General features: G+C 72.3%; 53 protein-coding genes (1 of these 53 cut by a window edge). 37 read left to right on the forward strand and 16 right to left on the reverse strand.

The genetic code is table 11. The features are described from left to right. From ftsZ to IF61_RS0103515, 6 genes are all read left to right on the forward strand, one after another. Window positions 1-311, forward strand: partial view of a cell division protein FtsZ gene (ftsZ, locus tag IF61_RS0103490; protein ID WP_030364708.1) — the 3' portion only. Its footprint begins 925 nt before the window's first position; only the last 311 of its 1236 coding nucleotides appear in the window; the start codon falls outside the window, past its left edge; its stop codon occupies window positions 309-311. 54 nt (window positions 312-365) lie between these two features. Continuing rightward, window positions 366-1124: a peptidoglycan editing factor PgeF gene (gene pgeF / locus IF61_RS0103495; RefSeq protein ID WP_030364709.1), complete on the forward strand. Its 759-nt coding sequence runs from the start codon at window positions 366-368 to the stop codon at window positions 1122-1124. Window positions 1125-1129: 5 nt separating this feature from the next. Further along, the gene (locus tag IF61_RS0103500) at window positions 1130-1849 is read left to right on the forward strand and encodes a YggS family pyridoxal phosphate-dependent enzyme (RefSeq protein WP_030364710.1); all 720 of its coding nucleotides are present in this window, start codon (window positions 1130-1132) and stop codon (window positions 1847-1849) included. 122 nt (window positions 1850-1971) lie between these two features. Further along, on the forward strand, window positions 1972-2586 hold the full coding sequence (locus IF61_RS0103505; protein ID WP_030364711.1) for a cell division protein SepF: 615 nt from the start codon (window positions 1972-1974) through the stop codon (window positions 2584-2586). 76 nt (window positions 2587-2662) lie between these two features. Further along, entirely contained in the window at window positions 2663-2947 is a 285-nt protein-coding gene (locus tag IF61_RS0103510; protein ID WP_030364712.1) for a YggT family protein, read from the forward strand. A gap of 49 nt (window positions 2948-2996) precedes the next feature. Then, on the forward strand, window positions 2997-4211 hold the full coding sequence (locus IF61_RS0103515; protein ID WP_030364713.1) for a DivIVA domain-containing protein: 1215 nt from the start codon (window positions 2997-2999) through the stop codon (window positions 4209-4211). A gap of 204 nt (window positions 4212-4415) precedes the next feature. On the opposite strand, the gene ileS is transcribed toward IF61_RS0103515, so the two are convergent. Next, entirely contained in the window at window positions 4416-7550 is a 3135-nt protein-coding gene (gene ileS / locus IF61_RS0103520) for an isoleucine--tRNA ligase (protein WP_030364714.1), read from the reverse strand. A gap of 483 nt (window positions 7551-8033) precedes the next feature. On the opposite strand from ileS, the gene IF61_RS33880 reads away from it, so the two are divergent. From IF61_RS33880 to IF61_RS0103555, 4 genes are all read left to right on the forward strand, one after another. Beyond that, window positions 8034-9578, forward strand: coding sequence for a TraR/DksA family transcriptional regulator (locus IF61_RS33880; RefSeq protein WP_078659939.1), 1545 nt, complete (start codon window positions 8034-8036; stop codon window positions 9576-9578). A gap of 79 nt (window positions 9579-9657) precedes the next feature. Continuing rightward, the gene (gene lspA / locus IF61_RS0103545) at window positions 9658-10206 is read left to right on the forward strand and encodes a signal peptidase II (protein WP_030364716.1); all 549 of its coding nucleotides are present in this window, start codon (window positions 9658-9660) and stop codon (window positions 10204-10206) included. Window positions 10207-10248: 42 nt separating this feature from the next. Next, window positions 10249-11190 (forward strand): RluA family pseudouridine synthase, encoded by a 942-nt coding sequence (locus tag IF61_RS0103550; protein ID WP_030364717.1) that lies wholly within the window; start codon window positions 10249-10251, stop codon window positions 11188-11190. An 87-nt stretch (window positions 11191-11277) separates the two neighbouring features. Continuing rightward, a complete protein-coding gene (locus IF61_RS0103555; protein WP_030364718.1) occupies window positions 11278-12867 on the forward strand; it encodes a Na+/H+ antiporter in 1590 nt (529 codons plus the stop codon). A 278-nt stretch (window positions 12868-13145) separates the two neighbouring features. On the opposite strand, the gene IF61_RS0103560 is transcribed toward IF61_RS0103555, so the two are convergent. Then, window positions 13146-14252: a mechanosensitive ion channel family protein gene (locus IF61_RS0103560; protein ID WP_030364719.1), complete on the reverse strand. Its 1107-nt coding sequence runs from the start codon at window positions 14250-14252 to the stop codon at window positions 13146-13148. A gap of 108 nt (window positions 14253-14360) precedes the next feature. On the opposite strand from IF61_RS0103560, the gene IF61_RS0103565 reads away from it, so the two are divergent. Further along, window positions 14361-14948: a dienelactone hydrolase family protein gene (locus tag IF61_RS0103565; RefSeq protein ID WP_030364720.1), complete on the forward strand. Its 588-nt coding sequence runs from the start codon at window positions 14361-14363 to the stop codon at window positions 14946-14948. 87 nt (window positions 14949-15035) lie between these two features. Here the strand turns inward: IF61_RS0103565 and IF61_RS0103570 are convergent, their stop codons facing one another. The 6 genes from IF61_RS0103570 to IF61_RS0103595 form a co-directional block, all read right to left on the reverse strand. Next, entirely contained in the window at window positions 15036-16682 is a 1647-nt protein-coding gene (locus tag IF61_RS0103570) for an alkaline phosphatase D family protein (protein WP_030364721.1), read from the reverse strand. Between the two features lie 89 nt (window positions 16683-16771). After that, window positions 16772-17593, reverse strand: coding sequence for a thioredoxin domain-containing protein (locus IF61_RS0103575; protein WP_030364722.1), 822 nt, complete (start codon window positions 17591-17593; stop codon window positions 16772-16774). A 44-nt stretch (window positions 17594-17637) separates the two neighbouring features. Next, window positions 17638-18306, reverse strand: coding sequence for a hypothetical protein (locus IF61_RS0103580; RefSeq protein WP_030364723.1), 669 nt, complete (start codon window positions 18304-18306; stop codon window positions 17638-17640). 96 nt (window positions 18307-18402) lie between these two features. Further along, a complete protein-coding gene (locus IF61_RS0103585) occupies window positions 18403-19236 on the reverse strand; it encodes a thioredoxin domain-containing protein (RefSeq protein ID WP_030364724.1) in 834 nt (277 codons plus the stop codon). A gap of 33 nt (window positions 19237-19269) precedes the next feature. Then, complete coding sequence (locus IF61_RS0103590; protein WP_342667960.1) at window positions 19270-19932, reverse strand: hypothetical protein; 663 nt, start codon at window positions 19930-19932, stop codon at window positions 19270-19272. A gap of 54 nt (window positions 19933-19986) precedes the next feature. Then, window positions 19987-21333: a DUF2252 domain-containing protein gene (locus IF61_RS0103595; protein ID WP_030364726.1), complete on the reverse strand. Its 1347-nt coding sequence runs from the start codon at window positions 21331-21333 to the stop codon at window positions 19987-19989. Window positions 21334-21502: 169 nt separating this feature from the next. Here IF61_RS0103595 and dnaE point away from each other — a divergent pair, with 169 nt between their 5' ends. Continuing rightward, window positions 21503-25054: a DNA polymerase III subunit alpha gene (gene dnaE, locus IF61_RS0103600; protein WP_030364727.1), complete on the forward strand. Its 3552-nt coding sequence runs from the start codon at window positions 21503-21505 to the stop codon at window positions 25052-25054. Between the two features lie 142 nt (window positions 25055-25196). Here dnaE and IF61_RS36195 read toward each other — a convergent pair whose 3' ends face one another. Then, complete coding sequence (locus IF61_RS36195) at window positions 25197-25367, reverse strand: hypothetical protein (RefSeq protein ID WP_169748795.1); 171 nt, start codon at window positions 25365-25367, stop codon at window positions 25197-25199. Between the two features lie 255 nt (window positions 25368-25622). On the opposite strand from IF61_RS36195, the gene IF61_RS0103610 reads away from it, so the two are divergent. The 4 genes from IF61_RS0103610 to IF61_RS0103625 all read left to right on the forward strand — a co-directional run bounded on the left by IF61_RS0103610 (window position 25623) and on the right by IF61_RS0103625 (window position 29617). Next, window positions 25623-26948: an NYN domain-containing protein gene (locus IF61_RS0103610; protein ID WP_030364728.1), complete on the forward strand. Its 1326-nt coding sequence runs from the start codon at window positions 25623-25625 to the stop codon at window positions 26946-26948. A 110-nt stretch (window positions 26949-27058) separates the two neighbouring features. Next, window positions 27059-28039: an ABC transporter ATP-binding protein gene (locus tag IF61_RS0103615; protein WP_030364729.1), complete on the forward strand. Its 981-nt coding sequence runs from the start codon at window positions 27059-27061 to the stop codon at window positions 28037-28039. Between the two features lie 40 nt (window positions 28040-28079). Continuing rightward, window positions 28080-28919, forward strand: a complete 840-nt coding sequence (locus IF61_RS0103620) for an ABC transporter permease (RefSeq protein ID WP_030364730.1) — start codon at window positions 28080-28082, stop codon at window positions 28917-28919. Window positions 28920-28975: 56 nt separating this feature from the next. Continuing rightward, complete coding sequence (locus IF61_RS0103625; RefSeq protein ID WP_043187622.1) at window positions 28976-29617, forward strand: hypothetical protein; 642 nt, start codon at window positions 28976-28978, stop codon at window positions 29615-29617. A gap of 245 nt (window positions 29618-29862) precedes the next feature. Here IF61_RS0103625 and IF61_RS37855 read toward each other — a convergent pair whose 3' ends face one another. The 4 genes from IF61_RS37855 to IF61_RS0103640 form a co-directional block, all read right to left on the reverse strand. Then, window positions 29863-29937 carry a 50S ribosomal protein bL37 gene (locus IF61_RS37855; RefSeq protein ID WP_430542707.1) on the reverse strand — a complete coding sequence of 25 codons (75 nt, stop codon included), beginning with the start codon at window positions 29935-29937 and terminating at the stop codon, window positions 29863-29865. 100 nt (window positions 29938-30037) lie between these two features. Next, a complete protein-coding gene (gene ybaK, locus IF61_RS0103630) occupies window positions 30038-30529 on the reverse strand; it encodes a Cys-tRNA(Pro) deacylase (protein ID WP_030364732.1) in 492 nt (163 codons plus the stop codon). Between the two features lie 17 nt (window positions 30530-30546). Next, window positions 30547-31284, reverse strand: coding sequence for an LON peptidase substrate-binding domain-containing protein (locus tag IF61_RS0103635; protein ID WP_030364733.1), 738 nt, complete (start codon window positions 31282-31284; stop codon window positions 30547-30549). Between the two features lie 44 nt (window positions 31285-31328). After that, complete coding sequence (locus tag IF61_RS0103640; protein WP_030364734.1) at window positions 31329-32930, reverse strand: hypothetical protein; 1602 nt, start codon at window positions 32928-32930, stop codon at window positions 31329-31331. A gap of 145 nt (window positions 32931-33075) precedes the next feature. On the opposite strand from IF61_RS0103640, the gene hisD reads away from it, so the two are divergent. From hisD to hisF, 8 genes are all read left to right on the forward strand, one after another. Next, entirely contained in the window at window positions 33076-34401 is a 1326-nt protein-coding gene (hisD, locus tag IF61_RS0103645; RefSeq protein WP_030364735.1) for a histidinol dehydrogenase, read from the forward strand. Further along, entirely contained in the window at window positions 34398-35504 is a 1107-nt protein-coding gene (locus tag IF61_RS0103650; protein ID WP_030364736.1) for a histidinol-phosphate transaminase, read from the forward strand. The genes hisD and IF61_RS0103650 overlap by 4 nt, the downstream gene beginning before the upstream one ends. Continuing rightward, a complete protein-coding gene (gene hisB, locus IF61_RS0103655; RefSeq protein WP_030364737.1) occupies window positions 35501-36094 on the forward strand; it encodes an imidazoleglycerol-phosphate dehydratase HisB in 594 nt (197 codons plus the stop codon). The genes IF61_RS0103650 and hisB overlap by 4 nt, the downstream gene beginning before the upstream one ends. Continuing rightward, on the forward strand, window positions 36091-36258 hold the full coding sequence (locus tag IF61_RS36200; protein WP_030364738.1) for a hypothetical protein: 168 nt from the start codon (window positions 36091-36093) through the stop codon (window positions 36256-36258). Before hisB ends, IF61_RS36200 begins: the two co-directional genes overlap by 4 nt. Further along, a complete protein-coding gene (gene hisH / locus IF61_RS0103665; RefSeq protein WP_030364739.1) occupies window positions 36255-36896 on the forward strand; it encodes an imidazole glycerol phosphate synthase subunit HisH in 642 nt (213 codons plus the stop codon). The genes IF61_RS36200 and hisH overlap by 4 nt, the downstream gene beginning before the upstream one ends. Window positions 36897-36969: 73 nt before the next feature. After that, window positions 36970-37698, forward strand: a complete 729-nt coding sequence (gene priA / locus IF61_RS0103670) for a bifunctional 1-(5-phosphoribosyl)-5-((5-phosphoribosylamino)methylideneamino)imidazole-4-carboxamide isomerase/phosphoribosylanthranilate isomerase PriA (RefSeq protein ID WP_030364740.1) — start codon at window positions 36970-36972, stop codon at window positions 37696-37698. After that, complete coding sequence (locus IF61_RS0103675) at window positions 37695-38096, forward strand: Rid family hydrolase (protein WP_030364741.1); 402 nt, start codon at window positions 37695-37697, stop codon at window positions 38094-38096. The genes priA and IF61_RS0103675 overlap by 4 nt, the downstream gene beginning before the upstream one ends. Next, window positions 38093-38848 (forward strand): imidazole glycerol phosphate synthase subunit HisF, encoded by a 756-nt coding sequence (gene hisF, locus IF61_RS0103680; RefSeq protein ID WP_030364742.1) that lies wholly within the window; start codon window positions 38093-38095, stop codon window positions 38846-38848. Before IF61_RS0103675 ends, hisF begins: the two co-directional genes overlap by 4 nt. 17 nt (window positions 38849-38865) lie before the next feature. Here the strand turns inward: hisF and IF61_RS0103685 are convergent, their stop codons facing one another. The 3 genes from IF61_RS0103685 to IF61_RS33165 are packed head-to-tail and all read right to left on the reverse strand — an operon-like array spanning window position 38866 to window position 40969. Then, window positions 38866-39405 (reverse strand): DoxX family protein, encoded by a 540-nt coding sequence (locus IF61_RS0103685; protein ID WP_030364743.1) that lies wholly within the window; start codon window positions 39403-39405, stop codon window positions 38866-38868. Window positions 39406-39445: 40 nt separating this feature from the next. After that, window positions 39446-40078 carry a TIGR03085 family metal-binding protein gene (locus IF61_RS0103690; protein ID WP_030364744.1) on the reverse strand — a complete coding sequence of 211 codons (633 nt, stop codon included), beginning with the start codon at window positions 40076-40078 and terminating at the stop codon, window positions 39446-39448. Window positions 40079-40123: 45 nt separating this feature from the next. Continuing rightward, window positions 40124-40969, reverse strand: a complete 846-nt coding sequence (locus IF61_RS33165; RefSeq protein ID WP_157848538.1) for a hypothetical protein — start codon at window positions 40967-40969, stop codon at window positions 40124-40126. A 74-nt stretch (window positions 40970-41043) separates the two neighbouring features. Between IF61_RS33165 and hisI the strand changes: the two genes are divergently transcribed. From hisI to IF61_RS0103760, 13 genes are all read left to right on the forward strand, one after another. After that, window positions 41044-41412 carry a phosphoribosyl-AMP cyclohydrolase gene (hisI, locus tag IF61_RS0103700; RefSeq protein WP_030364746.1) on the forward strand — a complete coding sequence of 123 codons (369 nt, stop codon included), beginning with the start codon at window positions 41044-41046 and terminating at the stop codon, window positions 41410-41412. Between the two features lie 11 nt (window positions 41413-41423). Continuing rightward, the gene (locus IF61_RS0103705) at window positions 41424-42950 is read left to right on the forward strand and encodes an anthranilate synthase component I (RefSeq protein WP_030364747.1); all 1527 of its coding nucleotides are present in this window, start codon (window positions 41424-41426) and stop codon (window positions 42948-42950) included. Between the two features lie 48 nt (window positions 42951-42998). Beyond that, on the forward strand, window positions 42999-43601 hold the full coding sequence (locus IF61_RS0103710; RefSeq protein WP_052392359.1) for a TIGR02234 family membrane protein: 603 nt from the start codon (window positions 42999-43001) through the stop codon (window positions 43599-43601). A gap of 109 nt (window positions 43602-43710) precedes the next feature. After that, complete coding sequence (locus IF61_RS0103715; RefSeq protein ID WP_030364749.1) at window positions 43711-43944, forward strand: HGxxPAAW family protein; 234 nt, start codon at window positions 43711-43713, stop codon at window positions 43942-43944. Window positions 43945-44047: 103 nt separating this feature from the next. Beyond that, window positions 44048-44476 carry a DUF2752 domain-containing protein gene (locus IF61_RS0103720; protein ID WP_245684380.1) on the forward strand — a complete coding sequence of 143 codons (429 nt, stop codon included), beginning with the start codon at window positions 44048-44050 and terminating at the stop codon, window positions 44474-44476. A 159-nt stretch (window positions 44477-44635) separates the two neighbouring features. After that, window positions 44636-45445, forward strand: coding sequence for an indole-3-glycerol phosphate synthase TrpC (gene trpC / locus IF61_RS0103725; protein ID WP_030364751.1), 810 nt, complete (start codon window positions 44636-44638; stop codon window positions 45443-45445). Window positions 45446-45726: 281 nt separating this feature from the next. Next, a complete protein-coding gene (gene trpB, locus IF61_RS0103730) occupies window positions 45727-46968 on the forward strand; it encodes a tryptophan synthase subunit beta (protein ID WP_043187629.1) in 1242 nt (413 codons plus the stop codon). Beyond that, entirely contained in the window at window positions 46968-47783 is an 816-nt protein-coding gene (gene trpA, locus IF61_RS0103735) for a tryptophan synthase subunit alpha (protein ID WP_030364753.1), read from the forward strand. The genes trpB and trpA overlap by 1 nt, the downstream gene beginning before the upstream one ends. A gap of 82 nt (window positions 47784-47865) precedes the next feature. Then, complete coding sequence (locus IF61_RS0103740; protein WP_030364754.1) at window positions 47866-48648, forward strand: DsbA family protein; 783 nt, start codon at window positions 47866-47868, stop codon at window positions 48646-48648. An 83-nt stretch (window positions 48649-48731) separates the two neighbouring features. After that, window positions 48732-49649, forward strand: coding sequence for a prolipoprotein diacylglyceryl transferase (gene lgt / locus IF61_RS0103745; RefSeq protein WP_052392361.1), 918 nt, complete (start codon window positions 48732-48734; stop codon window positions 49647-49649). Window positions 49650-50035: 386 nt separating this feature from the next. Continuing rightward, entirely contained in the window at window positions 50036-50767 is a 732-nt protein-coding gene (locus IF61_RS0103750; protein WP_030364756.1) for a VIT1/CCC1 transporter family protein, read from the forward strand. A gap of 323 nt (window positions 50768-51090) precedes the next feature. After that, window positions 51091-55662 carry a glutamate synthase large subunit gene (gene gltB / locus IF61_RS0103755; protein WP_030364757.1) on the forward strand — a complete coding sequence of 1524 codons (4572 nt, stop codon included), beginning with the start codon at window positions 51091-51093 and terminating at the stop codon, window positions 55660-55662. Beyond that, window positions 55655-57115 carry a glutamate synthase subunit beta gene (locus IF61_RS0103760; protein WP_030364758.1) on the forward strand — a complete coding sequence of 487 codons (1461 nt, stop codon included), beginning with the start codon at window positions 55655-55657 and terminating at the stop codon, window positions 57113-57115. Before gltB ends, IF61_RS0103760 begins: the two co-directional genes overlap by 8 nt. The last annotated feature ends 53 nt before the right edge of the window (window positions 57116-57168 follow it).

A 57168-nucleotide genomic window follows, 5' to 3' on the forward strand; every position in this document is an offset into this window, starting at 1 on the left:
CCGCAGGCTTCGACGGCGGCCAGCCGCCGGCCAAGGGCAGCCGCGACAAGGTGCTCGGCTCCTCCTACGGCTCCGGCCGCGAGGAGAGCACCCCGGCCGCGGCCTCCCGCCCGGCGAGCCCGGCCGAGCCGGTCCGCCCGTCCTTCGGCGGCCTCGGCAACGTGACCCCGCGCACCGAGGAGCCCGCCTCCGAGCCGGCGCCGGTCAACGAGCTCCCCCCGCCGCCGGTCTCCTCCCCGCAGGTCCCGCCGGCCCGCCCGTACCAGGACTCGACCGCCGAGGAACTGGACGTTCCGGACTTCCTCAAGTAGGACCACGAGCGAGTGAGCGGCATAGGACAACAGCACGCAGTGACATCGGAAGCTGTGTCGTCTGGAAAGCATGCGAGCGGCGCGCACTTCGCCTTCACCGACAGGTGGGGCGGGGTGAGCGCCGCTCCGTTTGACGAGCTCAACCTCGGCGGCGCGGTCGGCGACGACCCGGCAGCCGTCCGGGCTAACCGGGAGCGCGCGGCGGTCTCGCTCGGCCTCGACCCGGCGGACGTCGTCTGGATGAACCAGGTGCACGGCCGGGACGTGGCCGTGGTCGACGGTCCCTGGCACGGGGGCACCTCCCGTGCCGGTCAGGCTATGGGGGACGCCGAGGTCCCCGCGGTCGACGGAGTGGTGACGGCCCGCCGGGGTCTGGCCCTCGCGGTCCTGACCGCCGACTGCACCCCGGTGCTCCTGGCCGACCCGGTCGCCGGGATCGCGGGCGCGGCCCACGCCGGCCGCCCGGGCCTGGTCGCCGGGGTGGTGCCCGCGACCGTCGAGAAGATGATCACTCTCGGCGCGGACCCCGCCCGGATCGTCGCCCGCACCGGCCCCGCGGTCTGCGGCCTGTGCTACGAGGTGCCGGAGAAGATGCGGGACGACGTCGCCGCGGTCGTGCCCGAGGCCTGGGCCACCACCCGGCAGGGAACCCCCGCCGTGGACGTGGCCGCGGGGGTGCGGGCCCAACTCGCCCGGCTCGGCGTGATGATGAGCGGACAATCTCACATCTGCACGCTGGAGTCGGCTGATCACTTCTCGTACCGGCGCGAGCGCACAACGGGGCGACTTGCTAGCTATGTCTGGTTGGACTGAAGGCTGTGACGGACCGCAGAACGGAACTCGCTGACAATCTGGCCCGCGTGGAGGAACGTATCTCCATGGCCTGCGCCGCGGCGGGCCGCCCGCGCGAGGACGTGACCCTGATCGTGGTCACCAAGACCTACCCCGCCTCCGACGTGCGGCTGCTCGCCGGGCTCGGGGTGCGGCACGTCGCGGAGAACCGGGACCAGGAGGCCGCACCGAAGGCGGCCGAGTGCGCGGATCTGCCGCTCACCTGGCACTTCGTCGGACAATTGCAGACGAACAAGGTTCGTTCGGTGGCGAGTTATGCCGACTTTGTGCATTCGGTCGACCGGGCCCGGCTCGTCACCGCACTCTCGGCCGCGGCCGTGAAGGCCGGCCGGACGCTGGACTGCCTGATTCAGGTGGCACTTGATGCAGAGTCGGGTGAACGGGGCGAAAGGGGTGGAGTCGCTCCTGACGGTGTGACGGAACTCGCCGACGTCCTCGCCGCCGCCGAAGGGGTGCGCCCCGCGGGCCTGATGACGGTGGCTCCGCTCGTCGGAACATATGCCGGACGGCCGCGGGCCGCCTTCGGGCGGCTCATGGAAATCTCAACGGGCCTGCGCGCGGCCCATCCTGCTGCGAACATGGTGTCAGCAGGGATGAGCGCGGATCTGGATGACGCCGTGGCCGCCGGGGCGACACATGTACGTGTCGGATCGGCGGTACTCGGAGTCCGACCCAGGCTCGGGTAACGTCGCCAAGAAGTCGGACCACAGCAAAAAATATGGTCATTCCCGTCAGAAGGCGGGCAGACCGCGTGGATCCAAGGCGCCGCTGACGGAGCCGATCCACCACAGAGCGGAGGACGCAGAGAATGGCCGGCGCGATGCGCAAGATGGCGGTCTACCTCGGCCTCGTGGAGGACGATGGGTACGACGGCCCGGGGTTCGACCCCGACGACGAGTTCGAACCCGAGCCGGAGCCCGACCGACGCAGGCAGCAGCATCAGCAGCAACACCTCGCACAACAGACGCAATCGGACGAACCGGTTCGAGTCGCCCAGCCGCCTGCACAGCGCGAACCCGCTCCGCTCACAGCGGAAACGGGACGACCCGCCCGAATCGCCCCCGTGGCGTCCATCACACCCGAACGCCACTCTCTGGAGAAGAACGCACCGGTGATCATGCCCAAGGTTGTGTCCGAGCGGGAGCCCTACCGCATCACGACATTGCACCCCCGGACCTACAACGAAGCCCGTACCATCGGGGAACACTTCCGCGAGGGCACCCCGGTGATCATGAATCTGACGGAGATGGACGACACGGACGCGAAGCGACTTGTCGACTTCGCCGCCGGCCTCGTCTTCGGTCTCCACGGCAGCATCGAGCGGGTGACGCAGAAGGTGTTCCTGCTGTCTCCTGCTAACGTCGATGTCACGGCGGAGGACAAGGCCCGCATCGCAGAGGGTGGGTTCTTCAATCAGAGCTGAGACGCAATACCTGGCGACACCGGGAGAATGACGGCCGAACAGGCCGGGTACGAGCAAGGGGAGAGGGAAGCGCGAGATGAGCATCGCACTACAGGTGATCTACATCGCGCTGTATTGCTTCCTGTTTGTACTGATCTTCCGACTGGTGATGGATTACGTCTTCCAGTTCGCTCGCTCATGGCAACCCGGTAAGGCGATGGTGGTCATCCTTGAGGCCACCTACACTGTCACCGATCCGCCACTCAAGCTTCTGCGGCGGTTCATTCCGCCGCTGCGTCTCGGGGGCGTGGCGCTCGACCTGTCCTTCTTCGTATTGATGATTATCGTCTTCATCCTGATCCGCGTCGTGGAGCAGGTGTGAACGATACGGTCTTGCCGATTGCCGACGACTACGTTGAGGTGAAGAAGAGATGCCGTTGACCCCCGAGGACGTGCGGAACAAGCAGTTCACGACCGTCCGTCTCCGAGAAGGCTATGACGAGGACGAGGTCGATGCCTTCCTGGACGAGGTCGAGGCCGAACTGACCCGTCTGCTCCGCGAGAACGAGGACCTGCGCGCCAAGCTGGCCGCCGCCACGCGTGCCGCCGCTCAGAACCAGCAGCAGGGCATGCGCAAGCCCGAGCCGCAGGACCAGCGACCCGGCGGGGCTCCGGTGCCCGCCGCCATATCGGGACCGCAGCCGGTGCCGCAGCAGCAGCCGATGGGCGGCCCGCCGCAGCTGCCGGGCGGTGCCCCGCAGCTTCCGGCCGGCCCGAGCGGTCACGGCCACGGTCCCCAGGGTCCGCACGGTCCCGGCCCGATGGGGCAGAACGGTCCCGGTCCGATGGGTCAGAACGGCCCCGGCCCGATGGGGCAGAACGGCCCGATGGGCGGCCCGATGGGCGGTCCCATGGGTCAGAACGGTCCGATGGGTCAGAACGGAATGGGGCAGAACGGTCCTATGGGTCAGAACCCCATGGGCCAGAACGGTCCCATGGGCGGCCCGCAGCTGCCGCAGCCGGGTCAGGGCCCGGGCGGCGACAGTGCTGCCCGCGTGCTCTCGCTCGCCCAGCAGACCGCGGACCAGGCGATCGCGGAGGCCCGTTCCGAGGCCAACAAGATCGTCGGCGAGGCGCGCAGCCGCGCCGAGGGCCTGGAGCGGGACGCCCGCGCCAAGGCCGACGCCCTGGAGCGGGACGCCCAGGAGAAGCACCGCGTCGCGATGGGCTCCCTGGAGTCCGCCCGCGCCACGCTGGAGCGCAAGGTCGAGGACCTGCGAGGCTTCGAGCGCGAGTACCGCACGCGCCTGAAGTCCTACCTGGAGAGCCAGCTGCGCCAGCTGGAGAACCAGGCGGACGACTCGCTGGCCCCGCCCCGCAACCCCAACACCCCGTCGCTGCCCGCGGCCCCCTCGATGAGCGGGTCGATGGCTCCGGCAGGTGCGGGCATGGGCGGCCACAGCATGGGCGGCAACACCTCGATGGGCGGCAACTCCTCCATGGGCGGCCCGTCCTACGGCGGTCAGCAGCAGATGTCCCCGGCGATGACCCAGCCGATGGCACCGGTGCGGCCGCAGGGCCAGCAGCCGATGCAGCAGGCGCCGTCCCCGATGCGGGGCTTCCTCATCGACGAGGACGACAACTGACGGCCCCCACCGGCCGCTAGTCGGCAGTCGGTCGGTCGGCAGTCATAAAGGGCCGGGCCCCTGGGAAATCCCAGGGGCCCGGCCCTTTTGTGTGCTTCTTTGACGGAGCTGCCCGGCCGTGGACCGCCGGGCAATACGACATATGACAATTGCCGGGCGAGGGAAACCCTCGCCCGGCAATTGTCGGTTTTATCAGGCCTTGTATCAGGCCTTGCGGAGACGGAACGTCAGCGAAAGGGCCTCGTCGGTGAAAGGCTCACCGTAGGAGCCGTCGGCCTCGCCCTCGGCGAAGTCCGTGGCCAGGACCTCGTCGGCAATGAGCGACGCGTGGTCCGAAAGGGCCGTACGGACTTCCTCGTCCGCCGACCGCCAGCGCAGGGCGATCCGGTCGGCGACGTCGAGGCCGCTGTTCTTGCGGGCCTCCTGGATGAGCCGGACCGCGTCGCGGGCGAGACCCGCGACGCGCAGCTCCGGGGTGATCTCCAGGTCGAGCGCCACCGTCGCACCCGAGTCCGAGGCCACCGACCAGCCCTCGCGCGGGGTTTCGGTGATGATGACCTCGTCGGGGGAGAGGGCGACCTGCTCGCCGTCGACCTCGACCGAGGCCGTGCCCTCGCGCAGCGCCAGCGACAGGGCCGCCGCGTCGGCCGCCGTGATCGCCTTCGCCACGGCCTGGACGCCCTTGCCGAACCGCTTGCCCAGGGCACGGAAGTTGGCCTTGGCGGTGGTGTCGACGAGGGAGCCGCCGACCTCCGACAGGGAGGCGAGGGAGGAGACGTTGAGCTCCTCGGTGATCTGCGCGCGCAGCTCGGCGCCCAGCTCCTCGAAGCCGGCCGAGGCCACCAGCGCGCGGGAGAGCGGCTGGCGGGTCTTGACGCCGGACTCGGCGCGCGTGGCGCGGCCCAGCTCGACCAGGCGGCGGACGAGCAGCATCTGCTGCGACAGCTTCGGGTCGACGAGGGCGGCGTCCGCCACCGGCCAGCCGGCCAGGTGGACCGACTCCGGGGCCTGCGGGTCGACGGGGACGACCAGGTCCTGCCAGACGCGCTCGGTGATGAACGGCACCAGCGGGGCCATCAGCCGCGTCACGGTCTCGACGACCTCGTGGAGGGTGCGCAGCGCGGCCGCGTCACCCTGCCAGAACCGGCGGCGCGAGCGGCGCACGTACCAGTTGGACAGGTCGTCGACGAAGGCGGACAGCAGCTTGCCGGCGCGCTGGGTGTCGTAGGCCTCCATGGCCTCGGTGACCTGGCCGACGAGGGTGCCCAGCTCACCGAGCAGCCAGCGGTCCAGCAGCGGGCGGTCGGCCGGGGCCGGGTCCGCGGCGCTGGGCGCCCAGCCGGACGTGCGGGCGTAGAGGGCCTGGAAGGCCACCGTGTTCCAGTAGGTGAGGAGCGTCTTGCGGACGACCTCCTGGATGGTGCCGTGGCCCACGCGGCGCGCGGCCCACGGGGAGCCGCCGGCCGCCATGAACCAGCGGACGGCGTCGGCGCCGTGCTGGTCCATGAGCGGGATCGGCTGGAGGATGTTGCCCAGGTGCTTGGACATCTTCCGGCCGTCCTCGGCGAGGATGTGGCCCAGGCAGACCACGTTCTCGTACGACGACTTGTCGAAGACGAGGGTGCCGACGGCCATCAGCGTGTAGAACCAGCCGCGGGTCTGGTCGATGGCCTCGGAGATGAACTGCGCCGGGTAGCGCTGCTCGAAGAGCTCCTTGTTCTTGTACGGGTAGCCCCACTGCGCGAACGGCATCGAGCCCGAGTCGTACCAGGCGTCGATGACCTCCGGCACGCGCACGGCCGTGTGGGCACAGCCCTCGGCGGTGCAGGTGAAGGTGACGTCGTCGATGTGGGGGCGGTGCGGGTCCAGGCCGCTCTGGTCGGTGCCGGTGAGCTCGGAGAGCTCGGCCAGCGAGCCGACGCAGGTGAGGTGGTTCTCCTCGCAGCGCCAGATGGGCAGCGGGGTGCCCCAGTAGCGGTTGCGGGAGAGCGCCCAGTCGATGTTGTTGTTCAGCCAGTCGCCGAAGCGGCCGTGCTTGACCGACTCGGGGAACCAGTTGGTCTTCTCGTTCTCCTCGAGCAGCCGGTCCTTGATCGCGGTGGTGCGGATGTACCAGGACGGCTGCGCGTAGTAGAGGAGCGCGGTGTGGCAGCGCCAGCAGTGCGGGTAGCTGTGCTCGTAGGCGATGTGCTTGAAGAGCAGGCCGCGCTCGGAGAGGTCCGCGACGAGCTTCTCGTCGGCCTTCTTGAAGAATTGCCCGCCGACGAGGGCGAGGCCTTCCTCGAAGGTGCCGTCCGGGCGGACCGGGTTGACGACCGGCAGGCCGTAGGCGCGGCAGGTCTTGAGGTCGTCCTCACCGAAGGCGGGCGCCTGGTGGACCAGACCCGTGCCGTCCTCGGTCGTCACGTACTCGGCGTTGACGACGAAGTTCGCGCCCTCCAGCTCGACCAGGTCGAACGGGCGGCGGTAGGCCCACCGCTCCATCTCGCGGCCGGTGAAGGACCGGCCGGTGGCCGTCCAGCCCTCGCCGAGGGCCTTCTCCAGCAGCGGCTCGGCGACGACCAGCTTCTCGTTGCCGTCGGTGGCCACCACGTACGTGACGTCGGGGTGGGCGGCCGCCGCCGTGTTGGACACCAGGGTCCAGGGGGTGGTCGTCCACACCAGCAGCGCGGCCTCGCCCGCGAGCGGGCCGGACGTCAGCGGGAAGCGGACGAAGACGGACGGGTCCACGACCGTCTCGTAGCCCTGGGCCAGCTCGTGGTCGGACAGGCCGGTGCCGCAGCGGGGGCACCAGGGGGCGACGCGGTGGTCCTGGACGAGGAGGCCCTTGTTGAAGATCTCCTTGAGCGACCACCACACGGACTGGACGTACTCCGGGTCCATCGTGCGGTAGGCGTCGTCCAGGTCGACCCAGTAGCCCATGCGGGTGGTGAGCTCGGCGAACGCGTCCGTGTGGCGGGTGACGGACTCGCGGCACTTGTCGTTGAAGGCGGCGATGCCGTACGCCTCGATGTCCTGCTTGCCGGAGAAGCCCAGCTCCTTCTCCACCGCGAGCTCGACCGGCAGGCCGTGGCAGTCCCAGCCGGCCTTCCGGCCGACGTGGTAGCCCTGCATCGTGCGGAAGCGGGGGAAGACGTCCTTGAAGACGCGGGCCTCGATGTGGTGCGCGCCCGGCATGCCGTTGGCGGTGGGTGGGCCCTCGTAGAACACCCACTCGGGGCGGCCCTCGGACTGTTCGAGCGTACGGGCGAAGATCTTCTGCTCGCGCCAGAACTCGAGCACGGCGTGCTCCAGGGCGGGCAGGTCGACCTGAGCGGGTACCTGGCGGTACTGCGTCATCGGCTTCCTCCGGCGGGACGGTTGGTGCGCTGTCCGTCGGAGGGACGAGACGCGCCTGCGCGCTCCCGCGGTACCACCCTCCTTGGCCGCCGGCCCGATGGCCCCCGGCCCCCTCATTAGGGTCGCGACGCCGGCTCTACTGACCCCTGGGACGACCCACGGGGCGTTCTTCCGGCGGCTCCGGGCTGATCTTCACCCCGCGCACACCCCCGGGCTCGCACCGTCCCCGGATCGCTCATGGCTGCGTGCGGCGCTACTCGTCCCATCCACGCCTTTCGCTGCGCCCAGTGTACGGGGCGGGACCGGACGCGGCCCACCGGTTTCGGCCGGGGCCGGGCGGGGGACCGGTGCAGTCCGATTACAGGGCCGGGGGCGGGGCACAACCGATGAGACCGGCGTGCCCCGTTGCCGCGTGCCCGGTGGAGTTTTATCGTTCCGGCACGATTCGCGCGCAAGATCATAAAATGTGAAGGGGCCGCGGTCATGGTGGCGAAGAGAGCGGCAGCGGAGGCGGCGTCCGCCGCGGACGCCGCCTCCGCGAAGGGGAAGGCCCACGGTGGGGCCGGGCCCGGGTCCGCTGCCGCGAAGGCCGCCGGGGGCGGTGGGAAGACGGCGAAGGCCGCGGCTCCGGCGAAGAGGGCCCCCGCCGGGGGTGTGGCCGGGGCGGCCAAGAAGGGAACGACGGCGGGCCGGGCCGCGAAGGCCGCCGGGGGCGGGGGGAAGGCCGCGGAGAAGGCCACCGCGGCCAAGAAGGCGTCTGCCGCGAAGAAGGCCGCCCCGGCGAAGAAGGCTGCCGCCGGGAAGAAAGCCGCCACGGCCGGGAAGGGGGCGACGGCCTCGGGCAAGGAGGCGCCCGCCAAGAAGCTCGCCGCCGGAAAGAAGGCGGCACCCGCCGCGAAGGCCGCCGCCCGGGCATCCGGGGCGGGTTCCGCCCCGCCGAAGAAGGCTGCGTCCGCGCCCTCTGTGAAGAGGGCCGCCACTAAGAAGGCGGCGCCCGCCAAGGAGGCCGCTGCCCGGGCTTCCGGGGCGGTCACGGCCTCGACCAAGAAGGCCGCGGGGAAGAAGGCGGCGTCCGCGCCCTCTGTAAAGAGGGCCGCCGCGAAGAAGGCGGCATCCGCTAAGGAGAGCGCTGCCGTGGTCTCCGGGACGGGCGCGGCCTCGTCGAAGAAGGCCGCGGGAAAGAAGGCGGCGTCCGCGCCTTCCGTGAAGAGGGCCGCCACTAAGAAGGCGGCGCCCGCCAAGGAGGCCGCTGCCCGGGCTTCCGGGGCAGTCACGGCCTCGTCCACGAAGGCCGCGGGGAAGAAGGCCGCCACCAAGAAGGCCGTCACCAAGAAGGCGGCGCCCGCCAAGGAGAGCGCTGCCCGGGCGACCGGGGCGGAGGCCGGGCCCTCTGCCAAGAAGACCGCCAAGAAGGCGGCGACCGCCGCCAAGAAGGCCGCGCCCGGCGGCAAGGCAGGTCCTGCCAAGGGGGCGGCCTCCAGCAAGAAGGCCGACCCCGCACAAGAAGCCGCACCTGCCCAGAAGGCGGTGCCCCCTGAGAAGACGGGAGCCAGGACGGTGGCTGCGAAGAAGACCATGGACGGGACACAGGCCGCCCGGAAGGTGCCGGGAGCCCGCACGGGCCCCGCGGAGGCCGGCGAGCTGGCCGTGCGGCCTGGGGAGGAGCCCTGGTCTCCCGCGGAGGTGGCCGAGGCCCGAACGGAGCTGCAGAGCGAGGTGCTGCGGCTGCGCGCGGAGATCGCTCACTCCGAGGAGGCGATCAGCGGCCTGATGCGCGATTCGGGCGACGGCGCCGGCGACGACCAGGCCGACACCGGCACCAAGAACATCACCCGGGAGCACGAGCTGGCGCTGGCGGCGAACGCCCGCGAGATGCTGGACCAGAGCGAGCGCGCGCTGGAGCGCCTCGACGCGGGCACCTACGGGCTCTGCGAGAACTGCGGGAAGCCCATCGGGAAGGCCCGCATGCAGGCCTTCCCGCGGGCCACACTGTGTGTGGAGTGCAAACAGCGCCAGGAACGCCGCTGACCCGCCCGTGCGCGTGTGCCGTACCCTCGTCCTCAGTCAGGCAGGCCCTGGCCCACCGGGACGACGTCGAAGGACTCACGTGACAGAGGCGGAACAGACCACCACCGGCACACCGGCGGCCGCGGCGGACGCCACGGCCAAAGGCAGGCGGCGCATCGGGGTGCTCCTGGCCGTGGCCGCCTTCGCGTACCTCCTGGACCTCGGCAGCAAGCTGGCCGTGGTCGCCAAGCTGGAGCACCACGACCCGATCGAGGTGATCGGCACCTGGCTGCAGCTGGAGGTGATCCGCAACCGCGGCGCCGCCTTCGGCATCGGCGAGGCGATGACGGTCGTCTTCACGGTGATCGCCTCCGCCGTGATCGTGGTGATCGCCCGGATCGCCCGGAAGCTCTACAGCCTGCCGTGGGCGATCGCGCTGGGCCTGCTGCTCGGCGGCGCGCTGGGTAACCTCACCGACCGCCTGTTCCGCTCGCCGGGCGGCTTCCAGGGCGGTGTGGTCGACTTCATCGCGCCGTCCGGTTTCGCGGTCTTCAACCTCGCCGACTCCGCGATCGTGTGCGGCGGCTTCCTGATCGTGATCCTGTCCTTCCGCGGCCTGGACCCGGACGGCACGGTCCACCAGGACTGAGCCCGGGACGGGGGCGTCGCCCCCGTCCGTCATACTCGACGGGTGAGCACCATTCCCGAGATCCGCGCCCTGCCCGTACCCGACGGCCTGGAGGGCGAGCGCGTCGACGCCGCAATCGCCCGTATGTTCGGCTTTTCCCGCACCAAGGCGGCCGAGCTGGCGGCCGCGGGCAAGGTCCAGCTGGACGGTGCGGAGGCCGGGAAGTCCGACCGGGTGACCGGCGGGGCCTGGCTGGAGGTCGAGATGCCCGCCGCTCCCGCGCCGGTGCAGATCGTCGCCGAGCCCGTCGAGGGCATGGAGATCGTCCACGACGACGACGACATCGTCGTGATCGTCAAGCCGGTCGGCGTGGCCGCGCACCCCAGCCCCGGCTGGACGGGCCCGACCGTCATCGGCGGCCTGGCCGCCGCGGGCTACCGCATCTCCACCTCCGGCGCCGCCGAGCGCCAGGGCATCGTCCACCGCCTGGACGTCGGCACGTCGGGCCTGATGGTCGTCGCCAAGTCCGAGCGCGCCTACACCCTGCTCAAGCAGCAGTTCCGCGAGCGCACGGTCGACAAGCGCTACCACACGCTGGTCCAGGGCCACCCGGATCCGATGAGCGGCACCATCGACGCCCCCATCGGCCGCCACCCCAACCACGACTACAAGTGGGCCGTCACCGCCGAGGGCAAGCCCTCGGTCACCCACTACGACCTGATCGAGGCCTTCCGCGCCGCCAGCCTGCTGGACGTGAAGCTGGAGACCGGCCGCACGCACCAGATCCGCGTGCACATGGCCGCCCACCGCCACCCCTGCGTCGGCGACCTCACCTACGGCGCCGACCCCACCCTCGCCAAGCGCCTCAAGCTCACCCGCCAGTGGCTGCACGCGGTGCGGCTCGGCTTCGAGCACCCCGAGGACGGCCGCTGGGTCGAGTTCGCGAGCGAGTACCCCGAGGACCTGCAGCGCGCGCTGGACACGGTGCGCGCCGAGAGCGCGTAGGACGGCCGGGGCCCGTGAGGCGGGCCGGGAGCGGGTGAGGCAGGCTGGAGGCCTGCTCGACCGCACCGACCCGCCCGGAGGGCCTCCGTGGACCAGCTCGCGCTGCTGTTCGTCCTGCTGTTCGGCGCGCTGGTCACGGTCCCGCTCGGGGACCGGATCGGGCTGCCGCCCCCGGTGCTGATGACGCTCGGCGGGATCGTCCTCGCCCTGCTGCCGTTCGTGCCCAACGTGGCCGTCCCGCCGGAGTTCATCCTCCCGCTGGTGCTGCCGCCCCTGCTCTACGCCTCCGCCCAGCGCACCTCGTGGCGGCAGTTCGCGGCCAACCGGCGGCCGATCTTCCTGCTGGCGGTGGCGCTGGTCTTCGTCACCACCGCGGCCGTCGCGGCCGTCGCCAACGCGATCGTGCCCGGCATCTCGCTCGCCGCGGCCGTCGCCCTCGGCGCGCTCGTCGCCCCGCCCGACCCGGTCGCCGCCACCGCCGTCGCGGGTTCCCTGGGGCTGCCGCGCCGCCTGGTCTCCATCCTGGAGGGCGAGGGGCTCTTCAACGACGTCACCGCCATCGTGCTCTACCACGTGGCCGTCGCGGCCGCCGTCAGCGGCGGCTTCTCGCTGCCCAAGGCGGTCGGCGAGCTGGTGCTGTCGGCCGTGGTGGCCGTCGCGGTCGGCCTGGTCCTCGGCTGGGCCGCCAAGCGGCTGATGGACGTCCTCGGCGACGCCACGCTCCAGATCGGGCTCACCCTGCTGGTGCCGTTCGTCGCCTACGTCCTCGCCGAGGAGTTCAAGGGCTCGGGCGTGCTCGCGGTGCTGACCACCGCGCTCTTCCTCGCCGAGTACGCGGCCGACGCCGACGACGTCCTCGGACGGCTCGCCGGGCACACCTTCTGGGAGATCATCGACACGCTCGTCACCGGCGTCGCCTTCGGCCTCGTCGGCCTGGAGCTCCACAACGCCCTCGCCACCGCGGCCGGCCGCTGGGGCGAGATGCTGGGCATCGGCGCCGCCGTCGTCGCGGTCGTCGTGGGCGTCCGGCTGCTGTGGCTGCTGCCCGCCGCCTGGCTGGCCAAGAAGCTGCACAAGGGCCGGGACGTCGACGAGGACGTCCCGATGAGCTGGCGCGAGACCGTCGTCATGTGGTGGTCCGGGATGCGCGGCGTGGCGTCCGTGGCCCTCGCCCTGGCCATCCCCCTCACCACGGACGACAAGCACCCCTTCCCCGCTCGGGACGAGATCCTCTTCATCGCCTTCGCCGTCATCGTCTCCACCCTCGTCATCCAGGGCCTGACCCTGCCCCGGCTGGTCAGGTGGCTCGGCGTGCGCGCCGACTCCGAGGCCGGCCGCGAGCTGGAGCGGCAGCTGGCCGTCCGCGCCGCGAAGGCGGCCCGGCACCGCCTGTGGGAGATCGTGGAGGAGGAGGATCTCCCCGAGGACGTGATGGAGATGCTGGGCAGGCGCGCCTTCGACATGGGCGCCCGGATCAGCCCGGAGATGGTCGACGAGGAGCGCCGTGAGGCGCACGCGCAACGCATCGAGCGGCTGCAGACGATCCAGCGGGTGCAGGGGGAACTGATGTCGGCGGCGCGCCGTGAGGTGCTGGCGGCACGCAGCGAGCCGGGCTCCGACCCGGAGGTCGTGGACCGGGTCCTCCGCCACCTGGACGTCCGCAGCCTTCGCGGCTGACGCCGGTTTCGTTGTCCGTACGGGGTGAGCACGGTTCGGCACCGCCGGAATGCGCCGTCGTGGCTGCACCGGTGACGGCCACGCGCAGGGCGGGCCTCTTGCCATCAGGCAAGTGCATCCGCCGCAACGGCGCCCGGCCGGCGCGGCGCATCCCGGCGGTGCCGGACCGGGCGCCGCCGGGCAAGTTCATCCCGCCGCAACGGCGCACAGCCACGACGGCGCACTCCGGCGGTGCCGAACCTGCCGCAGCACGAACCCCGAAGTAACCCGGGCGGAGCCTACGTCGTGCCGGGGCCCGGACCGATGTCCTCCGACGTCGGCGGTGTCTGGCGCCGGTCGGGCGCCTGCTCCAGGCCCGGCGCCGGCGCCGTGTTGATGCGCGGGAGCGCGTACGGATGCTCCCGCCGCAGCCACTCGATCAGCCGCTCCCGCACCACGCACCGCAGCGCCCAGATGTCGTCCGCGTCCTTGGCCGTCACCAGCGCCCGCACCTGGATCGTCGACGGCGTCGTATCGGTGATCACCAGGCTCCAGGCCCGGCCGTCCCACTCGGGCAGGCCCTGGAGGATCTCGTGGAGCCGCTCCCGCATGAGGTCTATCGGCGTCGAGTGGTCCAGATGGAGGAATACCGTCCCGGTCATCCGCGGGTTGCTGCGGGACCAGTTCTCGAACGGCCGGCCGGTGAAGTACGAGACCGGCATCGTGATGCGCCGCTCGTCCCACGTGGTGACGACCAGATAGGTGAGCGTGATCTCCTCCACGCGCCCCCACTCGCCGTCGACGACGACGGTGTCCCCGATCCGCACGATGTCGCCGAAGGCGATCTGCAGCCCGGCGAAGAGGTTCGCGAGGGTGGACTGGGCGGCCACACCGGCGACGATGCCGATGAGCCCGGCCGAGGCCAGCACGGACACCCCGGCGGTCCGCATGGCCGGGAACGTCAGCAGCATCGCCGCCACGGCCACCACGCACACGGCCGCCGTGACGACCCGCTGGATCAGCGTCACCTGGGTCCGTACGCGCCGCACCCTGGCGGCGTCCGCGGCGCGGGCGGCGTAGCGCGCGTAGGAGGCCTCCACTATGGCGACGGCGACCCGTACGAGCAGCCACGCGCAGGCGCCGATCAGCACGAGCGTCAGCACCTGGCCGATCGCCTCCTCGTGCTCCGTCGCCCAGGCGCCGGCCGAGCGGAAGCTGCCGCGCAGCAGGGCCGTGCACAGCACGACCTGGAGCGGCAGGCGGCAGCGGTGGAGGAGGTCCCACAGCGGTGTCTCGGGGTGCCGGGCGTCGACTCTGCGCAGCACGTGGTCGGCGAGCCACCCCACGACCAGGGTGACGATCAACGCTCCGCCGACGACGGACAGGGGACGCAGTACGCCCTCCATGGACACCTCAGCTCCTTCCGGCCGGCCGCTGCTCACCGGGTGGCGCTCCCCATGACCGTAACTGGCACGATGGGGAGCACGCGATCCACCTGTTAGGAAGTGACTCCAGTGGCGTCCTCTACCACGATTGTCCTTTTTCATTCGGCCTACGGCCTGAGGCCGGCCGTGCACGCCGCCGCCGAGCGCCTGCGCGCCGCCGGGCACGAGGTGCACGTACCGGACCTCTACGAGGGCCGGACGGCGAAGACGGTCGAGGAGGGCATGGCGGTCAAGGACGAGATCGGCCACGAGGAGCTGCTGCGCCGCGCGGTCACCGCGGTCGCCCCGCTGTCGGACCGCGGCCTGGTCTACGCCGGTTTCTCGCTCGGCGCGGCGATCGCGCAGAACCTGGCGCTGGGCGACGAGAAGGCGCGCGGCCTGCTGCTCCTGCACGGCACGTCGGACCTGGCCGAGGGCGCGTCCGTGGACGAGCTGCCCGTGCAGCTGCACGTCGCCGACCCGGACCCGTTCGAGCCGCACGACTGGCTCAACGCGTGGTACCTGCGGATGGGCCGGGCCGGGGCGGACGTGGAGGTCCACAGGTACCCCGGTGCGGGGCACCTGTTCACGGACCCGGACCTTGCGGACCACGACGCGGAGGCCGCGGAGACGACGTGGCGCGTGGCCCTGTCCTTCCTGGACGAGATCGCCGGCTAGCGCCGGTCCGGCGAAGGGCCGCCCGCCGCGACGGCGGGCGGCCGTGACGCTACGGACCGGCCGTGCCGGGCGGGCGCCGGGCCGGTGTCACCTCACCGGCGCGTCGGCGCGCTCCACCCGCTGCGTGCCCGAACGCGTCCGGTACGAGCGGGTCCACTCCGCCGTCGCCTTCGGGTCCCGCTTGTCGGAGAGGACGTAGTAGTCCATCTGCGCCTGCTCGGGGGTGACGTCGAGGACGCCGTAGCCGTGGGAGTCCATGTCCACCCACTTCGCGTGCCGGTTGGCGGCCTTGATCGCGGCGACCGCGGCGAGCGAGACGGTGTGCGGGGCCACGCCCAGGAGGTCGTCCAGGTTGTCGGAGCTCACCGACGTGACGACGAACTCGGTGGCGAGGGACGGCGACAGCGGGTACGTGGCGGCCTTCTTCGGCACGTCGTTGGCCCAGGCCATGTGGATGTCGCCGGTCAGGAAGACGGTGTTGCGGATCCCGCGCTCGTCGAGGTGGCCGAGCAGCTCGCGCCGGTCGTCGGTGTAGCCGTCCCACTGGTCGGTGTTGGCGGCGATGCCGCCGGCGGGCAGGCCCAGCAGCTTGGCGAGCGGCTCCAGCAGGTGCGCGGGGAGGGCGCCGAAGGCGAAGGGGGAGATCATCACGGGGTTGCCGACGAGGCGCCACGTGGTGTCGGAGGAGGCGAGCCCGGCCTTGAGCCAGTCGAGCTGGGCGCGCCCGGTGATCGTGCGCTCGGGGTCGTCGACCTTGCCGCTGCCGGGGCCGGCCTGCTGCGATCTGAAGGATCTGAGGTCGAGCAGGTGTAGGTCGGCGAGGTTGCCGAAGCGCAGCCGGCGGTAGGTGGTGCCGGCGGTGGAGGGCCGGACCGGCATCCACTCGAAGTAGGCCTGCTTGGCCGCGGCCATGCGCGCGGTCCACTCGCCCTCGGCGCCCGGCGTGTGGTTCTCGGCGCCGCCGGTCCAGGCGTCGTTGGCGAACTCGTGGTCGTCCCAGATGGCCACGAAGGGGTGGGCCCGGTGCAGGTTCTGCAGATCGGGGTCGGTCTTGTAACGGCCGTGGCGGGTGCGGTAGTCGGCCAGGGTGACGATCTCGTGGGTGGGGGAGTGCGGGCGGACGACCTGCTTCGCCGGCGGGTAGACGCCGGTCCCGTACTCGTAGATGTAGTCGCCGAGGTGCAGGACGGCGTCGACGTCGCGGCGGTCCGCGAGGTGGCGGTAGGCCGCGAAGTGACCGGACTCCCAGTTGGCGCAGGAGACGACGCCGAAGCGGATGCCGGGGACGGCCGCACCGGCGGCCGGTGCCGTACGGGTGCGGGCGGCCGGGGAGTGCACGCCGCCGGCCGTGAAGCGGTACCAGTAGGCGGTCGCCGGGCGCAGGCCGCGGACGTCGGCCTTGACGGTGTGGTCGGCGGCGGCCGTCGCGGTGACCGTGCCCTTGGCGACGACCTTCCCGAACGCCTCGTCCTCGGCGACCTCCCAGTCGACGTCGAGGGCCGCGCCGCGCCCCGAGCCGGGGACCGCGTCGGGCGAGGGCGTCACGCGCGTCCACAGCAGGATGCCGTCGGGCAGCGGGTCGCCCGAGGCGACGCCGTGGAGGAACGCGGGCGGGTCCGCCGCGTACGCCGGGGCGGCCCCGGCGAGGGGGAGGAGGGCTACGGTGGCGGCGCCGGCGACGGCCGTGACGGCGGTTCGGCGCGATATGTGCGATATGGAGGAATCGGAGGTCACGGGCCATCACCTTACTTCCCAGTAAGCGGGAGGGGCGGACGAACTCTGACAGTTCGTCCGCCCCTCACCTGGCCTTCACTTTTCTTCGGCTATTTCTTGGGGCCGAACTCCTTGTCGATCGCGGCGATGAAGCTCGGCTTGGCCATCGGCGGGTTCTTGCCGTCGGGGCCCGTCAGCTTCTTGTCGCCGTGGAGCAGCGACGGGGTGCCGCCGATCTTGTTCTTCTCGAACAGCTTCCCCATCTCGACGGCCCACTTGTCGTAGGTGCCCTCGTTGACGGCCTTCTCGAAGTCCTTGTTGCCCTTCAGGGCCGGGACCTGCTGCGCGATCTCGATCAGCCGCGCGTCCTTGGCGAAGGCGTCGTCGCGTTCGTCGGGGTGGTTCTTCGGCGAGTAGAGCGCTTCCTTGTACGCGACGAAGGCGTCCGGGCTGACGTTGAGGGCGGCGCCGAGGGCGCTGACGGCGTTCTTCGAACCGGTGCCCTGGGACAGGTCGTCGATGAAGTTCACCATGACGAACCGGACCTTGTAGCGGGCGTCCTTGACGTCCTGCCGCAGCTGGCCGCCGGACTCGTTCTCGAAGGCGGCGCAGGACGGGCAGCGCGGGTCCTCGTAGACCGTGAGGGTCTCCTTGGCCTTCGCGTCGCCGATGACGATCTCGTCGCCGTTCTCGCCTGTGGTGTTGGCGGGCTTGACGAGGGTCTTGTCGCCCGCCCAGCCGCTGCCGCCCTTGTCGTCGTTCATGTTGGTCACCGCGTAGCCCACGCCGCCGGCTATCGCGAGGACGGCGACGATGGCGCCGGCGACGAAGAGCTGACGGCGCGTCTTGTCGCGCTTGGCCTGGCGCTCGCGCTCGGCGCGCAGCCGTTCGCGCGCGGCCTGCTTGTTCTGCTGGTTGTTGCGGTTGCTCATGGCGTCTTCTCCGGTTGGTGTACGAGTGGGGGTGGACCGCGTGCTCAGGCGGGAGCCGGAGCGAGGGGCGGTCCGCGCCGTACGACGGAGTGGACGAGGAGCGGGAGGCCGCGCGCGCGGAGGGCGCGGCGGGCGGGGCGGAGGCCCGCGGCCGGGCCGGCGGGCACCGTGCGGGCCGCGAAGGCCAGGAGCAGCGGGCCGAGGGCGAGGGCCGCGGCCGTGCGCAGCAGCCCGGCCAGGGCGGCCTCGCCGCGGCGCAGCCAGCCGGCGGCCAGCAGGCCCACCGCGACGTGGCAGGCGAGCAGCAGCCAGGGCAGCGCCGGGCCGCCGGCCGGCGGGGAGGTGCTGTCGGCGGCCATGCGGGCCAGCGGGGTGCCGAGCTCGCCGCGGCAGGCGAAGTCGAGGCCCAGGGAGTGCAGCGGGCCCGCGACGGGGCCGCCGGCCTTGCCGTAGCACGCGTGCTGGCCCGTGGTGAAGACGGTGTCCGCCGTCAGCTCCAGCGGGATCAGCAGCGCGGCGATCGAGCCGTAGCCGCGCTCACGGCCGGCGAGGGCGTAGGCGACGGCGAAGAACGCCGCCGCCAGCCCGGCGACCGTGGCGGCGGGCAGGGGCGTGCGGGAGAGCAGGACGTGCGAAGCGGCGGACAGCGTGACACAGAGCGCCGTGAAGAGCGCCGCGCGCAGCGCCCGCAATCGAACTCCCGTCCCCTCCATGAGGCCGAAGTCTGCCACGGCAGCCGTTAAGTGTCGTGTCAAGATTCGGCATCACTGAGCGTCACCGGAGGGGGCGGGACACCGGGGTGCGGGGCTTCAGGACTTGAGGGCCGCGTCGACCGCCTTGGTGTACTGATCGGGGGTGATCGGGACGTTCTTCCCGTCCTCCGCCGTCAGCTTCTTGCCGTTCATCTTGAGGGTGGGGGTGCCGGTGACGTCCTTGGTCTTGTCGAACTCGTCGGACACCGTCAGCGCCCACTTGTCGAACGTGCCGTCCTTGACGTTCTTCTCGAATTCCTTGTTGCCCTTGAGCGCCGGGACCTCGTTCGCGACCTTCAGCAGGACGTCGTCCTTCGCGTAGTCGTCCTTGGTCTCGTTCGGGTGGTTGGCCTTGGAGTAGAGGGCCTTGTTGTAGGCGCTGAAGGCCTCGGGGCTGACGTTCAGCGCGGCGCCGAGCGCGCTGAGGGCGTTCTTGGAGCCGCTGCCGCCGAAGTTGCGGTCGAGGAACGTGGCGACGTGGTACGAGACCTTGTACTTGCCGTCCTTGACGTCCTTGTCGATGGTGTCCCCGACGCTCTGCTCGAAGACGGAGCAGATCGGGCAGCGCATGTCCTGGTAGAGGTCCAGGGTGTGCTTGGCGTCCTTCTTGCCTATGAGGACCTCGGTGCCCTTGTCGCCGCCGGCGTTGGCGGGCTTGACGAGCTCCTTCTTGGACGCGGCCTCCCAGCTCGCGTTCAGGCCGCTCTTGCCGTCCTTGCCCAGCTGGGAGACGGCCACGACGATGCCCGCGCCGACGGCCAGGACCGCGACGACGGCACCGCCGACGATCAGCTGGCGGCGCGTTTTGTCCTTCTTGGCCTGCCGCTCGCGCTCGGCGCGCAGCCGCTCGCGTGCGGACTGCTTGTTCTCCCAGTTGTTGCGCTTGCTCATGGTGGTGCGATCTTTCCGTGTACGTGGAGTGGGTCAGGCGGGGGTGAGGCCGGAGGCCGGCCCCCGCGGCGGCCCGCGCCGTACGACGGAGTGGACGAGGAGCGGAAGGGCGCGGCAGGGGAGGGCGGGCCGTGCGGACCGTACGGTCACGCCGCCGGGCAGCGGGGCGCCGGTCGCGAGGACGGGCCGCAGCGGGCGGCACACGGCGGCCGCCGCCGCGCACAGGAGCTGCGCCAGCGCCCGCTCGCCCCGGCGCAGCCACGCGGCGGCCAGCAGGCCGACCGTGACGTGCCCCGCGAACAGCAGCCACGGGGCGGTGCCGGGGCCGGCGAGCCGGGCGAGCGGCCCGCCCGTGCTGCCGCTGCACAGCCAGGCCAGCGCCCCCGGGGCGGGGGCGGGGTGGCCGGGGCTGCCGTAGCAGGTGTCCTGCCCGGCGGTGAAGAGCGCGGTGGCGCCGAGCTCCAGGGGGACGAGGAGGGCGGCGATGTGCCGGTAGCCGCGCTCCTGCCCGGCCAGGGAGTGGGCGAGCGCGAAGACGCCCGCGGACGCCGCCGCGACGGCGGGCAGGGGCAGCGGCCGCCCGGACAGCAGCACGTGGGAGCCCGCGGACAGCGTGACGCACAGCGCTGTGAACAGCGCCGCGCGCAGTGCCCGCACCCCTGCCGCCGATATGTCCATGAAGAACGAGTCTGGCACGGCCCGCCGTAAGCCTTGGCTAAAGGGTGGGGCCCACGGCCGGAGGCCCGGGGCCTAGAGGCCGGGGATGCGGCCGTTGCGGAAGAGGTCCACGAAGATCTGGTGGTCCGCGCGGGCCCGGGCCCCGTAGGAGTGGGCGAAGTCCACCAGGAGCTCGGAGAAGCCCTCTTCGTCGGCGGCGATCACGGCGTCGATGGCCCGCTCGGTGGAGAAGGGCACCAGCGAGTGGCCGCTCTGGTCGTCGGCGGCGGCGTGCATGGTGGCCGTCGCCCGGCCCAGGTCGGCGACGACGGCGGCGATCTCGTCCGGGTCGTCGATGTCCGACCAGTCGAGGTCGACGGCGTACGGCGAGACCTCGGCCACCAGCTGTCCGTAGCTCCGGCCCCCTGCCTGGATCTCCGTCCAGCCGAGCCACGGGTCCGCGTGCGCCTGCAGCGCGCGCTGCGAGATCACCGTGCGGTGGCCCTCGTGGTGGAAGTAGTCGCGCACGGCCCGGTCGGTGACGTGCCGGGAGACCGCCGGGGTCTGCGCCTGCTTCATGTAGATGACGACATCGTTCTCCAGGGCGTCGCTGTTGCCCTCCAGGAGGATGTTGTACGAGGGCAGGCCGGCGCTGCCGATCCCGATGCCGCGGCGGCCGACCACGTCCTTGACCCGGTAGGAGTCGGGGCGGGCGAGGCTGGTGTCGGGCAGCGTCTCCAGATAGCCGTCGAAGGCCGCGAGGATCTTGTAGCGGGTGGCGGCGTCCAGCTCGATGGCGCCGTCGTCGGCCGCGAAGCGGCGGTCGTGGTCGCGGATCTCCGTCATCGAGGCGAGCAGCCCGAAGCGCGTCATGGAGCGCGCCTCGCGCAGGGCGCCGAGCAGCGGGCCGTCGGCGGTGTCGAGCGTGAAGGGCGGCAGCTCGTCCTGCCCGGCGCCGGTGGCCAGGGCGTGGACGCGCTCGCGGTAGGCGGCGGCGTAGATCCGCACCAGCTCGGTGATCTTCTCGTCGCTGAGCGCCTTGGTGTAGCCGATCAGGGCGACGGAGGCGGCGAAGCGCTTGAGGTCCCAGGTGAAGGGGCCGACGTAGGCCTCGTCGAAGTCGTTGACGTTGAAGATCAGGCGGCCGTTAGCGTCCATGTACGTGCCGAAGTTCTCGGCGTGGAGATCGCCGTGGATCCACACCCGGCTCGTGCGCTCGTCCAGGTACGGGCCGGCGGCGCCCTCCGGCGCCTCCGCGGCCAGGTCCCGGTAGAACAGGCACGCGGTGCCCCGGTAGAAGGCGAAGGCGGAGGCCGCCATCTTCCGGAACTTGACCCGGAAGGCGGCGGGGTCGGCCGCGAGCAGCTCACCGAAAGCGGTGTCGAAAACGGCAAGGATCTCCTCGCCGCGCTGCGCGGCCCGGTCGTGCTCGGTCGCCATCGCGGGGTCCTCCAGGGGTGGGGCATGGAACGAACATGTGTGCTGTCGTGCTCAACGCGTGAGGCTACAGCCGCGTGCCCGCGGCTGTCGGTGGGGGCCGGTAACCTTCAAAACAGTCCCGCTGCGTCCGCTCAGTCCCGCTGCCCGCTCCCGTCGGAGGTCTCCCACCGTGGCCAACAAGCCGCCCTTCACGCACCTGCACGTCCACACCCAGTACTCCCTGCTGGACGGTGCCGCGCGGCTCAAGGACATGTTCAATGCCTGCAATGAGATGGGCATGTCACATATCGCCATGTCCGACCACGGCAACCTGCACGGGGCGTACGACTTCTTCCACTCCGCCCAGAAGGCCGGGATCACCCCGATCATCGGCATCGAGGCGTATGTCGCCCCCGAGTCCCGGCGCAACAAGCGCCGCATCCAGTGGGGCCAGCCGCACCAGAAGCGGGACGACGTCTCCGGTTCGGGTGGTTACACCCACAAGACGATCTGGGCCGCCAACGCCACCGGCCTGCACAACCTCTTCCGGCTGTCCTCCGACGCCTACGCCGAGGGCTGGCTGACCAAGTGGCCCCGCATGGACAAGGAGACCATCAGCCAGTGGTCCGAGGGCCTGATCGCCTCCACCGGCTGCCCCTCCGGCGAGCTGCAGACCCGGCTGCGCCTCGGCCAGTTCGACGAGGCCCTGAAGTCCGCCTCCGAATACCAGGACATCTTCGGCAAGGACCGCTACTTCCTGGAGCTGATGGACCACGGCATCGAGATCGAGCGCCGCGTCCGCGACGGCCTGCTGGAGATCGGCAAGAAGCTCGGCATCCCGCCCCTGGTCACCAACGACTCGCACTACACCTACGCGCACGAGGCCGAGGCCCACGACGCCCTGCTGTGCATCCAGACCGGCAAGAACCTCTCCGACCCCGACCGCTTCCGCTTCGACGGCTCGGGCTACTACCTGAAGTCCACGGACGAGATGTACGCCATCGACTCCTCGGACGCCTGGCAGGAGGGCTGCGCCAATACGAAGCTGGTCGCCGACCAGATCGAGACCGAGGGCATGTTCCAGTTCCGGAACCTGATGCCCAAGTTCGACATCCCCGACGGCTACACCGAGGTCACCTGGTTCCGCGAGGAGACCATGCGGGGCATGCACCGCCGCTTCCCCGGCGGCATCCCCGACGACCGCATGAAGCAGGTCGAGTACGAGATGGACACGATCATCTCGATGGGCTTCCCGGGCTACTTCCTCGTCGTCGCCGACTTCATCATGTGGGCCAAGAACCAGGGCATCGCGGTCGGCCCCGGCCGAGGCTCCGCGGCCGGCTCGATCGTCGCGTACGCCATGGGCATCACCGACCTCGACCCGATCCCGCACGGCCTGATCTTCGAGCGGTTCCTCAACCCCGAGCGCATCTCGATGCCCGATGTCGACATCGACTTCGACGAGCGCCGGCGCTCCGAGGTGATCCGCTACGTCACCGAGAAGTACGGCGCCGACAAGGTCGCCATGATCGGCACCTACGGCACCATCAAGGCCAAGAACGCGATCAAGGACTCCGCCCGCGTCCTCGGCTATCCGTACGCGATGGGCGACCGCCTCACCAAGGCGATGCCCGCCGACGTCCTCGGCAAGGGCATCCCCCTCTCCGGCATCCTCGACCCGCAGCACCCGCGCTACAGCGAGGCCGGCGAGATCCGCGGGATGTACGAGAACGAGCCGGACGTGAAGAAGGTCATCGACACCGCGCGCGGCGTCGAGGGCCTGGTCCGGCAGATGGGCGTGCACGCGGCCGGCGTGATCATGTCCAGCGAGACGATCACCGACCACGTCCCGGTCTGGGTCCGGCACACCGACGGCGTCACCATCACGCAGTGGGACTACCCGAGCTGCGAGTCGCTCGGCCTGCTGAAGATGGACTTCCTCGGCCTGCGCAACCTCACGATCATGGACGACGCCGTCAAGATGGTGAAGGCCAACAAGGGGATCGACATCGATCTCCTGAGCCTGCCGCTCGACGACCCCAAGACCTTCGAGCTGCTCCAGCGCGGTGACACCCTCGGCGTCTTCCAGTTCGACGGCGGGCCCATGCGGTCCCTGCTGCGGCTGATGAAGCCCGACAACTTCGAAGACATCTCCGCCGTGTCCGCCCTGTACCGGCCGGGCCCGATGGGCATGAACTCGCACACGAACTACGCCCTGCGCAAGAACGGCCAGCAGGACATCACGCCGATCCACCCGGAGCTGAAGGAGCCTCTCGAAGAGGTCCTCGGCGTCACCTACGGTCTGATCGTCTACCAGGAGCAGGTGCAGAAGGCCGCGCAGATCGTCGCCGGTTACTCGCTCGGCGAGGCCGACATCCTCCGCCGCGTCATGGGCAAGAAGAAGCCCGACGAGCTGGCGAAGAACTTCGTCTTCTTCAAGGAGGGCGCGCAGAAGAAGGGCTTCTCCGACGAGGCCATCCAGGCCCTGTGGGACGTGCTGGTCCCCTTCGCCGGCTACGCCTTCAACAAGGCCCACTCCGCCGCGTACGGCCTCGTCTCGTACTGGACGGCCTACCTCAAGGCGAACTACCCCGCCGAGTACATGTCCGGGCTGCTCACCTCGGTGCGCGACGACAAGGACAAGTCGGCGATCTATCTGAACGAGTGCCGGCGCATGGGCATCAAGGTCCTCCCGCCGAACGTCAACGAGTCCGAGGCCAACTTCGCCGCCCAGGGCGACGACGTGATCCTCTTCGGCCTCACCGCCGTCCGCAACGTCGGGCAGAACGTGGTCGACTCGATCATCCGCTGCCGCAAGTCCAAGGGGAAGTACGCCTCCTTCCCCGACTTCCTCGACAAGGTCGAGGCCGTCGTCTGCAACAAGCGCACCGTCGAATCGCTGATCAAGGCCGGCGCCTTCGACGAGATGGGCCACACCCGCAAGGGCCTCACCGCGCACTACGAACCGATGATCGACAACGTCGTCCAGGTCAAGCGCAAGGAGGCCGAGGGCCAGTTCGACCTCTTCGGCGGTATGGGCGACTCCGCCGACGGAACCTCCGACGGGCCCGGCTTCGGACTGGACGTGGAGTTCTCCGACGTCGAGTGGGAGAAGGCCTACCTCCTCGCGCAGGAGCGCGAGATGCTCGGCCTCTACGTCTCCGACCACCCGCTCTTCGGCATCGAGCACGTCCTCAACGACAAGGCCGACGCCGCGATCTCCCAGCTCACCGGCGGTGAGCACGCCGACGGCGCGATCGTCACCATCGGCGGCATCATCTCCGGCCTGCAGCGCAAGATGACCAAGCAGGGCAACGCCTGGGCCATCGCCACCGTCGAGGACCTGGCCGGCTCCATCGACTGCATGTTCTTCCCCGCCACCTACCAGCTGGTCTCCACCCAGCTCGTCGAGGACGCCGTCGTCTTCGTCAAGGGCCGCCTCGACAAGCGCGAGGACATCCCCCGCCTGGTGGCCATGGAGCTGATGGTCCCCGACCTGTCGAACGCGGGCACCAACGCCCCCGTGATCATCACCATCCCCACGGTGAAGGTCACCCCGCCGATGGTGGAGCGGCTCGGCCAGGTCCTCACCCACCACCGGGGCTCCACCGAGGTGCGGATCAAGCTCCAGGGGCCGCGGAAGACCACCGTCCTGCGCCTGGACCGGCACCGGGTCACCCCCGACCCGGCGCTCTTCGGCGACCTGAAGCAGTTGCTCGGCCCGTCCTGCCTGGCCGGCTGAGCATCCGCGGGCGGGCCCGGCAGCCCGGCCCGTCCGTACCCGCGCATGAGGGGCGCACCCGGATCGGCCGGGTGCGCCCCTCTGTGCGTCAAGGCGCCGGTGGGCGCCCTCTCCTGTCGGCCGGGCGCCGTCCTGACACCGCTCAGTTGTGGCCGAAGCGCTTCTGCTTGCTCTTGCGAGCCATGTCGCCCGGGGTGACCTGCGTGGCCCGCTGCTCGCTCTGGGACTCGATCGAGGAGCTCTTGGCCTGCTGCTGGCCGCGCTCCGCGGCGCTCGCCGACTTCGGCTGCTTCCGGTCCTTGTTCTTCGCCATGCTGAAGTGCCTCCACATCGGGACGACCCCCTGCGGTCACCCTCGCACGCACTGCCGAACCGCGCATTTCGGGTAATTACCGTGCGTGATGCGTGCACTTACCGCCGTGAGGGCGTATCCGCCACGCCGAAGATCCAGTTCGGACTGATAACCCCCGCACGGTCGGGCAGACTCCAAGGAAAGCCGAGGAAAACCGGGGCACTGCCGTGCCGGGGGGCGACCGCAATTTCTGCACGCACAGAAAGAGGGTGGAACGTGGACCGCTGCGTCGTCCTGGTGGACGCCGGGTATCTGCTGGGCGCCGCCGCGAGCCTGCTGGCCGGCGAGCCCGCCCGGTCCCGCATCTCCGTTGACCACGCGATCCTCATCCAGGGGCTGCGCGAGCGCGCCGAGGCCGAGACCGAGCAGCCCCTGCTGAGGATCTACTGGTTCGACGGCGCGCCCGACCGGGTGCCCCAGCCCGAGCACCGCAGGCTCCGCGTCATGCCCCGGGTCACCGTCCGGCTGGGCGCCCTGACCCGCAGCGACGGCCGCTGGGCCCAGAAGGGCGTGGACGCCGCCATGCACGCCGAGCTCACCGAGCTCGCCCGCAACCGCGCCTGCTCCGACATCGTCCTCGTCACCGGCGACGGCGACCTCCTGCCCGGTCTGATGTCCGCCAAGGAGCACGGCGTCGCCGTCCACCTGTGGGCCGTCCAGGCCGCCGACGGCGACTACAACCAGTCCGAGGACCTCGTCGCCGAGGCCGACGAGCGCCGCGTCCTCGACCGCACGTGGATCACGCGCGCCGTCCGCGCCAAGGAGCTCACCGGCGCCTGCGCCCCGCAGCCCGCCCCGGGCCCCGAGATCGCCGCGATCCTCTCCGCCCCCCTCCCCGAGACCGCCGCCGCGGCCGCCGCCCCGGCCCCCCGCTCCGCCGAACCGGTCCCCGCCGAGCGCAACGGCTCCCGCCCTGGCGCCCCCGCCACCACCGACGGCACCCCCGGCGACCAGGACGCCCCCGAGACCCCCGCCGCCCGCGGCGTGCCCACCCCCAAGGACCTCGCCACCCTCGGCCGCGGCCTCGCCGGCCAGCCCGCCGACCGGTCCGGCGGGCCCGGCGGCGGCCAGGGCGGCGCCTCCGGCCAGAGCAACGGCTCCGCCCTCGCCGCCAACGCCACCCTGCGCTGGTCCTCCGACAAGGGCTGGATCGAGCGGCCCGGCACCGGCGGCCCCGGCGAGCCCCCCGAAACCGCCTCCCTGCCGATGCTCGCCCAGCTCACCAGCGCCGAGCAGCGCTGGGCCGACCGCGAGGAGGACATCACCACCGTCGGCGGCGACCCCTTCGAGGTCGGCCAGGTCTTCGCCCGGCGCTGGGCCGAGCGCCTCCCCGACCCCGTCCACCTGCAGCACCTCTCCACCGAATACCCCCGCATCCCGCACCGCATCGACGGAGAGCTGCTGCGCTACGCCGCCCGCTTCGGCCTGCTCGCCCACAAGGACGACCAGATCGACGAGCACGACCGCTATGCCATCCGGGCCGGCTTCTGGCGCGAAATCGACACCCGCACGGCGGCCGAGAAGGCACCGGCGGGCGACTGACCGCGCCACGCTCCGCGCCCGGGCCGCCCCGACGGCCGGGGCGCGCGGCCAACCGCGTACCCTCGTAGCTCGTGAGAACGGGCGTGAAAGAGGCGGCTGCAGCCGCCACGGTGTGCACCGTGCGCGGCCTGGTCAAGACCTACCCCGCCGCGCGCGGCCGCCGCGGCGCGCCCGGCACCGCCGAGGTGCGCGCCAGCGACGGCATCGACCTGGAGGTCCGGCGCGGCGAGATCTTCGGACTGCTCGGGCCCAACGGCGCCGGCAAGTCCACCCTCGTCCGCCAGCTGACCGGCCTGCTCCGCCCCGACGAGGGCAGCGTCGAGCTCCTCGGCCACGACCTCGTGCGCCACCCCGAGCGCGCCGCGCGCCTCGTCGGCTACCTCGGCCAGGAGTCCACCGCCCTCGACGAGCTGACCGTCGCCCTCGCCGCCGAGACCACCGGCCGGCTCCGCGGCCTCGGCCTGCGGGCGGCCCGCGCCGAGCGCGACGCCGTCCTCGGCGAACTGGGTCTCACCCCGCTCGCCGGGCGCCCCCTGAAGAAGCTCTCCGGCGGCCAGCGCCGCCTCGCCTGCTTCGCCGCCACCCTCGTCGGCGACCGGCCCGTCCTCGTCCTCGACGAGCCCACCGCCGGCATGGACCCGGTCGCGCGCCGCGCCGTCTGGGCCGCCGTCGACCGCCGCCGCGCCGAGCACGGCACGACCGTCCTGCTCGTCACCCACAACGTCATCGAGGCCGAGACCGTCCTCGACCGCGTCGCCGTGCTGGAGCGCGGCCGGATCATCGCCTGCGACACGCCCGCCGGGCTGAAGGAGCTCGTCGGCGACGAGGTCCGCGTCGAGCTCGTCTGGCGCGCCGAGGCCCCCCTGCACGTCCCCGAGGTCGCCGCGCTGTGCGACGCCGCGCAGGCCGCCGGCCGGCGCTGGACGCTGCGGCTCGCCCCCGCCGAGGCGCGCGCCGCCGTCGCCGCCGTGACCGGCGGGCCCGCCTTCGCCGCGCTCGACGACTTCACCCTCACCACGCCCAGCCTGGAGGACGTGTACCTCGCGCTCGGCGGCCGCGCGGAGGGTGCGGAGGGGCTGGTGAAGGCGTGACGAGAGCCCTGCCGACCGGACTGAACAGGAGCTGTGCCGGGTGAGTGCTGTGTCCGCAGAAGCGGTAACCGCCGGGGCGGTCAGGTCCGGGGGCGACACCCGGCCGCGGTCCGGCGGCGACGGCGCCGCCCCGCTCGCGCCCCGGGCGAAGCTGCTGCCCGCCCTGGCCGCCGTGTACCGCGCGCAGCTCTCGCGGGCCCGGGTCGCGCGGATCCCGCTGCTGTTCGTGGCGACGTTCCAGTCCGTCGGCATCATGATCATGATGCGGGGCGTGGTGGACGGCGGCGCCGAGGCGCGGGCCGTCGTGGCCGGCTCCAGCGTGCTCGTCGTGGCCTTCGTCGCCCTCAACCTCCTCGCCCAGTACTTCGGCCAGCTGCGCGCGAGCGGCGGCCTCGACCACTACGCGACGCTGCCCGTGCCGCCCGCGGCCGTCGTGCTCGGCGCGGCCGGCGCGTACGCCTCCTTCACCGTGCCCGGCACCGCCGTCACGGCCGTCGTGGGCAGCGCGCTCTTCGGCCTCCCGATGGGGCACCTGTGGGTGCTCGCCGCGGTCGTCCCGCTCTCCGGCGCGGCCCTCGCCGGCCTCGGCGCGGCCCTCGGGCTGCTCGCACCGCGCCAGGAACTGGCCACGCTCTGCGGACAGCTCGGCATGTCGGCGGCGCTGCTCCTGGGCGTGCTGCCCGCCGCGCACATGCCCGCGCCCATCGCCTACGCGCGCGACCTGCTCCCCTCCACGTACGGGGTGGAGGCGCTCGCCCGCAGCTTCGACGCGCGCCCCGACTGGGCCGTGGTCGCCGCCGACCTCGGTGTGTGCGCGGCCGTCGGCGTGGTCTCGCTGGCCGCGGCGACGTGGGCGTACCGCCGGGCGGCCGTGCGGTGACGCGCCAGGACCGTCCTGCCGCCGGGTCCGCGGCGCCGACCTGGCACGATGACAGGGTGACCGCACCGCTGACGCCGCATGACCCGCCCTCGAACGAGCCCGGGCCCGCAGCCGGGCCCACGGAGCCCGCGCTCCTCCCCGTGGACGAGGCCGAGCGCCGTGCCCAGACGCGCGCCGAACTGCGGCAGGCCGCGGTCGTCGCCGCGGTGGTGGCGGTCTCCGGCCTGCTGCTGGGACTGCTGTGGGCGTGGCTCGCGCCGAAGGTCCCGCTCATCTCGGACGGCAAGGCCGTCTACCTGAAGAACAGCGAGGGCGAGCAGGCCATCGGAGCCGACGGCACGTTCGCGCTGCTGGCCCTCGGATTCGGTGTGCTCAGCGGGGCCGTCGTCTTCTGGCTGCGGCGCCGCGGGGGCGTTCCGCTCGTGGTCGGGCTGGCCGCGGGCTCCTTCCTCGCCTCGCTCGTCGCCTGGCGCCTCGGCATGTGGCTGGGCCCCACGTCGGACGTGGTGGCGGCGGCCCGCGCGGCGGGGCGCGGCGTCGTCTTCGACGCCCCGCTCAAGCTGGCGGCGAAGGGCACGCTCCTGGCGTGGCCGCTCGCGGCGATGGCCGTCCATCTCGTGCTGACGGCGCTGTTCGGGCCGCGGGATCCGGAGCCGGTGCCGGACTGGACGTCCGGAGAGCCCGGGAATCCGGCCTGAGCCGAGTCCGGCACCGCCGGGCACCTCCAGTGGGGGTTGCGCGCCGTCGCGGCGGGGGTGATTCCCCTGACCCGCCCCTTCCCGAAACGGGGGGCAAGCCCCCCAGGCCCCCCGCAGGGGGAAACGGTGAAAGGGCGGGACCGGGGCATTCCCCTCCGCCGCAACGGCGGTGCACCACAGCGGTGAGAGTCCGGCGGAATCGTCGCCTCACCGGGGCCGGTACGTACCCTCGATCAGCGGGCCGGCTACGCCGGCCTGCGGCCGTGGTTCGCGCGGTTCTTCTTCAGGCGCCAGCGGCGCTTGCGGGTGCGCTTCGACATGGGCGTCCCTCCCGGGGTCGCGGGCCGCACGCGCGGCGGCCCGCTCCGACGGTCGTAGCCGAGGGACGGGCGGCCGTCCAGACCCCCCGCACCATCGGGGTCACCCGCGGGCGATCGGCGCGATCACCGCATCCGTGAGCGCGGCCAGGTCACCGGGCGAGAGCTCGACTTCCAGGCCCCGGCGCCCCGCCGAGACGCAGATGGTCGCGTGGGAGCGCGCGGAGGCGTCCAGCGCGGTCGGCAGCCGCCGGCGCTGACCGAGCGGCGAGATCCCGCCCCGTACGTACCCCGTCGTGCGCTCCGCGGCCGCCGGGTCGGCCATCGCCGCCCGCTTGCCGCCGACGGCCGCCGCGAGGGCCTTCAGGTCGAGGGAGCCGGAGACGGGCACGACGGCGACGGTCAGCGCGCCGTCGACCTCGGCGACGAGGGTCTTGAAGACCTGTGCCGGATCCCGCCCGAGGGCCTCCGCGGCCTCCGTCCCGTAGGACGCGGTGGCCGGGTCGTGGTCGTAGGAGTGCACGGTGAAGACGGTCCCCGCCTTCTCCAGGGCGACGATGGCCGGGGTCGAGCCCGCCCGCTGCTTGCGCGCCAAGAGTCCGTTCCGTCCGGTCAGTTGGGGTTCGTCGGCTGCCGGATCAGGTCCGTGGCCGGCAGGGAGGGGAGCTTACCGATCACCGCGGTCTCGGCGCGCAGCATTTTCAGCTCGCGCGCGAGCCGCGTCGCGGTGTCCGGGGTCTCCAGGAGCTGCTGCTTCGCCGGGGTGTCGAGCATGGCCGCCGCGGCGACGAGGTAGGAGAGCACGGACGGGTCGCCCGGCAGGTCGGTCTGCCCGGCGAGCGTGCGCTCGGTCGCCCCGGCGAGCCGCTTCTGGTAGGCGCGGAAGGCCCGGACGACCCCGGAGGCGAGCGCGCCCGCGCCTTCGCCCTGTTCCTCCGCGATGTCCTCGACCTCGCCCGTCAGGTACGGACCGGAGGCGTCGACCGACAGCAGTCGGAAGCGGGTGGTGCCGGTGGCGAGGACCTCGTACGTGCCGCCGGTGCGCTCCCGGATGGTGGCCGCCTCCGCCACGCAGCCGACGGTGTGGAACGCCTTGAGCGGGTCGGGGCCGAAGCCGGACGCCGGGCCGGGCTCGGGGCGGGCGCCCTCGGGCAGGCCGGGGGCCGTGGGCGCGACCTCGCTGCCGTCGCGGATGGCGACGACGCCGAAGCGGCGCGGTTCCTCCTCGGGGAGCGCCGACAGGTCGCGCATCAGCGCGCGGTACCGCTGCTCGAAGACGTTCAGGGGCAGGACGAGTCCGGGGAACAGCACCGAGTTCAGCGGGAAGAGGGGCAGGCGCGCGGTGGTCACAGCCGGTAAGCCTAATGGCCTGTGCACCGGTGCCGCCCCGGCGTTCACTGCCGGCGCAGCAGCCGGGAGGCGCCCGCCGCCACGGTCGTCGCGAGCACCCACCCGAGCAGGATCAGCACCGCGACCACCCACTGCGTGAGGCCCGTGGGCCGCCAGGCGTTGCCCTGCCCGAGGTCGATGACCGGCACGAGCAGATCGAGGGCGTACAGCCAGGGGTTCCAGGCGGGGCCCTCGCCCTCCTTCAGCGGCGGCACGGGCCGCAGGGTGAAGTAGACGGTGGCGGCGGCCCACAGCACGGCCATCCACACGGCCGCCCGGCCGGGCCGGTAGCCGTAGGCCACCATCCAGTCCTGGAGATAGCCCCAGGCCTTGCCGGCCGGGGGCAGCGTCTCGCGGCGGCGGCGCTGCTTGGCGAGGAGGACGGCCCGGGCGTCCGCGTCCTCGCCGCTGTCGCGCAGGGCGCCCGCCAGCTGTTCGTACGGCTCGGGGGCGTACTCGGGCGTGGCGGCGGCCACCCAATCCAGGCGCAGGCTCAAGGGGAAGTGGCCGAGCGGTATCAGCGTCTCGTAGGAGAAGCCGGCCATGACCAGGCTGCCGGGCCCGGGCCAGCTGTCGTAGCGGTCGACCAGGTTGGACACGCGGGCGCCGGAGAGCACCACGCGGCCGCGCTGCGCCCACTCGCCGAGGAAGCGCAGCTCGGGCGTCTGGATGCGGCGCAGCGACAGCTCCTGGTCGGCCTCCAGCGCGAACCGGGCCTCGCTGAAGTCGACGGCGTCGCCGAACCGGCCGTCGTCCAGTCGCACCCCGCCCCGGCACTCGAAGGCCTGCGTGCGGACGCCGTGCTGCGGGGTGGTGGTGATGCCGTACGGGGGAGTGGTGCCGGTGGTGAACGGATAGCCGCCGACCCCCGCGCCCGTGAGGTAGAGGGTGCGCTCCACGGTCAGCTGCGGGGCGTTGAAGGCGCGTCTGCCGTGGGGATTGCTCAGCGTGGAGCCGCGCAGGCTCAGCGAGACCCCTATCGTCGCGGCCCGCATGCTGAGCTCGCCGTACGAGCGCATCATCTCCGCCTGCATGTCCTGCCCGACGCTCATCCCGTCGGCCGCTATGGAGACCCCGCGCCGGTCGGGGCGCACGACCAGCTGGTTGAGCAGGAGGTCGGTGCCTATCTGGGCGTCGGTCAGCCGTATGCCGCGCCGGACGACGCACCGCGGCAGGTGCAGGTCGCCCTCGGTGCGCAGCCGGGCGGCCTCCAGCCGGGGGAGCGAGCAGGCGATCAGGCGCAGGGTGGTGAACTGGCTCTCGGGCAGGAGCACCTCCTGCTCGAAGCGGCAGTTGTGCAGCTCGACGTAGGGCACGACCGTGCCGCCGGAGAGGTCGAGCGTGCCGGTGATCTGCACGCCGTTCAGCTTGAGGGCGGCCACCCGGCCCGGCAGCGGGGGCGGGCCGTCCAGCAGGAGCAGGGCCACGACGCGGGCCCGCACGCTGCGCTCGGGGCCCCACGTGTGCGGGCCGCGCGGGTCGTTCCACTCGGGGCGGGGCGTGCGCAGGTCGTGCGTGCGGGCCGCGCGGAACGCCTTCCACATCGCCTGCTCGGTCGCGGTCAGCCCCAGCTCCGGCGGAGGGCCGCCGTCTCGCGGATCGGTCACGCTCCGCACCCCCTCCCGTCACGTGCACCTCGGTGTACCGTCCCCATTCCCTCCGGGTGACCGATTGAACACTCTCGGTGAAACACCTGTACCAGTGAGTGGTACGGGGCGCGGTGCGACGGGGCGGGTCTGAGACAATTACCGTGTGATCTCCCGAATCGATCTGCGCGGCGCCTCCTCCTCCGAGGCCGCTGTCGACCGCGACCTGCTGCCCCGAGCCGAACTCGACGTCGAGGCCGCCCTGGAGAAGGTGCGGCCCATCTGCGAGGACGTGCATCATCGCGGCACCGCGGCCCTGATCGACTACGCGGAGCGCTTCGACGGAGTGAAGATCGGCCAGGTGCGGGTCCCCACCGGGGCGATCACCAAGGCCCTGGAGGAGCTCGACCCGGCCGTCCGGGCCGCGCTGGAGGAGTCCATCCGCCGCGCCCGCATCGTCCACCGCGAGCAGCGCCGCACCGACAAGACCGTCCAGGTCGTGCCCGGCGGCACGGTCACCGAGCGCTGGGTCCCCGTCCAGCGCGTCGGGCTGTACGTGCCGGGCGGCCGGTCCGTCTACCCCTCGTCCGTGATCATGAACGTGGTGCCGGCCCAGGAGGCCGGCGTCGGCTCCATGGCCGTCTCCTCCCCGCCCCAGGCGGACTTCGGCGGCCTGCCGCACCCCACGATCCTGGCCGCCTGCGCGCTGCTGGGCATCGACGAGGTGTACGCCGCGGGCGGCGCCCAGGCCGTCGCCATGTTCGCCTACGGCACCGAGGAGTGCCGCCCGGTCAACATGGTCACCGGCCCGGGCAACATCTGGGTCGCCGCCGCCAAGCGGCTGCTCAAGGGCCGCATCGGCATCGACGCCGAGGCCGGCCCCACCGAGATCGCCATCCTCGCCGACGCCACCGCCGACCCCGTGCACGTCGCCGCCGACCTGATCAGCCAGGCCGAGCACGACCCGCTGGCCGCCTCCGTCCTCGTCACCGACTCGGAGGAGCTCGCGAACGCGGTCGAGAAGGAGCTCGGCACCCAGGTCGCCATGACCCGGCACATCGAGGACCGCATCGTGCCCGCGCTCTCCGGCCGCCAGTCCGGCATCGTCCTGGTCGACTCCGTCGACCACGGCCTCGCCGTCGTGGACGCCTACGGCGCCGAGCACCTGGAGATCCAGACCGCGGACGCCGCGGCCGTCGCCGCCCGCGTGCAGAACGCCGGCGCGATCTTCGTCGGCCCGTACGCCCCCGTCTCCCTCGGCGACTACGCCGCCGGCTCCAACCACGTGCTGCCCACCGGCGGCTGCGCCTGCCACTCCTCCGGGCTGTCCGTGCAGTCCTTCCTGCGCGGCATCCACGTTGTGGACTACACGCGGGAGGCCCTGGCCGAGGTCGCGGGCCACGTGGTGACGCTCGCCGAGGCCGAGGACCTGCCGGCGCACGGCGCGGCGGTCAAGGCACGGTTCGACTGGAAGGTCCCGGAAAGCAAGTGACCGGCATCGACGACCTCCCCATCCGGGACGAGCTGCGCGGCAAGTCCCCGTACGGCGCCCCCCAGCTCGACGTGCCCGTACGCCTGAACACCAACGAGAACCCCTACCCGCTGCCCGAGCCCCTCGTCGCCCGCATCGCCGAGCGCGTCGCCGAGGCCGCCCGCCACCTCAACCGCTACCCCGACCGGGACGCGGTCGAGCTGCGCACCGAGCTCGCCAGGTACCTCACCCGCACCGCGGGCCACGAGGTCACCATGGGACACGTCTGGGCCGCCAACGGCTCCAACGAGGTCCTCCAGCAGCTGCTCCAGGCCTTCGGCGGCCCCGGCCGCTCGGCCATGGGCTTCGAGCCCTCGTACTCGATGCACGCCCTGATCTCCCGCGGCACCGGCACCGGCTGGATCTCCGGCCCCCGCCGCGCGGACTTCACCATCGACGTCGAGGCGGCCGAGCGCGCCATCGCCGAGCACCGGCCCCACGTCGTCTTCGTCTGCTCGCCCAACAACCCCACGGGCACGGCGGTCGAGGCGGAGACGGTCCTGCGGCTGTACGAGGCCGCGCAGGCGGCCCGGCCGTCGCTCGTGGTCGTCGACGAGGCGTACGGCGAGTTCAGCCACCGCCCCTCGCTGCTGCCGCTCATCGAGGGCCGCCCGAACCTCGTCGTCTCCCGCACCATGTCCAAGGCCTTCGGCGCGGCCGGGCTCCGCCTCGGCTACCTCGCCGCGGACCCCGCGGTCGTCGACGCCGTCCAGCTCGTGCGCCTGCCGTACCACCTGTCGGCCGTCACCCAGGCCACGGCCCTCGCCGCCCTGGAGCACACCGACACCCTGCTCGGCTACGTCGAGCAGCTCAAGGCCGAACGCGACCGCCTCGTCACCGAGCTGCGCGCGATGGGCTGCGAGGTGACCGACTCGGACGCCAACTTCGTGCAGTTCGGCCGGTTCGCGGACAGCCCCGCCGCCTGGCGGGCCATCCTCGGCCACGGCGTGCTGGTCCGGGACAACGGCGTACCGGGGTGGCTGCGGGTCACCGCCGGCACCCCCGAGGAGAACGACGCCTTCCTGGACGCCGTACGCGCCATTCGCAAGGAGAACCACTCATGAGCCGCGTTGGGCGCGTCGAGCGCACCACCAAGGAGACGTCCGTCCTCGTCGAGATCGACCTCGACGGGACCGGGCAGGTCGACGTGTCGACCGGGGTCGGCTTCTACGACCACATGCTCGACCAGCTCGGCCGCCACGGCCTCTTCGACCTCACGGTCAAGACCGACGGCGACCTGCACATCGACACCCACCACACCATCGAGGACACCGCCCTCGCACTCGGCGCCGCCTTCAAGCAGGCCCTCGGCGACAAGGTGGGCATCTACCGCTTCGGCAACTGCACCGTGCCCCTGGACGAGTCCCTCGCCCAGGTCACCGTCGACCTCTCCGGCCGCCCCTACCTCGTGCACACCGAGCCCGAGAACATGGCGCCCATGATCGGCACGTACGACACGACGATGACCCGGCACATCCTGGAGTCCTTCGTCGCGCAGGCCCAGATCGCCCTGCACGTGCACGTCCCGTACGGGCGCAACGCCCACCACATCGTGGAGTGCCAGTTCAAGGCGCTCGCCCGGGCCCTGCGCTACGCGTCCGAGCGCGACCCGCGCGCAGCCGGAATCCTCCCCTCCACGAAGGGCGCCCTGTGAACGGCCTCAACACCACGCTCATCGTCGTCGGCCTCTTCCTCGTCGGCGGCATCATCTCCTTCCTCAAGCAGGGCATGCCCAAGGGCATCATCGTGCTCCTCGGCATAGGCGCCGCGATGTGCCTGGCCGCCGGCACCCTCCGCATCGAAGGACTCTGGTCATGAGCGCCCCGAAGAAGGTCGTCGTCTTCGACTACGGCTTCGGCAACGTCCGCTCCGCCGAGCGCGCCCTCGCCCACGTCGGCGCGGACGTCGAGATCACCGGCGACTACGAAAAGGCCATGAACGCCGACGGCCTCCTCGTGCCCGGCGTCGGCGCGTTCGCCGCCTGCATGCAGGGCCTGCGCTCCGCCCGCGGCGACTGGATCGTCGGCCGCCGCCTCTCCGGAGGCCGCCCCGTGATGGGCATCTGCGTCGGCATGCAGATCCTCTTCGAGCGCGGCATCGAGCACGGCGTGGAGACCGAAGGCCTCGACGAGTGGCCCGGCCTCGTGGAGCCCCTCAAGGCCGACGTCGTCCCGCACATGGGCTGGAACACCGTCACCCCCGCCGCGGACTCCCAGCTCTTCGCCGGCCTCGGCGCGGACACCCGCTACTACTTCGTGCACTCCTACGCGGTGCGCGAGTGGAGCCTGGAAGTGACCAACCCCAACATCCGCGCCCCCAAGGTCACCTGGGCCACGCACGGCGAGCCCTTCGTCGCCGCCGTGGAGAACGGTCCCCTGTGGGCCACCCAGTTCCACCCCGAGAAGTCCGGCGACGCCGGAGCGACGCTGCTCCGCAACTGGCTGGGAACGCTGTGACCCGCCTCGCCGTCTCCGCCCCGGCGGAGCGCTGCGCCCGGTCCGCCCCCGACACCACCGTAAGGTCGTACTCATGACGCACCGCCTCGAACTGCTCCCCGCCGTCGACGTCCGCGACGGCCAGGCCGTGCGCCTCGTCCACGGCGAGTCCGGCTCCGAGACGTCGTACGGTGCCCCGCTCGCCGCCGCGCAGGAGTGGCAGCGCTCCGGCGCCGAGTGGCTGCACCTCGTCGACCTCGACGCCGCGTTCGGCACCGGCGACAACCGCGAGCTCATCGCCCAGGTGGCCGGGGCCATGGACATCAAGGTCGAGTTGTCCGGCGGCATCCGCGACGACGCCTCGCTCGCCGCCGCCCTCGCCACCGGCTGCACTCGCGTCAACCTCGGCACCGCCGCCCTGGAGACCCCCGAGTGGGTCGCCAAGGTCATCGCCGAGCACGGCGACAAGATCGCGGTCGGCCTCGACGTCCGCGGCACCACCCTGCGCGGCCGCGGCTGGACCCGCGACGGCGGCGACCTCTACGAGACCCTCGCCCGCCTCGACCGCGAGGGCTGCGCCCGCTACGTCGTCACCGACATCGCCAAGGACGGCACCCTCCAGGGCCCCAACCTGGAGCTGCTGAAGAACGTCTGCGCCGCCACCGACAAGCCGGTCGTGGCCTCCGGCGGGGTTTCGTCCCTTGACGATCTGCGCGCGATTGCCAACCTGGTACCGGAGGGTGTCGAAGGCGCCATCGTCGGAAAGGCCCTCTACGCCAAGGCGTTCACCTTGGAAGAGGCCCTGGAGGCTGTGTCCGCATGACCGAAGCCGTGCAGCGTGTGCAGAGCGACAGTCCCTGGGAAGAGGCCTTCGGTTGTGCGCGCGCGGTCGCGGCGGGAGACCGTGTGCTGGTGGCGGGAACCCTGCCGTTCAACGGCTCCGTGCTGCACGGGGAGGGTGACCCCTACGAGCAGGCCAGGGCGGCCTTCGGCAATGCCCTCGCGGAGCTGGAGCGGTTCGGTCTCGGCGCCGACGCCGTCGTCCGCACCCGGATGTACCTGACCCACGCGCGGGACGTGGACGCGGTCGCCCGCGCCCACAAGGAGCTCTTCGACGCCGTACGGCCCGTCGCGACCCTGGCGGTCGTCTCCGGCTTCGTCGACTCGCGCGTACTGGTCGAAGTAGAAGTAGAAGCGTACCGAGGAGCAACGAGCACATGACCCTGGCGGTCCGAGTCATCCCCTGCCTGGACGTCGACAACGGCCGGGTCGTCAAGGGCGTCAACTTCCAGAACCTGCGCGACGCGGGCGACCCCGTGGAAATGGCCAAGGTCTACGGGCAGGAGGGCGCCGACGAGCTGACGTTCCTCGACATCACCGCCTCCTCCGGCAACCGCGAGACCACCTACGACGTGGTGCGCCGCACCGCCGAGCAGGTGTTCATCCCGCTGACCGTCGGCGGCGGCGTCCGCACCGCGGCCGACGTCGACAAGCTGCTGCGGGCCGGCGCCGACAAGGTCGGCGTCAACACGGCGGCCATCGAGCGGCCCGAGCTGATCCGGGAGATCGCCGAGCGCTTCGGCCGGCAGGTCCTCGTCCTGTCGGTCGACGCCCGCCGGACCCCCTCCGGCAGTTTCGAGGTCACCACCCACGGCGGCCGTCGCGGCACCGGCCTCGACGCCGTCGGGTGGGCCCACCGCGCGGCGGAGCTCGGTGCCGGCGAGATCCTGCTGAACTCTATGGACGCCGACGGCACGAAGGACGGCTACGACACCGAGATGATCCGTGCCGTGCGCAAGCACGTCACGGTCCCGGTCATCGCGAGCGGCGGCGCGGGCCGCCTGGAGCACTTCGCCCCGGCGGTGGAGGCGGGCGCGGACGCGGTCCTGGCCGCGTCGGTCTTCCACTTCGGCGACCTGCGGATCGCCGACGTCAAGACGGCCTTGCGCGAGTCGGGCCACCCGGTCCGGTAGGGGCGTCCGCCGAACGCTCAGTCCCGGATCAGCAGGAAGACCGCCCCCACCACCAGCGCCAGGGCGATCGCCGCGACCCCGTACGACAGCCGGTGGTGCCGCACCACGGGGAGGTACGCGTCCGCCGCGTACCTCCCGGGGCCCGTGAGCGCGAGCGCCGCCGCCGAGACGGCGACCAGCAGGGTGAACTCCACGCCCTTCGGCAGCAGGAAACCGCCCTCCCACGTCACCCCGAGCGCATTGACCATCGTGCCCAGCACGGCGGCCGCGGCGAGCGGCGTGAGGAGCCCGAGGAAGAGGCCCGCGCCGCCGAGCGTCTCGCTGAGGCCGGCGACGACGGCCATCGCCTCGGGCGCTGGATAGCCCCAGGCCTCGAAGCCCTTCGCCGTCCCGTCGAGGCCGGGCCCGTCGAACCAGCCGAAGAGCTTCTGCGTGCCGTGCGCGACCATGATGATGCCGAGCATCAGCCGCAGGAGCAGGACCCCGAGCGAGAAGCCGGCCGGGGAGAGCGCGGCGGCAGCCGGGGCGGAGCGGGCGGGTCTGCTGATGTAGGCCATGGAGGGGGCACCTCTGGGGGTCGGGGTCCGGCACGGACCCTCAGATTCCCAGCCGTGCCCCCTCCAGCTTCGCCACCGCGTCCTTGTCGCCCTCAAGCTCCACCCGGGCGGCGGCCTGGCGGCCGAAGGCGAAGAGGGTCAGCTCGCCGGGTTCCCCGGTGACGGTGACCACGGGCGTGCCGCGCTGCGCGACCGCCGTGCGGCCGTCGGGACGGCGCAGGACCAGGCCGACGGGGGAGCGGCGGCCGAGCATCCGGGTCACCCGCTCCAGGCGGGTCCACAGGGCGTCCGCGAAGACGGGGTCCACCTCGCGCGGGGCCCAGTCCTCCTGGGCCCGGCGCACGTCCTCGGCGTGCACGTAGAACTCGATGGTGTTCGCGGCCTCGTCGATCTGCTTGAGGGCGTACGGCGACAGCCGCGGCGGCCCGGTGCGGATGAGCTGGATCAGCTCCTCGTACGGCTTGGCGGCGAACTCCGCCTGCACCCGCTCCAGGCGCGCGGCCAGCGGTCGGAACACGAGCCCGGCGGCGGCGTCGGAGCGGCGTTCCCGCACGACGACGTGGGCCGCCAGGTCACGCGTCCGCCAGCCGTCGCAGAGCGTCGGTGCGTTCGGGCCCGCCGACTCCAACAGATCGGCGAGGAGCAGACGTTCGCGCTGGGCGTGGGTCGACATGGCGCCACCCTACGGCCGGCGCCCCGCCGCTGCCACGCCCCGCGGCTACTTGGGCAGCGGCGCGTCCATCTTCTGGCCGCCCTGAGAGACGCTCAGCGTCATCGAGCACGTGATCTGGTCCTGGCCGCGGGAGTAGGTGACCGGGGTCGGGTAGAGCACGTACGAGTAGTAGTTCTTGCCGTCGGTTATGGAGCGCATCCGGTCCTGTGCGTCCTTCTTGCACATCTCGCGGGCCTTGGTCTGGATGTCCAGCTCGGAGTCGAACTTGCCGGTCAGGGTCTCGTTGGCGATGACCTCGCCGTCGTGCGGACCGCTGCACGGCTTCGTCTTCACCTCGGTGAGGCCGAGGGACATGCGCGGGTGGTCGAAGCACTGGCCGGGCTTCAGGACCACGTACGGCACGCGGGACACCGACGGGGAAGAGGAGGACGCGGACGGGTCGGGGTTCGACGGGTCGGCGCCCGGACCGCCCGGGTCGGCGCTCGGCGCGGAGGGCGCGGCCGACGGGCTCGACGAGCCGTTCGGCTTGGCGACCGGGTCCTTCTTGCCCTTGTCGCCGCTCGCGGTCAGCAGGATGCCGCCCGCGACGAGACCGACCACCAGCACGCCGCCGATGACGATCGCGGCGACCTTCGCACCCTTGTTGCCCGAGGGCGGGGGCGGCATCGGCGGGGCGAACTGCTGGCCGTACTGCTGCTGCCCGTACTGACCGAAGCCCGGCTGCTGGCCCGGCTGGCCGAATCCCGGCTGCTGTCCGTACCCCTGCGGTGCTTGCGGCTGTCCGTAGGGCGGGGCGGGCGGCTGGGCTGACGGCGGCCCGAACTGCTGCGGCGGGCCGAACCCACCGCCGCCACCGGGCGGCTGCGGGGAGTTCGAGGGCGGAGTACTCATGGGCGAAGCATGCCGTACGCCACTGACACCGCCGCCCGGGGGGTCCCGGCCCGTCCGCGCGGCAGAATGGACCCATGACCGGCAACACCGCCCCCGCGTCCTCCCTCGACCCCGCCATCGCCGCACGCCTCAAGCGCAGTGCCGACGGGCTCGTCCCCGCCATCGCCCAGCAGTACGACACCGGCGAGGTCCTCATGCTCGGCTGGATGGACGACGAGGCGCTCCACCGCACCCTCACCACCGGCCGCTGCACCTACTGGAGCCGCAGCCGGCAGGAGTACTGGGTCAAGGGCGACACGTCCGGACACGTCCAGCACGTGAAGTCCGTGGCCCTCGACTGCGACGCGGACACCCTCCTCGTCAAGGTCGACCAGACCGGCGCCGCCTGCCACACAGGCGACCGCACCTGTTTCGATGCCGGCGTCCTCCCGCTCGGCCAGTAGGCTCCGCTGCCATGGCTGCCACGACCACCGGTGACGTCACGCCGGACGCCGAGACCTTCCGTACGCTCGCGAAGGACCGCCGGGTCATCCCCGTCACCCGGCGCTTCCTCGCCGACGGCGACACGCCCGTCGGCCTGTACCGCAAGCTCGCCGCCGAGCGGCCGGGCACCTTCCTGCTGGAGTCCGCCGAGAACGGCCGCACCTGGTCGCGCTACTCCTTCGTGGGCGTCCGCAGCTCCGCGACGCTCACCGCGCGGGGCGGCCGGACGCACTGGCTGGGCGCCCCGCCCGTCGGCGTGCCCACCGACGGCGACCCGCTGGAGGCGCTGCGCGCGACCGTGGCCGCCCTGCACACCCCGCGCGACCTCATGGAGGGCGCCGGGCTGCCGCCCTTCACCGGCGGCATGGTGGGCTACCTCGGCTACGACGTCGTCCGCCGCCTGGAGAAGATCGGCGAGCACGGCGGCGAGGACCGCGACCCGCTCGGCCTGCCCGAGCTCACCATGCTCCTCACCTCCGACCTCGCCGTCCTCGACCACTGGAACGGCACCGTCCTGCTGATCGCCAACGCGATCAACCACAACGACCTCGACAGCGGCGTGGACGAGGCGTACGCGGACGCCGTCGCCCGGCTCGACGCCATGGCCGCCGACCTCCGCCGGCCCGCGCCCTCGGCCCCCACCGCCCTGCCGCCCTCCGAGCTGCCCGGGTACACCGCCCGCTGGGGCGGCCCCGACTACATGGCGGCCGTCGAGGACATCAAGGAGCGCATCCGCGCCGGCGAGGCCTTCCAGGTCGTGCCCTCACAGCGCTTCGAGACGCCCTGCACGGCCTCCGCGCTCGACGTCTACCGCGTGCTGCGGGCCACGAACCCCAGCCCGTACATGTACCTGTTCCGGTTCGACGGCTTCGACGTCGTCGGCTCCAGCCCCGAGGCCCTCGTCAAGGTCGAGGACGGGCAGGCCATGGTGCACCCCATCGCCGGCACCCGGCCGCGCGGCGCCACCCCGCAGGCGGACGCGGCCCTCGCCGAGGAGCTCCTCGGCGACGCCAAGGAGCGCGCCGAGCACCTCATGCTCGTCGACCTCGGCCGCAACGACCTCGGACGGGTCTGCGAGCCCGGCAGCGTCGAGGTCGTCGACTTCATGTCGATCGAGCGCTACAGCCACGTGATGCACATCGTCTCCACGGTCACCGGCCGCGTGGCCGCCGGGCGCACCGCCTTCGACGTGCTCACCGCCTGCTTCCCCGCCGGCACGCTCTCCGGCGCGCCCAAGCCGCGGGCCATGCAGATCATCGAGGAGCTGGAGCCGTCGCGGCGCGGCCTCTACGGCGGCTGCGTCGGCTACCTGGACTTCGCGGGGGACTCCGACACCGCCATCGCCATCCGCACCGCCGTCCTGAAGGAGGGCACGGCCTACGTCCAGGCCGGCGCGGGCGTCGTCGCCGACTCGGACCCGGCCGCGGAGGACGCGGAGTGCCGCAACAAGGCGGCGGCGGTGCTGCGCGCCGTGCACTCGGCGAACCGGCTGGCCTAGCGTGACCCCGGCAGCACCGCAAACACCCCCACAAGGGATAGTGGACCCGTGAGCAAAGCCGTAACCCCCCGCCGCGGAACCGTCGGCACCGCACTGCTCCTGGGCGCCGCCGGCGCCGCCCTCGCCCTGCTCGCGGGCGGCCGCACCTGGGCCGAGGGCACGACGACCGTCGCCCAGAGCACCGTCACCAAGCACGTCAGCGGCCAGGACGTCACGGGCCTGCCCGGCGCCCTCGCCATCGTGGGCCTCGCCGCCCTCGTCGCGGTCTTCGCCGTCCGCGGCGTCTGGCGCACCGTGGTGTCCGCCGGCCTCGTCCTCGCGGGCGCGGGCGTCGTCGCCGGCGCGGTCACGGGCGCGGGCGACACCTCCGCCCTGGAGGAGCAGGCCGCCAAGGCCAACGGCCTCACCAGCGGCGCCGTCGACCACGTCACCCACACCGCCTGGCCGTGGGTCGCCTTTGCGGGCGGTGTCCTGCTGCTGCTCGCCGGCCTCCTCGCCCTGCGCTTCGGCCGCCACTGGCCGGCCATGTCCAACCGCTACGAGCGCGACGGCACCCCCCGCCCGCGCCGCGTCCGGACGGCCCCGGACCCCGAGCGGCCCGAGGAGCTGTGGAAGGCCCTCGACCGCGGCGAGGACCCGACGAGGGCGTGACACGCCCTACCGCCTCCCCCCGGATCGAGGCGGCCCCGGCCGTCGGGGACAATGACCATGAGCGTTCTCCGCGCCCGCGGGCGCGCCACAGCAACGAGGAGTCTTAGTCATGGCGGGTACCAGCCACGGACACACCCCGGCCGCCTGGACCGGTGTCACCATCGCCTTCATCGGCTTCTGCGTCTCCGGTGCCTTCACCGTGGCCGCCAAGCCGGTCGGCTTCTGGGCCGGCATCGCCATCATTGCCATCGGCGGCATCGTCGGCGGCGTCATGAGCATGATGGGCATGGGCATGCCTAAGCGGGCTCCTCTGAAGGTGGCCGGGCAGACGAACCAGGGCTGACCCGCCCTCCGCTGACGCCCCGAGGCGCGGCCCCGGGCCCGTACGACCCCCGTGCGACGGCTCTGAGCTGCGCCTTCGTGCTGTCCGGCGGAGACTGTGCCCTGTGAAGGGCTGGACGAGGGGCCGGGTGAGGGACGGCGCGCGCCGGCTGGCCGCCCCGCTGGGCGTCGCGGCCGGCCTCGCCGCGGCCGCCGGCTACGTAGCGGCCGTGGACCCCAACCGCCCCGGCCGCTACCCGGCCTGCCCCCTGCTGCGCTGCACGGGCCTGTACTGCCCGGGCTGCGGCGGGCTGCGCGGCCTCCACGCCCTCACCCACGGCGACCTCCCCGGCGCGCTCGGGGCCAACGCCCTGGCCGTCGCCGCGTACGCCGCGTTCGCCGTCTTCTGGTGCGTGTGGTTCACCAGGGCCCTGCGGGGCCGCGGGGGCGTGTCGCTGTCGCCGCGCGCCCGCCATTGGTGGGGCCTCGGCGCCGTCGTCCTGCTCTTCACGGTCCTGCGGAACCTGCCCGCGGGTGCCGCCCTCGCCCCCTAGCGGGTGTCCGGCGGGCGGCAGCTCCGGTCCACACTCCGGGACCCGCGTCAACCGGATGCGAAACCTTCGCCCGGCGGCAAGTACCATCGCAAGACCTGGTGGGGGAGGATTCCCGCCGCACCAGCCCAGACCATCCGAGTCCGGAAGGGGGCCGCTCGCGTGAGTGTGCTCGACGAGATCATCGAGGGCGTCCGTGCCGACCTCGCGGAGCGGCAGGCGCGCGTCAGCCTCGACGAGCTCAAGGAGCGGGCCGCCAGGGCTCCGGAGGCCAGGGACGGCGTCGCAGCCCTCCGCGGCGAGAACGTCGGCGTGATCTGCGAAGTCAAGCGGTCCAGCCCCTCCAAGGGCGCGCTGGCCGCGATCGCCGACCCCGCCGGCCTCGCCGCCGACTACGAGGCGGGCGGCGCGTCCGTCATCAGCGTCCTGACCGAGGAGCGCCGCTTCGGCGGCTCGCTGGCCGACCTGGAGGCCGTCCGCGCCCGGGTCGACATCCCCATCCTCCGCAAGGACTTCATCGTCACCGCCTACCAGCTGTGGGAGGCCCGCGCCTACGGCGCCGACCTCGTCCTGCTGATCGTCGCCGCGCTGGAGCAGGAGGCCCTGGTCTCCCTCATCGAGCGCGCCGAGTCGATCGGCCTCACGCCGCTGGTCGAGGTGCACGACGAGGAGGAGGTCCAGCGCGCGGTGGACGCCGGCGCGCGGATCATCGGCGTCAACGCCCGCAACCTCAAGACCCTCGAGGTGGACCGGGGCACCTTCGCCCGGGTCGCCCCGGAGATCCCGGACGGCATCATCAAGATCGCCGAGTCCGGCGTGCGCGGCCCGCACGACCTCATCGCCTACGCCAACGACGGCGCCGACGCGGTGCTGGTGGGCGAGTCCCTGGTCACCGGCCGCGACCCCAAGGGGGCCGTCGCCGACCTGGTCGCCGCGGGCGCGCACCCCGCGCTGCGGCACGGCAGGGGCTGACGCCCCGGATGTCCGGCCGCCGCACCCGCCGCACAGGGCCGGGCCGACGCCCGGCTCCCGCCGGAGTGCCCGCGGCCGGGCTGCTTGCGCAGGCCCCTTACGCCCGCCTGGCGCGAGGCTGCCGCCCTCGGGGCTGCCGCGCGCCCGCGCGTCGCGTCCGGGGGCGCAGAGTGAGGTACCACATCGGCTGCGAGCCGGGTCAGGTCAACGGGCGCCGATGGCGTGGCTGAGCACCAGCTCAGTGATCACGTCAACCTCACTCATCTCCTGAGGAGACCGGCATGCCCAGCGAATTCTTCGTCCCGGACCCGGAGGGTCTGATTCCAAGCGCCGAAGGATACTTCGGCGCGTTCGGCGGCAAGTTCATCCCGGAGGCCCTCGTCGCCGCCGTCGACGAGGTCGCCGCCGAGTACGAGAAGGCCAAGGCGGACCCCGCCTTCGCCGCCGAGCTCAACGACCTGATGGTCAATTACACCGGCCGCCCCAGCGCCCTCACCGAGGTGCCGCGCTTCGCCGAGCACGCCGGCGGCGCCCGGGTCTTCCTCAAGCGCGAGGACCTCAACCACACCGGCTCGCACAAGATCAACAACGTGCTGGGCCAGGCCCTGCTCACCAAGCGTATGGGCAAGACCCGCGTCATCGCCGAGACCGGCGCCGGCCAGCACGGCGTCGCCACCGCCACCGCCTGCGCCCTCTTCGGCCTCGAATGCACCATCTACATGGGCGAGGTCGACACGCAGCGCCAGGCGCTGAACGTCGCCCGGATGCGGATGCTCGGCGCCGAGGTCATCGCCGTGAAGTCCGGCAGCCGCACCCTGAAGGACGCCATCAACGAGGCGTTCCGCGACTGGGTCGCCAACGTCGACCGCACCCACTACCTCTTCGGCACGGTCGCCGGCCCGCACCCCTTCCCGGCCCTCGTGCGCGACTTCCACCGCGTCATCGGCGTCGAGGCGCGCCGCCAGATCCTGGAGCGCACCGGCCGCCTGCCGGACGCCGCCGTGGCCTGCGTGGGCGGCGGCTCCAACGCCATCGGCCTCTTCCACGCCTTCCTCCCCGACGAGGGCGTGCGCCTGATCGGCTGCGAGCCCGGCGGCCACGGCCTCGCCACCGGCGAGCACGCGGCCACCCTCACCGCCGGCACCCCCGGCATCCTGCACGGCTCCCGCAGCTACGTCCTGCAGGACGAGGACGGCCAGATCACCGAGCCGTACTCGATCTCGGCCGGCCTCGACTACCCCGGCATCGGCCCGGAGCACTCCTACCTCAAGGACGCCGGCCGCGCCGAGTACCGGGCCGTCACCGACGACGAGGCCATGCAGGCCCTGCGCCTGCTCTCGCGCACCGAGGGCATCATCCCGGCCATCGAGAGCGCGCACGCGCTCGCCGGGGCCCTGGAGATCGGCAAGGAGCTGGGCGAGGACGGGCTGATCCTCGTCAACCTCTCCGGCCGCGGCGACAAGGACATGGACACGGCGGCCCGCTACTTCGGGCTGTACGACAACGAGGCGGGGGAGCGGTAATGGCGGGCAACATCGAACTGCTGAGCTCCGTGCTGGCCGCGGCCAAGGCGGAGAACCGCGCCGCGCTCGTCGGCTACCTCCCCGCCGGCTTCCCCACCGTGGACGACGGCGTACGGGCCGTCACGGCGATGCTCGACGGCGGCTGCGACGTCGTCGAGGTCGGCCTGCCGCACAGCGACCCGGTCCTCGACGGCCCGGTCATCCAGACCGCCGACGACATCGCCCTGCGCGGCGGCATCAAGATCACCGACGTCATCCGCACGGTCAAGGAAGCACACGAGATCACGGGCGCGCCCGTGCTGTGCATGACGTACTGGAACCCGGTCGACGCCTACGGCGTGGAGCGGTTCGCCGCCGACCTCGCTGCCGCCGGCGGAGCGGGCTGCATCCTGCCCGACCTGCCGGTCGAGGAGTCCGAGGCCTGGCGCAAGGCCGCCGAGCAGCACGGCCTCGCCACCGTCTTCGTGGTAGCGCCCAGCAGCCGCGACGAACGCCTCGCCAAGATCACGGCGGCGGGCAGCGGCTTCGTGTACGCGGCCTCGCTGATGGGCGTCACCGGCACCCGGGAGTCCGTGGGCAACGAGGCGCAGGAGCTGGTGCGGCGCACGCGCGCGGTCACCGAGCTGCCGGTCTGCGTCGGTCTCGGCGTCTCCAACGCCGCCCAGGCCGCGGAGGTGGCCGCCTTCGCCGACGGCGTGATCGTCGGCTCGGCCTTCGTCAAGCGGCTCCTGGACGCGCCCGACCTGGAGACGGGCCTGGCCGCCGTCCGCGCCCTCGCGGGCGAGCTCGCCGAAGGCGTCCGCAAGCGCGGGTGACCCCTTCGCGCGGGTAACTCTTTTGAAGGAACCGGCGACCGGGGGCGCGCTGTGGCGCGCCCCCGGTTCGTTGTAGGGGGATGTGAGCCAGAAGAACTCGGACGGTAAGCGCAGCGCCCGCGAGCGGCTGCAGGAACAGCGCCAGCGCGAAGAGGCGAAAGGCAGGCGCAGGCGCACGCTGATCGCCGCCGCGGCCGTCGTCGCCGTGCTCGGCGCGGGCGCCGGGATCGCGGCGATCGTGGCGAAGACGGGCGGCGGCAAGAAGAAGGAGACCGCCGGCCCGCTCGTCGCCCCGCAGGGCGCCACCGGCAAGGACAGCGTGACCATCCCCGTCGGCAAGCCCGCCGCGAAGGCGGCCCTCGTGGTTTACGAGGACTTCCGCTGCCCCGCGTGCGCCCAGTTCGAGAACGGCTTCCGCGACACGGTCAACCAGCTCGAGCAGAAGGGCGAGCTCAAGGCCGAGTACCACATCGTCACACTGATCGACAGCAACCTCGGCGGCAGCGGCTCGCTCAACGCCGCCAACGCGGCGGCCTGCGCCCAGGACGCCGGAAAGTTCTCCGCCTACCACGACCTGCTCTACAAGAACCAGCCGCCGGAGACCGACGACGCCTTCGGCAAGAAGGCGCGCCTGCTGGAGCTGGCCGGCCAGGTGCCGGGGCTGGACACGCCCGCCTTCCGCACGTGCGTGGACGACGGCACCCACGACAGCTGGGTGAAGAAGTCCCACGAGGCCTTCGGCAAGACCTCCTACCGCGCCACCCCGACCGTGCTCCTCAACGGCAAGAGCATCTATGCCGACCAGGCCAACCCGCTCACCCCGGACAAGCTGCGGCAGATGGTGGCGGAGGCCACGAAGGGCTGAGCGGGGCGCGCAGGGCGTTACGCAGCTGTTGCGCCGGGTGGGTTGCCGTTCCGTCGCCCCGGCAGGGTAGCGTCGGGGATGTCATGGAACTCGCATACATTCCCAGCCCCTCGACCGGCGTGGTCCACCTCGGCCCGGTCCCGCTGCGCGGCTATGCCTTCTGCATCATCATCGGCGTCTTCGTGGCGGTCTGGCTGGGCAACCGGCGCTGGATCGCCCGCGGCGGACGGGCGGGGACGGTAGCGGACATCGCCGTCTGGGCGGTGCCCTTCGGGCTCGTCGGCGGCCGGCTCTACCACGTCATCACCGACTACGAGCTGTACTTCGGCGAGGGCCGCAACTGGGTCAACGCCTTCAAGATCTGGGAGGGCGGCCTCGGCATCTGGGGCGCGGTCGCCCTCGGCGCGGTCGGTGCGTGGATCGGCTGCCGGCGCCGCGGCATCCCGCTGCCGGCCTGGGCGGACGCCCTCGCGCCCGGCCTCGCCGTGGCCCAGGCGATCGGCCGCTGGGGCAACTGGTTCAACCAGGAGCTCTACGGTAAGCCGACGGACCTGCCGTGGGCGCTGAAGATCGACGCCGACCCGGCGATCGGGCGGGTCGCGGGCACGTACCACCCGACGTTCCTGTACGAGTCGCTGTGGTGCCTGCTGATCGCGGGCCTGGTGATCTGGGCGGACCGCCGCTTCACGCTCGGGCACGGGCGGGCGTTCGCGCTGTACGTCGCCTCGTACACGGTGGGCCGCTTCTGGTTCGAGTACCTGCGCGTCGACGACGCCCACCACGTGCTGGGCCTGCGGCTCAACGGGTGGACGTCGATCGTGGTGTTCGTGGCGGCCGTCATCTACATGATCGTCTCCGCGAAGCGGGTCCCTGGCCGGGAGACCGTGGTGGAACCGGCGGTTCCCGGGGAGCCCGGCGAGGAACCGGTTGCCCCGGCCAAGCCGGGCGGTAATGGTGCCGCGCCCATGGAGGGCTCACCCCCCAACCCGAAAAAGCTCTGACCCCGGCACCGCCGGAACCCGCCGTAGTGGCCAGTCGCCGCCGCGGCGGGTTTTTCGCGCCCGCGGCGCGAGTCCCGTGCCAAGGGCGCAAAGGTCCCCGCCGCGACGGCGCGCAACTCCACCGGAGGTGTCCGGCGGCGCCGTGCCGCCCTGGGCCGTAGGTCCGCTGCCGGGTCGGCGCCCCTTGCCGCAGGCAAGCAGAATCCGCCGCGACTGCGCGCACCCCCCACCGGAGGTGCCCCGTGCCGGACGGCCTCAGGGCGTACGTTCTGCCAGGTCAGCCAGGCCTTCCTTGCTAGCGGATCACCCGCATCCTGCGTACCTTCGAACGCATCGGGGGGCGCACGGGCAAGCCGTCACGCCCCGGCGAAGGGAGCGAACCGGAGATGTCTGTCCTGGAAGCCGTTGCGGCACCGCACATAGCGCACCGCGACAACCACACCCACCGCGACGTGAACGGCGGCTGGCTCCGTCCCGCGGTGTTCGGTGCCATGGACGGGCTGGTCTCCAACGTCGCGCTGATGACGGGCGTGGCGGGCGGGGCCGCCTCCTCGGACACGATCGTGATCGCCGGCCTGGCGGGCCTCGCCGCCGGTGCGTTCTCGATGGCCGCCGGCGAGTACACGTCCGTGGCGTCGCAGCGCGAGCTCGTCCTCGCCGAGCTGGACGTGGAGCGCCGCGAGCTGCACAAGCACCCGGCCGACGAGCTGGCGGAGCTGGCCGCGCTCTACGAGTCGCGGGGCGTGGAGCCGAAGCTGGCGATGGAGGTCGCCATGCAGTTGTCCCGGGACCCGGAGCAGGCGCTGGAGATCCACGCCCGCGAGGAGCTCGGCATCGACCCCTCCGACCTTCCGTCGCCCATGGTCGCGGCGGTGTCGTCGTTCGGTTCGTTCGCGCTGGGCGCGCTCCTGCCCCTGCTGCCGTACCTGCTGGGGGCCACGCCCCTGTGGCCCGCGGTGCTGCTGGCGCTGCTCGGTCTCTTCGCCTGCGGCGCGGTCGTGGCCCGGGTGACGGCCCGCTCCTGGTGGTACAGCGGCCTGCGCCAGCTGTTCCTGGGTGCGGCCGCGGCGGGTGTGACTTACGCCCTCGGTATTGCCTTCGGCACTGCCTTGGGGTGATGCTTATGCGGGGTCCCGCATAACGTGCATGTGACGGAGCGGTTTCAGGCCCCCGACGACCGGGCACAATCCGGGAGCGCAGCGGGCAACGCCGCCCGCTCTGTGCTGTGTCCGGCGCCGCCGGTACGGGCGATCCCCAAAGACTTCCGGCAGCTCGCCGCATCACCTCGCAGCGTCCACATGCTGAACCGGTGCTTCCACTTTTCGGGAAGCAGCCCATCATGTAACCTGCACCAACTTCTTCCGCAGAGGGCCAATGTCGTCCCTCGGCACATGTACTGGCCGGCCGGCCAGGACTGCCAAGACGACGACGGGAGCCGCAGATGCGATCCGCATCCCACCCCGCCCAGCAGGGAATGTACGACCCGCGGAACGAGCACGACGCCTGTGGCGTCGGCTTCGTCGCGACCCTCACCGGCGAGGCGAGCCACGCGCTCGTGGAACAGGCCCTCACCGTCCTGCGCAACCTGGAGCACCGCGGCGCCACCGGCTCCGAGCCCGACTCCGGCGACGGTGCCGGCATCCTGCTGCAGGTCCCGGACGCCTTCCTGCGGGAGAGCGTCGCCTTCGCCCTCCCCGAGCCCGGCGCGTACGCCGTCGGCATCGCGTTCCTGCCCCCGGACCCCGCGGAGGCGGACACCGCCGTCTCGTCCATCGAGACGATCGCCCGCGAGGAGGGCCTCACCGTCCTCGGCTGGCGCACCGTCCCCGTCGCCCCCGAGCTGCTCGGCGCCAGCGCCCGCGCCACCATGCCGGACTTCCGCCAGCTGTTCGTCGCGGACCACGAGAACACCGGACTCGCCCTGGACCGCAAGGCGTTCGTGCTGCGCAAGCGCGCCGAGCGCGAGGCCGGGGTCTACTTCCCCTCGCTCTCCGCCCGCACGATCGTCTACAAGGGCATGCTGACCACCGGTCAGCTGGAGCCCTTCTTCCCGGACCTCTCCGACCGCCGCTGCGCCACCGCCATCGCGCTGGTCCACTCCCGCTTCTCCACCAACACCTTCCCCAGCTGGCCGCTCGCCCACCCGTACCGCTTCGTCGCCCACAACGGCGAGATCAACACCGTCAAGGGCAACCGCAACTGGATGCGGGCGCGGGAATCCCAGCTGGCCAGCGAGCTGTTCGGCTCTGCCGGCCAGGGGCACAGCGGGGCCGGCGGCATCGACCGCCTCTTCCCCGTCTGCACCCCCGACGCCTCCGACTCGGCCTCCTTCGACGAGGTCCTGGAGCTCCTCCACCTCGGCGGCCGGTCGCTCCCGCACAGCGTGCTGATGATGATCCCCGAGGCCTGGGAGAACCACGCCTCCATGGACCCGGCCCGCCGCGCCTTCTACCAGTACCACTCCACCCAGATGGAGCCCTGGGACGGCCCGGCCTGCGTCACCTTCACCGACGGCACCCTCGTCGGCGCCGTCCTCGACCGCAACGGCCTGCGCCCCGGCCGCTACTGGGTCACCGACGACGGCCTCGTCGTGCTCTCCTCCGAGGTCGGCGTCCTTGACATCGACCCGGCCCGGGTCGTCCGCAAGGGCCGCCTCCAGCCCGGCCGGATGTTCCTGGTCGACACCGAGCGCGGGCGCATCGTCGAGGACGACGAGATCAAGGCCGAGCTCGCCGCCGCCGCGCCCTACGGGGAGTGGCTGGAGGCCGGCCTGATCGACCTGGCCGACCTCCCCGAGCGCGAGCACATCGTGCACACCCACGCCTCGGTCACCCGCCGCCAGCAGACCTTCGGCTACACCGAGGAGGAGCTGCGCGTCATCCTCGCGCCCATGGCCAAGGCCGGTGCGGAGCCGATCGGTTCGATGGGCACCGACTCGCCGATCGCCGCCCTCTCCGAGCGCCCCCGGCTGCTCTTCGACTACTTCACCCAGCTGTTCGCGCAGGTCACCAACCCGCCGCTGGACGCCATCCGCGAGGAGCTCGTCACCTCGCTGATCTCCTCCCTCGGCCCCCAGGGCAACCTCCTGGAGCCCACCGCCGCCTCCTGCCGCAGCGTCACCCTGCCCTTCCCCGTCATCGACAACGACGAGCTCGCCAAGCTCATCCACATCAACGCCGACGGGGACATGCCGGGCCTTGCGGCCGTCACCCTCTCCGGCCTCTACCGCGTCGCCGGCGGCGGCGAGGCCCTGGCCGCCCGCCTCACGGAGATCTGCGCCGAGGCCGACGCCGCCATCGCCGACGGCGCCCGCCTCATCGTCCTCTCCGACCGCCACTCCGACGCCGAGCACGCCCCGATCCCCTCGCTGCTGCTCACCTCCGCCGTCCACCACCACCTCATCCGCACCAAGCAGCGCACCCACGTGGGCCTGCTGGTCGAGGCCGGCGACGTCCGCGAGGTGCACCACGTCGCGCTGCTCATCGGCTACGGCGCGGCCGCCGTCAACCCGTACCTGGCGATGGAGTCCGTCGAGGACCTCGTCCGCGCAGGGACGTTCCTTACGGGCATCGAGCCCGAGGCCGCGATCCGCAACCTCATCAAGGCCCTCGGCAAGGGCGTCCTGAAGGTCATGTCCAAGATGGGCATCTCCACCGTGGCCTCCTACCGCGGCGCCCAGGTCTTCGAGGCCATCGGCCTGGACGAGGGCTTCGTCGAGACCTACTTCCACGGCACCGCCACCAAGATCGGCGGCGCGGGCCTGGACGTCGTCGCCGGCGAGGTCGCGGCCCGCCACGCCAAGGCCTACCCGGCCACCGGCATCGCGGCCACCCACCGCCGCCTCGACATCGGCGGCGAGTACCAGTGGCGCCGCGAGGGCGAGCCGCACCTGTTCGACCCGGACACCGTCTTCCGGCTCCAGCACGCCACGCGCGCCCGCCGCTACGACATCTTCAAGCAGTACACCGAGCGCGTGAACGAGCAGTCCGAGCGGCTGATGACGCTCCGCGGCCTGTTCTCCCTCAACACCGACCGGGAGCCCGTCCCCCTCGACGAGGTCGAGCCCGTCAGCGAGATCGTCAAGCGCTTCTCCACCGGCGCCATGTCGTACGGCTCGATCTCCCGCGAGGCCCACGAGACCCTCGCCATCGCCATGAACCGGCTGGGCGGCAAGTCCAACACCGGCGAGGGCGGCGAGGACCCCGAGCGCCTCTACGACCCCGAGCGCCGCTCCAGCATCAAGCAGGTCGCCTCCGGCCGCTTCGGCGTGACGAGCGAGTACCTGGTCAACTCCGACGACATCCAGATCAAGATGGCCCAGGGCGCCAAGCCCGGCGAGGGCGGCCAGCTGCCCGGCCACAAGGTCTACCCCTGGGTCGCCAAGACCCGGCACTCCACGCCCGGCGTCGGCCTGATCTCGCCGCCCCCGCACCACGACATCTACTCCATCGAGGACCTCGCCCAGCTCATCCACGACCTGAAGAACGCCAACCCGGCCGCCCGCATCCACGTGAAGCTGGTGTCCGAGGTCGGCGTCGGCACGGTCGCGGCGGGCGTCTCCAAGGCCCACGCCGACGTCGTCCTGATCTCCGGCCACGACGGCGGCACCGGTGCCTCGCCCCTGACGAGCCTCAAGCACGCGGGCGGCCCCTGGGAGCTCGGCCTCGCCGAGACCCAGCAGACGCTGCTGCTCAACGGCCTGCGCGACCGCATCGTCGTGCAGACCGACGGTCAGCTGAAGACCGGCCGCGACGTGATCATCGCCGCCCTCCTCGGCGCCGAGGAGTTCGGCTTCGCCACCGCCCCGCTCGTCGTCTCCGGCTGCGTCATGATGCGCGTCTGCCACCTGGACACCTGCCCGGTCGGCATCGCCACCCAGAACCCCGTGCTGCGCGAGCGCTTCAGCGGCAAGGCCGAGTTCGTCGTCAACTTCTTCGAGTTCATCGCCGAGGAGGTCCGCGAGATCCTCGCCGAGCTGGGCTTCCGCACTCTGGAAGAGGCCGTCGGCCACGCCGAGCTCCTCGACACCGGCCGGGCCGTGACCCACTGGAAGGCCCGGGGCCTGGACCTCGCCCCGCTGCTGCACGTGCCGGACCTGCCCGCCGGGGCCGTCCGCCACCGCACCACCGAGCAGGACCACGGCCTGGCCAAGGCCCTCGACAACGAGCTGATCGAGCTCGCCGCCGACGCCCTCGCGGTCCCCTCCGCCGAGGACGCCCGGCCCGTCCGCGCCCAGGTCCCCATCCGCAACATCAACCGGACCGTGGGCACCATGCTCGGCCACGAGGTCACCAAGCGCTTCGGCGGCGCGGGCCTGCCCGACGACACGATCGACATCACCTTCACGGGCTCCGCCGGCCAGTCCTTCGGCGCCTTCCTGCCCCGCGGCGTCACCCTGCGCCTGGAGGGCGACGCCAACGACTACGTCGGCAAGGGCCTCTCCGGCGGCCGGATCGTCGTCCGCCCCGACCGCGGCGCGGACCACCTCGCCGAGTACTCGGTCATCGCCGGCAACACCCTCGCCTACGGCGCGACCGGCGGCGAGCTGTTCCTGCGCGGCCGCGTCGGCGAGCGCTTCTGCGTCCGCAACTCCGGCGCCACCGTGGTCTCCGAAGGGGTCGGCGACCACGGCTGCGAGTACATGACGGGCGGCCGGGCCGTCGTCCTCGGCGAGACCGGGCGCAACTTCGCGGCCGGCATGTCCGGCGGCGCCGCCTATGTGATCGACCTCGACCCCGACAACGTCAACAAGGAGCTGGCCGCCGCCGTCGAACCCCTCGGCGCCGACGACCGGCAGTGGCTGCACGACGTCGTGCGCCGCCACCACGAGGAGACCGCCTCCACCGTCGCGGCCGGCCTCCTCGCCGACTGGGACACCGCCGCCGGCCGCTTCAGCAAGGTCGTCCCGGCCACCTACAAGGCAGTGCTCGCCGCCAAGGACGCCGCCGAGCGAGCGGGTCTCTCCGAGACGGAGACCCACGAGAAGATGATGGAGGCGGCGACCAATGGCTGACCCCAAGGGCTTCCTGACCACCGGGCGCGAGGTCGCGCAGACCCGCCCCGTCGCCGAGCGCGTCCGCGACTGGAACGAGGTCTACGTTCCCGGCTCGCTGCTGCCGGTCATCAGCAAGCAGGCGAGCCGCTGCATGGACTGCGGCATCCCCTTCTGCCACAACGGCTGCCCGCTCGGCAACCTCATCCCCGAGTGGAACGACTACGCCTACCGCGACGACTGGCAGGCGGCCAGCGAGCGGCTGCACGCGACCAACAACTTCCCCGAGTTCACCGGCCGGCTCTGCCCGGCCCCCTGCGAGGCCGCCTGCGTCCTCGGCATCAACCAGCAGCCCGTCACCATCAAGAACGTCGAAGTCACCATCATCGACAAGGCGTGGGCCGCGGGCGACGTCACCCCGCAGCCGCCCGAGCGGCTCTCCGGCAAGACCGTCGCCGTCATCGGCTCCGGCCCCGCCGGCCTCGCCGCCGCCCAGCAGCTCACCCGCGCCGGCCACACGGTCGCCGTCTACGAGCGCGCCGACCGCATCGGCGGCCTCCTGCGCTACGGCATCCCCGAGTTCAAGATGGAGAAGCGGCACATCAACCGCCGCATCGAGCAGATGCGCGCGGAGGGCACCAAGTTCCGCACCGAGGTGGAGATCGGCCGCGACATCGACGCCGCCAAGCTCCGCAAGCGCTACGACGCCGTCGTCATCGCCGCCGGCGCCACCACCTCCCGCGACCTGCCCGTCCCCGGCCGCGACCTGGCGGGCATCCACTTCGCGATGGAGTACCTGCCCGTGGCCAACAAGGTGCAGGAGGGCGACCTGACCGTCTCCCCGATCACCGCCGAGGGCAAGCACGTCGTCGTCATCGGCGGCGGCGACACCGGCGCCGACTGCGTCGGCACCGCCCACCGCCAGGGCGCGGCCTCCGTCACCCAGCTGGAGATCATGCCCAAGCCGGGGGAGGAGCGGAACGAGGGCCAGCCCTGGCCGACCTTCCCCATGCTCTACAAGGTCACCTCGGCGCACGAGGAGGGCGGCGAGCGGGTTTACTCCGTCTCGACCACCCACTTCGAGGGCGACGAGGACGGCAACGTCCAGTGGCTGCACCTCGTCGAGGTCGAGTTCACCGACGGCAAGCTCGTCCAGAAGCCGGGCACCGAGCGTCGCATTCCGGCCCAGCTCGTCACCCTCGCGATGGGTTTCACGGGCACCGACCGGCAGAACGGTCTCGTCGAGCAGTTCGGCCTGGAGCTGGACGCCCGCGGCAACATCGCCCGCGACGCCGACTACGCCACCAACGTCCCCGGCGTGTTCGTCGCCGGTGACGCCGGGCGCGGCCAGTCCCTCATCGTCTGGGCCATCGCCGAGGGCCGCTCCGCCGCCCGCGGTGTGGACCGCTTCCTCACCGGCACCAGCACCCTGCCGGCCCCGGTCCGCCCCACGGACCGCGCCCTGACGGTCTGACCCGTCCCCGAAAGCTCGCGGCGCCTGCCCCACCCCGACCACAGGTGGCAGGC

Source organism: Streptomyces roseoverticillatus (assembly GCF_000719265.1).
Lineage (GTDB): Bacteria > Actinomycetota > Actinomycetes > Streptomycetales > Streptomycetaceae > Streptomyces > Streptomyces roseoverticillatus.

Excerpts from the sequence above, each read along its gene's own strand:
- IF61_RS0103505 (WP_030364711.1), top strand. The coding sequence starts at position 1,972 with ATGGCCGGCGCGATGCGCAAGATGGCGGTCTACCTCGGCCTCGTGGAG.
- IF61_RS0103510 (WP_030364712.1), top strand. The coding sequence starts at position 2,663 with ATGAGCATCGCACTACAGGTGATCTACATCGCGCTGTATTGCTTCCTG.
- IF61_RS0103515 (WP_030364713.1), top strand. The coding sequence starts at position 2,997 with ATGCCGTTGACCCCCGAGGACGTGCGGAACAAGCAGTTCACGACCGTC.
- ileS (WP_030364714.1), bottom strand. The coding sequence starts at position 7,550 with ATGACGCAGTACCGCCAGGTACCCGCTCAGGTCGACCTGCCCGCCCTG.
- IF61_RS33880 (WP_078659939.1), top strand. The coding sequence starts at position 8,034 with ATGGTGGCGAAGAGAGCGGCAGCGGAGGCGGCGTCCGCCGCGGACGCC.
- IF61_RS0103560 (WP_030364719.1), bottom strand. The coding sequence starts at position 14,252 with ATGGAGGGCGTACTGCGTCCCCTGTCCGTCGTCGGCGGAGCGTTGATC.
- IF61_RS0103575 (WP_030364722.1), bottom strand. The coding sequence starts at position 17,593 with ATGAGCAACCGCAACAACCAGCAGAACAAGCAGGCCGCGCGCGAACGG.
- IF61_RS0103580 (WP_030364723.1), bottom strand. The coding sequence starts at position 18,306 with ATGGAGGGGACGGGAGTTCGATTGCGGGCGCTGCGCGCGGCGCTCTTC.
- IF61_RS0103585 (WP_030364724.1), bottom strand. The coding sequence starts at position 19,236 with ATGAGCAAGCGCAACAACTGGGAGAACAAGCAGTCCGCACGCGAGCGG.
- IF61_RS0103595 (WP_030364726.1), bottom strand. The coding sequence starts at position 21,333 with ATGGCGACCGAGCACGACCGGGCCGCGCAGCGCGGCGAGGAGATCCTT.
- IF61_RS36195 (WP_169748795.1), bottom strand. The coding sequence starts at position 25,367 with ATGGCGAAGAACAAGGACCGGAAGCAGCCGAAGTCGGCGAGCGCCGCG.
- hisB (WP_030364737.1), top strand. The coding sequence starts at position 35,501 with ATGAGCCGCGTTGGGCGCGTCGAGCGCACCACCAAGGAGACGTCCGTC.
- hisH (WP_030364739.1), top strand. The coding sequence starts at position 36,255 with ATGAGCGCCCCGAAGAAGGTCGTCGTCTTCGACTACGGCTTCGGCAAC.
- priA (WP_030364740.1), top strand. The coding sequence starts at position 36,970 with ATGACGCACCGCCTCGAACTGCTCCCCGCCGTCGACGTCCGCGACGGC.
- IF61_RS0103675 (WP_030364741.1), top strand. The coding sequence starts at position 37,695 with ATGACCGAAGCCGTGCAGCGTGTGCAGAGCGACAGTCCCTGGGAAGAG.
- hisF (WP_030364742.1), top strand. The coding sequence starts at position 38,093 with ATGACCCTGGCGGTCCGAGTCATCCCCTGCCTGGACGTCGACAACGGC.
- IF61_RS0103685 (WP_030364743.1), bottom strand. The coding sequence starts at position 39,405 with ATGGCCTACATCAGCAGACCCGCCCGCTCCGCCCCGGCTGCCGCCGCG.
- IF61_RS0103690 (WP_030364744.1), bottom strand. The coding sequence starts at position 40,078 with ATGTCGACCCACGCCCAGCGCGAACGTCTGCTCCTCGCCGATCTGTTG.
- IF61_RS33165 (WP_157848538.1), bottom strand. The coding sequence starts at position 40,969 with ATGAGTACTCCGCCCTCGAACTCCCCGCAGCCGCCCGGTGGCGGCGGT.
- hisI (WP_030364746.1), top strand. The coding sequence starts at position 41,044 with ATGACCGGCAACACCGCCCCCGCGTCCTCCCTCGACCCCGCCATCGCC.
- IF61_RS0103705 (WP_030364747.1), top strand. The coding sequence starts at position 41,424 with ATGGCTGCCACGACCACCGGTGACGTCACGCCGGACGCCGAGACCTTC.
- IF61_RS0103715 (WP_030364749.1), top strand. The coding sequence starts at position 43,711 with ATGGCGGGTACCAGCCACGGACACACCCCGGCCGCCTGGACCGGTGTC.
- trpB (WP_043187629.1), top strand. The coding sequence starts at position 45,727 with ATGCCCAGCGAATTCTTCGTCCCGGACCCGGAGGGTCTGATTCCAAGC.
- trpA (WP_030364753.1), top strand. The coding sequence starts at position 46,968 with ATGGCGGGCAACATCGAACTGCTGAGCTCCGTGCTGGCCGCGGCCAAG.
- lgt (WP_052392361.1), top strand. The coding sequence starts at position 48,732 with ATGGAACTCGCATACATTCCCAGCCCCTCGACCGGCGTGGTCCACCTC.
- IF61_RS0103750 (WP_030364756.1), top strand. The coding sequence starts at position 50,036 with ATGTCTGTCCTGGAAGCCGTTGCGGCACCGCACATAGCGCACCGCGAC.
- gltB (WP_030364757.1), top strand. The coding sequence starts at position 51,091 with ATGCGATCCGCATCCCACCCCGCCCAGCAGGGAATGTACGACCCGCGG.
- IF61_RS0103760 (WP_030364758.1), top strand. The coding sequence starts at position 55,655 with ATGGCTGACCCCAAGGGCTTCCTGACCACCGGGCGCGAGGTCGCGCAG.